The following is a 48,568-nucleotide window of genomic DNA, read 5'->3' as shown; positions in this document are numbered from 1 at the left end:
CGCCATTGGGCCCGATCAGCGCATGGATGCGCGCATGCGCCACGTCCAGGTCGACATCGTTCACCGCCGTGAAACCCGCGAAATCCCGCCCAAGGCCGCGGGCCATCAGGACGGTCTCACCCTGTCGGTGCAATGCGTGACTGTCTGTTTTCATCATGTTCTCCGCTGTTCTGAAGAACCCGCCGAGCCGCTGGCGTGGCCCGGCGGGCAGCGTTCACTTCACCAGCGGGCAGCCGCTCTTGGCCGGGTCCAGATAGGCCTGATCGCCCGGAACCGTCGCCAGCACGTTGTAGAAATCGGAATCGCCCTTCATGTCGCCCGGCGCCTTGACTTCGAGCAGATAGACATCCGAGACCATGCGGCCATTCGGCCAGACCACGCCATTCGATGCAAAGGAGTCATTGACCGGCATCTCGTGCAGCTTGGCCGCGACCGCATCGGCATCGTCGGTGCCCGCCGCCTCGATGGCCTTGAGATATTGCAGCACCGCCGAATAGGTGCCGGCATGGATCATGTTGGGATAGACCCCGGCCTTGGCCTTGATCCGTTCGCCCAGTTCTCGCGAGGTGTCGTCGCGATCCCAGTAATAGGATTCCGCCAGATACAGTCCCTGCGCCGATTCGGCGCCCAAGCCGCGCACTTCGGACAGGGTGACCAGCAGGGCCGCAAGCCTCTGCCCGCTCTGGGTGATGCCGAATTCGGCCGCTTGCTTGATGGCGCTTTGCGCGTCGAGACCGGCACTGGCCAGGCCGATCACCTTGGCCCCTGAGGACTGCGCCTGCAGCAGGAAGGACGAGAAATCGGGCGTGGACAGCGGATGACGGACCGAGCCGAGGACCTGGCCACCTGCGGCTTCGACCACGGCGCGGCCGCTGGCTTCCAGATTGTGGCCGAAAGCGTAGTCGGCAGTCAGGAAATACCAGTTGTCGCCGCCCTCCTTGACCAACGCGCCACCAGTCACGTTCGACAGCATGTTGGTGTCATAGACCCAATGGAAGCCATAGGGGGTGCAAGCTTTTCCGGTCAGATCGGTCGTGGCCGAGCCCGTGGTGATGGTGATCTTCTTCATGTCCTTCGACAGGCCCTGGACGGCAAGGGCGACCGCCGAATTGTTCAGATCCATGATCGCATCGACCTGCTCGGTGTCATACCATTGCCGGGCGATGTTCGAGGCGATGTCGGTCTTGTTCTGGTGATCGGCAAAAACGACCTCGATGGGCTTGCCCAGCACCGTTCCGCCGAATTCCTCGACGGCGACGCGGGCCGCCTCGACCGAGGTGCGGCCGGTCGTGTCGGCATAGACGCCGGACTGGTCGTTCAGGATGCCGATCTTGACCACCCCGTCCGAGATCTCCCCGGCCAGCGCCGGCGCGGACAGCGCGCTGGTCGCCGCCAGAAGGGTCAGCAGTTTTATCATGGTATTTCCTCCCCATTATGCCCGCAGGACAGTGTCCTCTTGGTCGCTGCGGGTGATTTTCAGTTGACGATGGTGGCTTCGGTGGCGGCGCGGACCTGATCCAGCGTCACACCGTCGGCCAGTTCGATCAGGCGCAGCCCGCCCGGCACCACGTCGAAGACGCCAAGGCCGGTGATGATGCGGTCCACCACGCCCTTGCCGGTCAGCGGCAGGCTGCATTGGCGCAAGAGCTTGCTTTCGCCGGCCTTGCTGGTGTGGTCCATGACCACGATCACCCGGCCGACGCCCGCGACCAGGTCCATCGCGCCGCCCATGCCCTTGACCAGCTTGCCGGGCACCATCCAGTTCGCCAGATCGCCGGTTTCCGACACCTGCATCGCGCCCAGGATGGCGGCGGCGATCTTGCCGCCCCGGATCATGGCGAAGCTTTTGGCACTGTCGAAGAAGGCCGCGTGCGGCAGGGCGGTGACGGTCTGCTTGCCGGCATTGATCAGGTCGGCATCCACCTGATCCTCGGTCGGATAGGGGCCGGCGCCCAGCATGCCGTTTTCGGAGTGGAAGGTGATCGTCACCCCCTCGGGGATGAAGTTCGACACCCGCGTGGGAATGCCGATGCCAAGGTTGACATACATGCCGTCTTGCAGCTCGGCGGCGGCGCGGCGCGCCATCTCATCGCGATCCCAGGCCATGGCTGTCCCTTACGCTGCGCGCAATATGCGCTGTTCGATGCGTTTTTCGTGCTGCCCCTGGATGATCCGGTGCACATAGATGCCGGGCAGGTGGATGTGGTCGGGATCAAGGGCGCCCGCCGGCACGATCTCCTCGACCTCGGCGATGCAGATGCGGCCGCATTTCGCCGCCGGCGGATTGAAGTTGCGCGCCGTCTTGCGAAAGACGAGATTACCGGTCGGATCGGCCTTCCACGCCTTCACGATCGACAGGTCGGCGACAATGGCCTGTTCCAGGATATAGGTCTGGTCGCCGAAGTCCTTGTGCTCCTTGCCCTCGGCGATCACCGTGCCGACGCCGGTCTTGGTATAGAATCCGGGGATTCCGGCGCCGCCGGCGCGCATGCGCTCGGCCAGCGTGCCCTGCGGGTTGAACTCGACCTCCAGCTCGCCCGCAAGATATTGACGCATGAACTCGCCGTTCTCGCCGACATAGGACGAGATCATCTTGCGGATCTGGCGCGTCTCCAGCAGCAGCCCCAGCCCGAAATCGTCCACGCCGCAATTGTTGGACGCGAATGTCAGATCGCGGATGCCGGATTTGCGAATCGCCTCGATCAGCAATTCGGGAATGCCGCAGAGGCCGAATCCCCCGGCCGCGATCAGCATCCCGTCCCGCAGGATCCCGGCAAGTGCTTGGTCCGGCGTGTCGAAAACCTTTCCCATTCTCCCTCCTCCGCTTGTCTGCGGCGCTTCTCTGCAAACCGCTTGACTTGTCGTGATGACAATCACATTGTCGGACAACGCAACAACCGTCAAGCGTTCTGTTGCAGATAGGGCGAGGAGGAAGGAATGACGCAGCGCTGTTTCGTGGTGACGGGGGCCTCCAGTGGCCTGGGCGAGCATTTTGCCCGCAGGCTGGCCGCCGAAGGCCATCGCGTGGTGATGGTCGCACGCAGTGGCGACAGGCTGGAGCGGATCGCGGCAGAGATCCGCGCCGCGGGGGGGCAGGCGGACTATGCCGTGGTGGATGTCACCGATCCCGATTCGGTTACGGCGGGCTTCGCCGGCATCGAGGGTCGCATCGACGTGCTGGTGAACAATGCTGGCATCAGCAATAACGAGCCGGCGCTGACGACCACGGCCGATGGCTTCGACCGCGTCGTCGACACCAACCTGAAAGGCGTGTTCCTGTCCGCCCAGGCGGCGGCACGGCGGATGCAGGGAACGGGCGGGGCCATCGTCAATGTGGCCTCGATCCTGGGGTTGCGGGTCGCCGGCAATGTCGCGGCCTATGCCGCATCCAAGGCGGCGGTGGTGCAGCTGACGCGCGCGCTGGCGCTGGAATGGGCCCGCCATGGCATTCGCGTCAACGCGCTGTGCCCCGGCTATATCGAGACGCCGTTGAACAGCGCCTTCTTCGCCACCGAGGCCGGGAAGGCGCTGATCCGGCGCATTCCGCAGCGCCGCCTGGGCCAGCTTGCCGATCTGGACGAGCCGCTGCGGCTGCTATGTTCCGACCGCGCAACCTACCTGACCGGCGCGGTGCTGGCGGTCGATGGCGGCCATCTGGTTTCAAGCCTTTAAGGAGATGAGCATGGATTTTTCCATTTCCCCCCAGATCGAGGCCCTGCGCCGCGAGATCGCCGATTTCGTCGCCGACGAGATCCTGCCGCTGGAGGCCGATCCGGCGACTTATGACGCGCATGAGAATATCGCCGTCGAGCCGCTGCGACGGCTGCGGGCCAAGGCGCGCGACAGGGGGCTGTGGTGCCTGCAATTGCCGGAAACGCTTGGCGGCAGGGGCATCGGCCGGGTCGGCATGGCGGTCTGCTACGAAGAGATGAACCGCTCGATCTTCGGGCCGGTGGTGTTCAACTCGGCGGCGCCGGACGACGGCAACATGATGGTGATGGCCGCGCTTGGCACGCCCGAGCAGCAGGACTGGTGGCTGCGTCCCGTCGTCGAGGGCAAGGTGCGTTCGGCCTTCGCCATGACCGAGCCGGCGCCGGGCGGCGGCTCGGATCCCGGCATGATGCAGACCCGCGCCATGCGCGACGGCGACGACTATGTCGTCCACGGCCACAAGTGGTTCATCACCGGCGCGGGCGAGGCCGAGCATTTCCTGCTGCTGGCCCGCACCTCGGACGACGCGCGGCGCGGCCATACCTGTTTCCTGTTCCACCGCGACGATCCCGGCTGGCAGATCACCCGCCGCATCCCGATCATGGGCCCCGAGGAACATGGCGGCCATTGCGAACTGGTCTTCGACGGGCTGCGCATCCCGGCGCGCAACGTGGTGCTGGGCGAGGGGCGCGGCCTCAAGGTCGTGCAGACCCGGCTGGGCGTTGCGCGGCTGACCCATTGCATGCGCTGGCTGGGCCTGGCGAAACGCTGCGTCGAGATCGCGACCGATTATGCCGAGCGGCGCGAGGGCTTCGGCATCCGCCTTGCCGACCGCGAAAGCGTGCAGATCATGCTGGGCACGCTCTGCGCCGATATCGAGGTCGGGCGGCTGCTGGTGATGAAGGCGGCTTGGGAGCTGGACCGGGGCGGTTTCGCGCAGAAAGAGGTCTCGATGGCCAAGGTGCATGTGGCGAACCTGCTGCATCGCGCGGCCGACACGGCGATCCAGATCAACGGCGCGCGCGGCTATTCCAAGGATACGGTGGCCGAGTGGATCTATCGCTACGCCCGGCAGGCGCGGCTGGTCGATGGCGCGGACGAGGTACACCGGATGATCCTGAACCGCGCCCTGGCCGGCGAAGGCCGCGATTTCTGGCGCTGGGACGTGGCGGAGGCCGCCAATGCTTGATGCCGATTTCGACATTACCCGGCTGGAGGGCTTCCTTGCTGATCGCTTCGGCCCCGGCCGGCTGGTGCTCGACCGCATCTCGGGCGGGCAGTCCAACCCGACCTATGTGGTCGAATGGGGCGGTCGCAGGATGGTGCTGCGCAAGCAGCCGAACGGAGAGATCCTGCGCGGCGCTCATGCCATCGACCGCGAATATCGCGTCATGGCCGCGCTGGGACAGACCGACGTACCCGTGCCGCCGGTGGTGCTGTTCCATGACGACCCGGATGTGCTGGGCACGCCCTTCTACCTGATGGAGTTCGTCGACGGCCGGGTGTTTTCCGACTGCTCCCTGCCGGATCGCCCCCCCAAGGAGCGCCGGGCGATGTATCTGTCCATGGCCGAGACGCTGGCGCGGATGCATGCCGTCCGCCCCGATGCCGTGGGCCTGGGCGATTTCGGCCGCCCCGGCAATTACTTCGCCCGCCAGATGCGGCGCTGGGGCGGACAGCTGCGCGATTCGCCGAACAAGGACCAGGCGCTGCTGGCGCTGACCGAGACGCTTGAAGGGATGATCCCGCCCGATGACGGCCTCGTCTCGCTGGCGCATGGCGATTTCCGGCTGGGCAACATGCTGTTTCACCCGACCGAACCGCGTGTCGTAGCCGTCCTCGACTGGGAGTTGTCCACGCTGGGCCATCCGCTGGCCGATCTCGGCTTTTGCTGCATGCCCTGGCACACCGATCCGCAGGAATATGGCGGCATCCTGGGCGCTGAAAGCGAGGGCATCCCGACCGAGGCGGAATTCGTCGCGCATTACCGATCTTTCCTGCCGGCGGTGCCCGAGCCGACGCCGTTCCACCTGGCCTTCGCGCTGTTCCGTTTCGCGGTGATCTTCGTCGGAATCGCCGACCGGGCGGCGGCCGGCACGGCCTCGGACCCCGATGCGGCGCGCTATGGGCCTCTTGCGCATCGCTTTGCACTGCGTGCATGGCAGGTTCTGGGAAAGCCGTGCTATGACGACTGACACACGCCCAGAACCGCATGACAGCCGGAGATGCCGCAGATGGCCCGTTCACCCTCGGAAGCCGCCCTGATCCAGGTCGATACCGATCCGACCTACAAGCGGGTCGCCAAGGCCATCGAAGAGGCGATCATGTCCGGCCGCCTGAAGACCGGAGACACGCTGCCGACCGAGACCGAACTGGCCGCGCAATTGGGCGTCAACCGCTCGACCGTGCGCGAAGGGATCCGGGCGCTGGAAAACGCCGACCTGATCGAACGCGGCGGGGCCAAGCGCCTGATCGTGCGGGTGCCGCAGGCCAGCAAGATCGCCTGGGTCAACACCCGCGCGCTGGGGCTGATGCATGTCAGTTTCCTCGACCTGTGGGAGCTGCAATTGCAGGTCGAGCCCTTTGCGGCCTCGGTCGCGGCCGAGCGGATCGAGCCGGAGCTTTTGGAGGCGCTGCGCGAGAACGTGGCCCGGCTGGCCGAGCATCTGGACGATGACGAGAAGGTGACCTCGAACGATATCGAGTTCCACCGGCTTGTCGCGCAGGCGTCGTCGAATGCGGCGCTGTCGCTGGTCAGCGAGCCGATCCGGGTGCTGCTGTTCTCGGCCACGATCGACCTCTACGAGACGGTGCCGCAGGCCCGTCACCGGCTGCTCGAGGCGCATCGCGCCATCCTGGCCGAGATCGAAAAGGGCGACAGCGCCGAAGCCCGGCGCTGGATGGCCCGCCATATCGAGGATTTCCGGCGCGGATACGAGGTCGCGGGCTATGACCTGCGCGCCCCGATCCCCATCGACCCGCGTACGCAGGACCATTTCGGCTGAGCGCCGGGCCGGGCCGCATCCTCGATCCAAGCTGAACCCTTTGCCGCCGCGGCGGCGAAGCCATTCGCCGCGCCATGCCCGCCCGTGGCAGGCCCGGCCATGTCTGGAAAGGATGAACCATGACCAATGTCGTGATCGCCAGTGCCGTGCGCACCGCCATCGGCGATTTCGGGCGCGCGCTGGCCGCGATCCCGCCCTGCGAACTGGGCGCGCTTGTCGCGGCCGAGGCGATTTCCCGCGCGGGTCTTGCGCCCGATGCCGTGCAGCAGACCGTTTTCGGCAACGTGATCCACACCGCGCCCGAGGACATGTATCTGAGCCGCGTCGCCGCCATGCGCGCGGGCGTGCCGGAAACCGCGCCGGCGCTGACGCTGAACCGGCTCTGCGGCTCGGGCCTGCAGGCGGTGGTGACGGCGGCCGAGCAGATCATGCTGGGCAATGCCGGTGTGGCCCTGGCCGGTGGTGCCGAAAGCATGAGCCGCGCCGGCCACCTGCTGTCTGCCCGCGCCGGCCAGAAGATGGGCGATGTCCGGGCCGTGGACATGATGGTCGGCGCGCTGACCGACCCTTTCGGCGGGGTCCACATGGGCGTGACCGCCGAGAATGTCGCCGCGCGTTGCGGCATCGACCGCGCCGCGCAGGACGCCTTTGCGCTGGAATCGCATCGCCGCGCCGCCGCCGCCATCGAGGCCGGGCATTTCCGCGACCAGATCCTGCCGATCACCGTCAGGCAGGGCCGCAAGGAGGTGATCTTCGACCGCGACGAGCATGTGCGGCCGGGCGTGACGCTGGACGACCTGGCCAAATTGCACCCGGCCTTCAGCAAGGAGGGCAGCGTGACGGCGGGTAATGCCAGCGGTCTCAACGATGGCGCGGCGGCGCTGGTGCTGATGAACGAGGCGGCAGCCGGCGCGGCCGGGGTGCGTCCGCTGGCCCGGATCGTCGCCTATGGGTTGGGCGGGGTCGCGCCCGATGTGATGGGGCTGGGTCCGATCCCGGCCTCGCGGCAGGCCTTGGAACGGGCCGGGCTGGGCGTGCAGGATCTCGACGTGATCGAAAGCAACGAGGCCTTTGCCGCGCAGGCTTGCGCCGTCAGCGATGCGCTTGGCTTTGATCCGGCGCGGGTCAATCCCAATGGCGGTGCGGTGGCGCTTGGCCATCCCATCGGCGCCTCGGGCGCGATTATCCTGACCAAGCTGATCTACGAACTGAACCGGACCGGCGGCCGCTACGGTCTTGCGACCATGTGCATCGGCGGCGGCCAGGGCATCGCCGTGATCGTCGAGGCCCTGGGGGGCGCGGCATGAGGCTCTCGATCATCGGCGCCGGCACCATGGGCGGCGGCATCGCCATCACCAGCCTGAAGGCCGGCATCCCGACCACGGTCGTCGATACCACCCAGGCCGCTCTGGACCGGCTGCGCGACCGCATCGACCGTCATCTGGCGCGCGAGGTCAAAAAGGGCCGCATGGAGGCGGCAGGGGCCGATGCGGCCCGCGCCTGCCTGGCGGTTTCGACCGACCTCGGCGCGGTGTCGGGCAGCGAGTTGCTGATCGAGGCGGTGTTCGAGGATCTGGCGGTCAAGCACGAGCTGCTGTCTCGGGTGCAGGATGTGCTGCGGCCGGATGCGGTGATCGCCACCAATACCTCCTGCCTGCAGGTCGCTGACATCGCCCGGGCGCTGGACGATCCCGGGCGGCTGCTGGGCCTGCATTACTTCAGCCCGGCCGAGATCTGCCCTACGGTCGAGGTGATCTCGACGCCCGAGACCCGCGCGGCGATCCGCCAGCGCGCGCTGGATTTCCTGGCGCGGACGGGCAAGTCGCCCTTGCCCTGCAAGGACAGCCCCGGCTTTGCCTTGAACCGCTTCTTCTGCCCCTATTGCAACGAGGCGGTGCGGCTGCTGGACGAGGGCATTGCCACGCCGGGCCAGATCGACGCCGTGGCCTGCGCCAGTTTCGGGGTGCCGGCGGGGCCGTTCCGGGTGATGAACCTGACCAAGCCGGTCATCATGCTGCGGGCGATGCAGGGGCTGGAACGGCTGGGCGCCTTCTATCGCCCGGCGCAGGGCTTGCTGCGGACCGGAGGCGAGGGCGCGGATTGGCTGATCGACGGTGATCCGCCCGCCTTGCCCGATGCCGCGCGGGCGGAGGTCGCCCGGCGCCTGACCATGGCGCTGTGCCGCCCGGCGGCCGAGGTTCTGGCAGAAGGCGCGGTCGCGCCCGAGGATCTGGATCGCGGCGCGCGCGAGGCGCTGCGCTTCCAGCGCACGCCGATCACGCTGCTGGGGGCGCTTTCGCCCGATGACAGGCAACGGCTGGAGGCCATGGGTGCAGCGTCGTGAAACTGGCGCAACAACGGGGGAAGGCACGGCTGCCTTCCCCCGCACCATTTAACGCAGGTTCAGGCGGGCGGCGAGCTTTGCGAACCTGCCGAAGGGCGCGTGCAGCAGCCTTGCCGGGTTCCAGCGGCCCTGTGCATAGATGCCCTTGGCATGGCTCATGGCGCGGAAACCCTCGGGGCCGTGATAGGCGCCCATGCCGCTGGGGCCGATGCCGCCAAAGGGCAGGTCGTCCTGCGCCACATGCATCATCGTCGCATTGATGCAGACATTGCCCGAGGTGGTCTGGGCCAGCAGCTTCCCGCACTCCGCATCGCGGGGGCCGAAGTAATACAGCGCCAGCGGCCGGGGGCGGGCGTTCACGAAAGCGATGACCTCGTCCATGGTCTCGTAGCTCCGCACCGGCAGGATGGGGCCGAAGATCTCGTCCTGCATGACCGCGCAATCGTCGCCGGCATTCAGCACCAGCGTGGGCGCAATGGTCTGGGGGCGGCTCGCGGCGCTGTCGGGGCGGTGGCCGACGGGGATGATCTCGGCGCCCTTTGTCTTGGCATCCTCCAGCAAGCCGTTCAGGCGCGCGAAATGCCGGTCGTTGATGATCGCGGTATAGTCGGGACTGGTCGGCCCTGCGGGATAGAAGCGCCTGACCGTTTCCTCATAAGCAGCGCGGAAGGCGTCGAGGTCGTCGCGATGCACCAGCGCGTAATCCGGCGCTACGCAGGTCTGGCCGCCGTTCGACAGCTTGCCGAAGGTCAGCCCCTCCATGGTGCGGCGATTGACCTGGCCGGGCGCGATGATGGCGGGGCTTTTCCCGCCCAGTTCCAGCGTCAGCGGCACCAGGTTTTCGGACGCCGCCTGCATGACCTTGCGCCCGACCGGCGTGCTGCCGGTAAACAGCAGATGGTCGAAGGGCAGGCGGCTGAAGGCGGCCCCCACCTCGGGGCCGCCGAGGATCACCGCGACCTCGTCCTCGGGAAAGGCTTCGGCCAGCATGTCGCGCAGCAGCGCGCTGGTGCGCTGTGTCAGTTCCGAGGGCTTCAGCATGGCGCGGTTGCCGGCCGCCAGCGCCGTGGCCAGCGGGATCAGCACCAGCGAGACCGGGTAGTTCCAGGGCGCCATGATGCCGATGATGCCCTTGGGCTGGTATTCGACCCAGGCGCGGCCGGCGCGATAGGTCGGGGCGACGTGCCGTTTTTGTGGCCGCATGAAGCGGCGCAGGTTCTTTTGCAGATAGTCGATGGCCTGAACGACCACCATCAGTTCGAGAAGGTCGCTTTCATGCGCCGAGCGGTGGCTGAAATCCGCGCTGATGGCGCGGGCCAGGTCGCGGCGATGCGCCAGCGTCGCCTTGCGCAGCCGGGCCAGCCTGTCCCGGCGCATGCCGATGTCGGGCGCGCCCTCGGTCAGGAAGGCTTGGCGCTGGCGTTCCAGCACGGCGGTCATCTCGGGATCTGGCATCGTCTTTTCCGTCTGGCAGGGGCGCGCCGGGACCGGCCCGGCGCGCAGGGTATCAGGACCTGATGAACTTCAGGATGTCGGCGTTGACCACATCGGCATTCACCGTCAGCATCCCGTGCGAGAATCCGGGATAGATGATCAACTGGCTGTTTGGCAAAAGCTTGTCCTGCATGATTGCCGCTGCCTTGTAGGGCACGACCTGATCGTCGTCGCCCTGCATCACCAGCGTGGGCACGGTGATCGCCTTCAGATCCTCGGTCTGGTCGGTTTCCGAGAAGGCCCTGATGCCTTCGTAATGCGCCTTGGCGCTGCCCATCATGCCCTGGCGCCACCAGTTTTCGATCACGCCCTGCGAGGGTTCGGCGCCCGGCCGGTTGTAGCCGTAGAACGGACCCGAAGGCACATCGAGGAAGAATTGCGCCCGGTTGGCGGCCAGTGCGGCGCGGAACCCGTCGAAAACCTCGATCGGCGTGCCTTCGGGATTGTCGGGCGTCCTGACCATCAGCGGCGGCACCGCGCTGACCAGCACCGCCTTGGCCACGCGGCCCTGCGGCTGGCCATATTGCGCGACATAGCGCGCGACCTGGCCGCCGCCGGTGGAATGGCCGATATGGATGGCGTTCCTCAGGTCCAGATGCTCGGCCACGGCCGAGGCGTCGGCGGCGTAATGGTCCATGTCATGGCCCTCGCCGACCTGGGCCGAGCGGCCATGCCCGCGCCGGTCATGCGCGACGACGCGATAGCCCTGGGCCAGGAAGAACAGCATCTGGTTGTCCCAGTCGTCGGCGCTGAGCGGCCAGCCGTGGTGGAAGTGGATCGGCTGGGCGTCCTTCGGGCCCCAGTCCTTGTAATAGATCTCGACGCCGTCCTTGGTGGTGACGAAGCTCATGGTCGTTTCTCCTTTGCTTGGGGGTTCAGCCCCGGTCGGGGATGGAGATCGGGCGCGGCAGGTGCAGCGCCATCTGGCTGTCGCGGACCACGTCCAGCCGGATGATCCGGCCCGCGCCCAGCCCGTCCAGAAGCCGGCTCATGGTGCCGCCGCCGCGGGTGACGGTGACACCCTTCGGCATGGTCACCTCGGCCAGTTCCGTCGGGTTCGACTGCACCAGGGTCTGGTGCCAGGCCCCGTCCAGCAGCCCGACCGAGATATTGGTGCCGATCCGCGATTGCGACGGCACCTGCCGCAGCCGGGGCAGCGGCGCGCGGACGGCCAGGTCGGTGCTGCCGTCCGGCGACTGGATGCTGGCCGAGACCGCGCCGTCGAGGTTCAGGTCGATCTTCGCCAGCCATTTCGGCAGCTGATAGCCCATCACGCCGCGCAGCCGCGCGATCTCGGTATCGACGGGCAGCGCCAGGACATGGGCGTGGAAGGTGCGGCGGCGGATGGATTGCAGCAGTTCCAGCGGTCCGGGCCGGCGCGAGCCGGGGCGGCGCAGGATCGCTGCGATCGACACCTCGTTATAGGGATCGTTGTCGCAGACCTGGTAGGAAAAATAGGTCAGTGCCACCAGCCCGTGCCGCGGCAGGACATGCAGCGGCTCCAGCGGCGGCGGCAGCAGCGCGGCGAGCTTGGTCAGCGGCGCCAGGAACAACAGTTGCACCGTGCTGGCGCGGTAATAGAAATTCGGGCTCCATGCCGGGCCGAGCCGGGTCTGCAACTGCACCTTGGGGATGCGGCGGAAGAAGTCGATATTGCCCGCCGCCGGATCGCGCGCCACCGCGTCCAGATCGGGATTCGAGCGGAAGCGGTCGTAATAGCCGCCCGCCGGAACCTGCAGCTTGTGGCCGGCGAATTCGACCTCGACCGTCTCTTGCGTCATTCTCGCGTCCTTCCGTCATTCCAGGGCGGCCCGTCACGCGACAGGTGCCTGATTCCCATTTGCCGGAATGACTGTAGCCCTTGAACCTAGGTTCAAGGTCAAGCGGGAATGGTCCGGGGCAGGTTCGCGGGCTCAACCCGTCGGGCAGGCGCGCGGTTTCGACGCTTATCCTTGCGCCCTTCGCTGCTGCAATTCGCTGATCAGGGCCTTGATGCGGCTCTTGCGCAGTTTGGCTTCGGCGATGATCGCATCGACGGTGGTCAGCTTTTCGGACAGAAGCTGGATCGCCTCGTCGCAGGAAATCGGATGCTCGCCCTCGGCGATCTCGACGCCGGCGATTTCCTTCAGCGAAAAGCCCAGGGACTGGGCCTGCTCGATGAAGCGCAGGATGGCGACCAGTTCCTCGGGGTAATCGCGATAGCCGTTCTCGCCGCGGACGGCCGGGGCGATGATGCCGCGCTTCTCGTAAAACCGGATGCGCGAGGTGGTCACGCCCGCTGCCTTGGCAATCTCGCCGATTTTCATTCCCGCCTCTTGACCTTGAACTTAGGTTTAAAGCTTATATCGCCTTGCGTCACGATGCAAAAGGATCATGCCGCATGACCGCTACCCCCGAAACCCCGCTGTTCCAGCCGCTTCAATTGCCCGGCGGCCAGATCGTCAAGAACCGCATCGCCAAGGCGGCGATGGAGGAAAACATGGCCGATGCCGGCCACCTGCCGGGTGCGGAATTGCACCGGCTCTATCGCCGCTGGGCCGAGGGCGGGGCAGGGCTCTTGCTGACCGGCAATGTCATGGTCGCCCCCGATGCGGTGACCGGGCCGGCCGGGGTGATCCTGGACGCCAGCCAGCCGCTGCAGCCGTTCCGCGCATGGGCGCAGGCCGGGCGCGCGAATGGTGCGCGGCTGTGGATGCAGATCAACCATCCCGGCCGCCAAGTCTATGCCGCGACCAACCCGCAGGCCATCGCGCCCTCGGCCGTGCCCATGGCGATCGAGGGCTATGCGCATCTCTTTGCCCGGCCCCGCGCCATGACTGAGGCCGAGATCGCCGAGGTGATCCGCCGCTTTGCCGACACCGCCGCGCTGGCCGAGCAGGCCGGGTTCGACGGCGTGCAGGTCCATGCCGCGCATGGCTATCTGCTGAGCCAGTTCCTGTCGCCCCTGACCAACCGGCGCGAGGATCGCTGGGGCGGGTCGCTGGAAAACCGCGCCCGCATCCTGGTCGAGATCATCCGCGCCATCCGCGCCCGCGTGGCGCCGGGCTTTGGCGTCGGCGTCAAGCTGAACTCCTCGGATTTCCAGAAGGGCGGGTTTGAGGCGCAGGACGCGGTGGCGGTGGTGCGCATGCTGAACGAATTGCCCGTGGATCTGGTCGAGCTTTCGGGCGGCAGCTATGAAAGCCCGGCCATGCACGGCCGGCCGCAACAGGCCAGCACCCGCCAAAGCACCTTGGCCCGCGAGGCCTATTTCGTCGATTTCGCCCGCGACATCGTGGCCGAGGCGCGCATGCCGGTGATGGTGACGGGCGGCATCCGCCGCCGCGCCACCGCCGAGGCCGCGCTGGCACCCGAGGGCGACCGCGCCGGCGTGGCCATGGTCGGCCTCGCGCAGGCGCTGGCCTATGCCCCGGACCTGCCGAACCGCTGGCAGGCGGGCGAGGCCGCGGTCGATGTGCCGATGGTGCGCTGGAAGAACCGCGCACTTTCGGGCCTGGCCACCATGGCGCTGACCAAGCTGCAACTGCGCCGCCTCGGTGCCGGCCGCAGCCCGCGCCCGCAGGCCTGGGCGCCTTGGGTGCTGGTCCGCGACCGGCTGCGCATGGCGCGCCGCAGCCGCCGCTATCGCAGCTGGTTGCAACGCCGCTCTGCCGCATGAGAGGATCGGGCATGCACAAGCGCATTTTGCATGTCGTGACCAACCGCGGTCACTATGACGATCCAGGTCGCAAGACCGGGCTCTGGCTGTCGGAGTTGAGCCATGCCTGGGACGCGTTCGCAGCCCAGGGCTATCGGCAGGACATTGTCAGCCCGGCCGGCGGGGTTTCTCCGCTGGAGCCGCGGGCGCTGAAATGGCCGCTGCTCGACGCCTCGGCCCGGGCCTGGCTGAACGATCCGGCGCGCATGGCGCTGCTGGAGCGGACGGCCGCGCCGGAGGAGGTCGACGCCGACGCCTATGATGCGATCTATTTCACCGGTGGCCATGGCGTGATGTGGGACTTCCCCGGCAGCGCCGGCTTGCAGGACATCACGCGGCGGATATGGGAGCGTGGCGCGATCGTCTCGGCAGTCTGCCACGGCTATTGCGGGCTGCTGAATACCCGGCTGGCCGATGGCCGTCTGCTGGTCGAGGACCGCCGCCTGACCGGCTTTTCCTGGACCGAGGAGAGCCTTGCTGGCGTGGCGAAGCACATGCCCTACAATGCCGAGGCCGAGATGAAGCGGCGCGGCGCGCGCTATGGCAAGGCGCTGCTGCCCTTTGTGCCCCATGTCGTGACCGATGGCAGGCTGGTGACCGGACAGAACCCGGCTTCGGCCAAGGCCACGGCACGTCAAGTCGTCAAGATGCTGAAGGCGTGACGGCGGTCGGGATGATCCTGCGCGGGCCCGAGGTCAGTCCATAGGTCGCGATGGAGCAGGTCATTGGAAAACAGAAAGGCCATTGCCTTGCCGTTTTGCTGGGTGGCCGGAAGATTGTTCCAGAAACTTCGTAAAGCACCGCCGCAATTGCCTCTGCGACATCGAGAGGACGATCCGGCCAGTTCCACGCCCATAGAGGAACGCCAAGGGAACTCATCGGTCGCGCCATCTTCCATCTGGCGCGAAGACCAATCACATCCTCTTGTCCCCGTCGGAGCGGCCACGCCTGCCAATGCGTGCATTGCGCAGGATGCGCCCAAGGCCGGCACTGTTGATCTGCTGCATCTGCTGCCTGCTGATGCGCCCGCTGGCCATATCCGCTTCGTCTTGCGCACGGGATAGGGCTTTCCGGCGCATTCGCTCGACAAAGGGGGCCTCATCTCCCGGCTTGCCTTGCCGCTTGCCCGCCGGCTTGCGCCTGTTGCATGGGTCATCCGAGTGGTCCGACTGCGTCATGATCTGCCTCCGTCGCCTGCAAAGGCCGAAATCAGCTCTTCAAGATTGGCGATGTCCTCCGATTGGCGCAAGCTGTCGTCGCGACAGATCCTGATGGCTTGCAGACCCGCAGCCCGCGGGCCGTGGATGTCGGATGTCGCGCTGTCACCCACCATCATGACCGCCGCTGGTTTGATGCCCAGGCGTTCGCAGACGAATCCGAAAAAACGCCTCTCGGGTTTTACCGCACCCACCTTCCATGCCAGGCAACGACCAAAGGCGCACCCCAAGGCCGAGAAGGTGCAGCCCTCACCCGCTGAACAATCCTGGCGACGGCGGGTTCGTCTTGCGGTCGCTCAAGGCGGCTACCGCCTCACGCATCCTTGTGTGACCAGAAAATGCGATCACGCGGAAAGGTTGCGGCGTATTGCCGGTGGAGAAACGGCGAAGCTGCTGGGGTGATGCCGGTCCTGTGCACCCAGGCCTCGACGAAATGTTCGACCCTCAGATGCCCGGACTCGCGGGTCAAGGCCTGCTCGATTGCCTGCTTCACGATCAGGATGACCAGTCCCCACGGTCGCTGGGATCCGCTGGCGACGCAGCGGTTGATTGATGATCTGCTTGTCGGCGCGGTGCCGGTCTATGTCGCGATGCACGACTGGTGCAGCCTAGCGGAGGCCGCATCAAGGTTGCAGCTGACGGTTCCCGAGGTGATCGAACGAATCCGGGATGGCCGGCTCTCTCGGGTGGGGAAGTATCTGCAACGATCCGGATTTGTCTCGGTTCTGGTCAATCTCGGCCATGTCGGACAGGAGGGCGAGGCGGTTTCCCTGGCTGTCTTCGCCAGCTCTGAAGGGTTGCGCACTGCCGAACTGGCGACGCCCATCCGGCGGATGGGCTTGCCCTTTCGTCGGATCCGGGGGCCGCGTGGCGGCGATCAGTTGCGGTTGACGGCGACCGATCGGCAGGCGTTTCACGACCGTTTCATCAGTTTTCGCACACTGGGGGGCAAGGCGCGCATGGATTGGGACAGCCTCCGGCAGCGCCTTGATGCGCGCGGAATTGTCCCGGCGGGCGGCAGCGCGCGTATCTACGATCGCAGCCACGTCGCCGATCTGCTGGCGTAAACCGCGCTGCCGGAGAAATTCCGCTTGACGGGTTTGCGCACGCTATTGCTTTCGCTTGCGCACGCTTATCCTTTCTTTTGCAGCAACCAGTCCCCACCTCACCCGAGCATCGGTTTCCCGGCAACATAGGTCTGGGCGATGGCGCGGTCGTCGCCGAGTATCTGCAGGATGAACAACTCCTCGGCCAGGGTCTCGGCCCGGTCCATGCGCAGCGCCATCGCGGGCGTGGCGCGGCTGTCGAGCACCACCAGGTCGGCATCGCTGCCGGGGTCGAGCGTGCCGATGCGGTCGGCTATGCCGAGCGCCAGGGCATTGCCGCGCGTCACCCAGTGGAAGGCGGCATAGGGATGCAGCTTCTGGCCGCGCAACTGCAGGATCTTGTAGCCCTCGTTCAGGGTCTGCAGCATCGAGTAGCTGGTGCCGCCGCCGACATCGGTGGCGATGCCGCTGACCACGCCCGCAGCGCGCAGGCCCGCCTCGTCGAAAAGGCCCGAGCCCAGGAACAGGTTCGAGGTCGGGCAGAATACCGCGCGCGAGCCGGTCTCGGCCATGCGGGCGATCTCGCGCGGTTCCAGGTGGATGGAATGGCCGAGCAGCAGCTTATCCGAAAGCAACCCATAGGTCTCGTAAATGTCGAGATAGTCGCGCGCCTGCGGATAGAGGCTGAGGGTGAAGGCGATCTCGTCCCTGTTCTCGGACAGATGCGTCTGGATATGGCAATCGGGATGTTCGCGCACCAGCTGCCCGGTCATCTCCATCTGCTCGGGCGTCGAGGTGATGGCGAAGCGCGGGGTGATGGCATAGTGCTGGCGGCCGCGGCCGTGCCATGTTTCGATCAGCCGCTTGCTGTCGTCATAGCCCTGTTGCGGGGTGTCCAGAACCGCCTCGGGGGCGTTGCGGTCCATCATCACCTTGCCGGCGACCATCGCCATGCCCCGCGCCTCGGCGGCCGAGAACAGCGCCTCGGCCGATTGCGGATGCACCGAGCAGAAGGCGACGGCGGTGGTGGTGCCGTGCGAAAGCAGCAGGTCGAGGAACTTCTCGGCCATCAGCGGCGCATGGCCCTGCTGGGCGAAACGCGATTCCTCGGGGAAGGTATAGGTGTTGAGCCAGTCGAGCAGCTGCGCCCCCCAGCTGGCGATCACCTGCACCTGCGGGAAATGGATATGGGTGTCGATGAAGCCGGGCAGGATCAGGTACGGTCGGTGGTCGATCTCCGGCAGGGCGGGGTCGCGCAGGCTGGCATAGTCGCCGATGGCCGCGATCTTGCCGTTCTCGGTGATGACGGCGCCGTCCTCGTGATAGGTGAAGGCGTTCTCGGTCTCGGCGGGGTCGGCGTGGAAGGAGAGCGTGCGCCCCCGGATCAGCTGTCGCATGGGTATTTTTCAAACGGTGAAACGGTTTCGGTCAGGCGGCCGATGATTTCGGCGGCGGTGAAGGCGGCGATGACCTCGGGGCGCTTGTCGCGCGACCAGCCGGCGCCGATCGGACAGGTCAGCCGGTCGGTATCGAGCCCCTGGGCGCGGGCGAAGCGGCGGAACTGCACCAGTTTCGTCCGGCTGCCGATCATGCCGATATAGGGTGCGTCCATCCGGCGCAGCGCCTCGGCCGCCAGCAGGAAGTCCAGCGCGTGGTCATGGGTGACGATGATGTAGCTGGTGCCGAAGGGGGCCTTGCGGATCTCGGCCTCGGGCAGGGGGGTGAGGCGGGTCTCGCCCGTCGCTTGCGCCAGTTCGCTTGCGCGCTGGTCGATCAGGACCGGGCGCAGCGGCAGGAGCGCCAGGGCCCTGGCGAGCGCCCGGCCGACATGGCCGGCGCCGAAGATCAGCACCTGCGGATGTTCGGGGCCGGCCGGGGCTTCGGCGACGCGGGTCAGGGCAAGCTCGACCCTTCCGCCGCAGCACTGGCCGATCTCGGGGCCCAGCGGCACGTCCATGCGGGCGGCAGCCTCGCCGCGCGCCAGCATCTGCCGGGCGCGGTCGATGGCCATGTATTCCAGCTGGCCGCCGCCGATGGTGCCCCGCACCGTGCCGGGGGTGACGAACATCGCCGCCCCTTTCTCGCGCGGCGAGGAGCCGCGCGTGCGGGTGATCTCGACCCGGATCATGGCCGCAGCCGCTCGATGGCCATCAGCACGCGCTCGGGGGTGGCCGGGGCGTCGATGCGCGGGTTTTCGCGGTAGCCGTTGAACGAGGCCACCGCCATGTTCAGCGCCTGGAAGACCGAGATGCCCAGCATGAAGGGCGGCTCGCCCACCGCCTTCGACCGCTTGATCGTCGCCTCGCGGTTCACCGACCAGTCGGCCAACGCGACGTTGAAGACCTTGGGCCGGTCCGAGGCCAGAGGGATCTTGTAGGTCGAGGGCGCGTGGGTGCGCAGCCGGCCCTTCTGGTCCCACCACAGTTCCTCGCTGGTCAGCCAGCCGGTACCCTGCACGAAGGCGCCCTCGACCTGGCCCTTGTCGAGCGCGGGATTCAGGCTGCGGCCCACGTCGTGCAGCACGTCGGCGCGCTCGATCACGTATTCGCCGGTCAGCGTGTCGACCGAGACCTCGGAACAGGCGGCGCCATAGGCGAAGTAATAGAACGGCCGGCCCTGCCCGGTGTCGCGGTTCCAGTGGATCTTGGGGGTCTTGTAGAAGCCCGCCGCCGACAGCTGGATCCGCGCCAGATAGGCGGTCTTGATGAAGTCCTCGAAGGGCATCTCCTCCTGGCCGATCTGCACCGTCTCGCCGATGCTGACCAGTTCGGGCGGCACGCCCTTGGCCTCGGAGGCGAAGGCGGTCAGCCGCTCGATCAGCTGGCGGCAGGCGTCCAGCGCCGCCATGCCGTTCAGGTCCGAGCCCGACGAGGCCGCGGTCGCCGAGGTGTTCGGCACCTTCTCGGTCGTGGTCTTGGTGATCCTGATGCGGTCGATGCTGACCCCCAGCGCCTCGGCCACCACCTGTGCGACCTTGGTGTTCAGGCCCTGGCCCATCTCGGTGCCGCCGTGGTTCAGGTGGATCGAGCCGTCGGAATAGATGTGGATCAGCGCGCCGGCCTGGTTGTACCAGGTCGCGGTGAAGCTGATGCCGAACTTGACCGGGGTCAGGGCGATGCCCTTGCGGATCGCGCCGCCCTGTTCCTGGGCGCGGGCGTTGAAATCCAGCACCGCCTGGCGGCGGGCGTGATAGTCGCTGCTGGCCTCCAGCTCCTCGAAGATGCGCGGCAGGATCTGGTCCTCGACCTCCTGGTGATAGGGGGTGAGCTGGCCGTTCTGGTAGAGGTTCAGCTTGCGGATCTCCAGCGGGTCGCGGCCGAGCTGATAGGCGATGTCCTCGACGATGCGCTCGGCCATGACCACCCCTTGCGGGCCGCCGAAGCCGCGGAAGGCGGTGTTCGAGCAGGTGTTGGTCTTCATCGGATGGCTGCGCAGCTCGACCGCCGGGTAGTAATAGGCGTTGTCGGCATGGAACAGCGCCCGGTCGGTCACCGGCCCGGAGAGGTCCGAGGAAAAGCCGCAGCGGGCGTAGAAATCGGCGTCGACGGCGTGGATCTTGCCGGTCTCGTCATAACCCACCTCGTAGTCGATGACGAAATCGTGGCGCTTGCCGGTGATCGAGAAATCGTCGTCGCGGTCGGGGCGCAGCTTGACGGCGCGCTTGAGCTTCTTGGCCGCCAGCGCCGAGATGCAGGCGAAGGGGTTCATCTGCGATTCCTTGCCGCCGAAGCCGCCGCCCATGCGGCGCACGTTCACCACCACGGCGTTCGAGGGCACGCCCAGCACATGGGCGACCATGTGCTGCACCTCGCTGGGATGCTGGGTCGAGACGTTGACCGTGACCTCGTCGTCTTCGCCGGGGATCGAGAAGGCGATCTGGCTTTCCAGGTAGAAATGCTCCTGCCCCCCGACCGTCAGCCGGCCGGACATGCGGCGGGGCGCGCGCTCCATTTCGGCCATGTCGCCGCGCTTGAGCTTCAGCGGCTTGGTCACATAGCCCAGCCCGGCGTCGCGGGCCGAAATGGCGTCGATGGCGAAGGGCAGTTCCTCGTATTCCACGCGGGCCAGCTGGCAGGCGCGGCGGGCCTGGTCGCGGGTCTCGGCCACCACGGCGAAGATCGGCTGGCCATGGAACTGCACCTCGTCCTCGGCCAGCAGCGGCTCGTCGTGCAGCCCGGTGGGCGAGATGTCATTATGGCCGGGAATGTCCGCGGCGGTCAGCACCAGATGCACGCCGGGGGCCTTGCGCACCGCGTCGAGATCCATCGAGACGATGCGGCCATGCGCGACGGTGGAAAGGCCCAGATAGGCGTGCAGCGTGCCGACCGGCTCCAGCAGGTCGTCGGTGTAATCGGCCTGGCCGGTGACATGTTTCACGGCCGAGTCGTGGATGATGGGGGTATGGGCGGCGCCCTTGACGAAAACGTCCTGTTTCATTCGACCCTCCTCAGGCGGTGGTCTGCGCCCTGCTGTTCAAGCCAGAAGCGGCGGAAGAAGTTGGCGGCGAGTTGCTGGCGATATTCCTTGCTGGCCCGCCAATCGCTGAGCGGCTGGAAGTCGCCCGCGACCGCGCGCGCGGCGGCCTCGAAGGTCTCGGCGGTAAAGGGCTGGCCCTTCAGCGCCGCCTCGGCCTGGGTGGCGCGTTTCGGCGTCGCGGCCATGCCGCCGAAGGCGACGCGGGCGTCGATGATCGTGGCGCCGTCGGTTTCCACCCGGAAGGCGGCGGCCGAGGCGGTGATGTCGGCGTGATGGCGCTTGCTGACCTTGTAGGCGGCGATCTTCGCCTCGCCCTTCAGCGGCACGGTGATCGCCTCGACGAATTCGCCGGGGCGGCGGTCCTGCTTGCCGTATTCGATGAAGTAATCCTCGATGGGCAATTCCCGCGTCCCCTCGGCGCTGCGCAGCCGCAGCGTGGCCCCCAGCGCGATCAGCAGGGGCGGCGTCTCGCCGATGGGCGAGCCGTTGGCGACATTGCCGCCGATGGTGCCGGCGTTCCTGACCTGCCAGCCGCCGATGCGCAGCCAGTAATCCTCCGCCTCGGGGAAATGCTGGCGCAGGAAGGGCTCGAACTCGGTATAGGTCACGCCGGCGCCGATGGTGACCCGGTCCTCGGCGATCTCGATCCGCTTGAGGTCGGCCAGATGGCCGATGAACACGGCCGGAGAGATGTCGCGCAGGAATTTCGTCACCCACAGGCCCACGTCGGTGGCGCCCGCGACGATGGTGGCCTTGGGGTTCTCGGCCAGCACCTGCGCCAGGTCGGCGGCATCGGCCGGCAGGATGGCGCGGTCCTCGCCGCGCGAGACCTCGACCCGCTCGGCCGGGATGGCTTGCAGGGCGGCGGCGACGCGGTCGCGCTCGACGGTCAGCGCGTCCATGTGCTGCCCGCCGGCCTCGCTGGCGGCGAAGGCGGCCTTCACGATCGGCTCGTAGCCGGTGCAGCGGCAGAGATTGCCTTGCAGCGCGGTCTCGATCGCCAGCATGTCGGGGCGCGGGTTCTGCATCCATAGCCCGTAAAGCGCCATGACGAAGCCCGGCGTGCAGAAACCGCATTGGCTGCCGTGATGCTCGACCATGGCGGCCTGGACCGGGTGCAGCCCGCCATCGGCGCCGCGCAGATGCTCGACGGTGACGATATGGCAGCCGTGGCACGAGGCCAGGAAGCGGATGCAGGCGTTGATCGGCTCGTAATGCAGCCGGCCTTCATGCAGCCGTCCGACCAGCACCGTGCAGGCGCCGCAATCGCCTTCGGCGCAGCCCTCCTTGGTGCCGGTCAGGCGGCGGTTCAGCCGCAGGAAGTCCAGCAGCGTGTCGCGCGAGCCCGCCTCGGTCAGGCGGATCTCGGTATTGTTCAGAAGAAAGCGCAATTCGTGGCCCATTCGGTCCTCGCTCGGGATGGCTGGGTATGGGAAAAGCCTAGATGCGAATTGCTCTTTGCGAAATCTCGGATTGAGCATAAGACTTTCAGCGATTCCTTGAAAGAGGCGGGTTGAATCCATGCCATATCTTGAAAGTCTGCGGGTCTTCGTCCGGGTGGTCGAACTGGGCTCGATCACTGCCGGCGGGCGCGACCTGCGCATGTCGCCGGCCGTCGCCTCGAACCGGATCAAGGATCTGGAGACGCGCTATGGGGTGCGGCTTCTGAACCGCACCACGCGCAAGCTGGTGCCGACCGAGGTGGGGCGGGCCTTCTACGACAATGCCCGGCGGGTGATCGAGACGCTGGACGAGGCCGAGGCGGTGGTCTCGGGCTTTTCCGGCATGCCGCATGGCGCCTTGCGGGTGACGGCGCCCCTGGGGCTGGGGCGGCGGCTGATCGCGCCCCTGGTGCCGAAATTCTGCGACGAGTATCCCGGCGTCGAGGTGCGGCTGCGGCTGTCGGACCGCAACGTCGACATCATCGCCGACGGCATCGACCTGGCCTTCTTCCTGGGCGAGCCGCAGGATTCGGCGCTGAAATGGCGGCGGATCGCGGAATGCCGGCGCGCGCTGGTGGCGACCCCCGACTACCTGGAGCAGCACGGCCGCCCCGAGCGCCCCGAGGATCTGACCGCGCATAACTGCCTGTTGCTGCGCTATCCGAGGAGCCCGGAATATTACTGGGTGCTGCAAACCCCCGAGGGGCCGCAGAAAATGCTGGTGAACGGCAAGTTCGACGCCGATGACGGCGACGTGCTGAGCAACTGGGCGCTGGGGGGCAGGGGCATCGTCAACCGCCCGCGATACGAGGTGGCCGAGCATCTGGCCTCGGGCCGGCTGGTCGAGGTGCTGCCGGATTACCCGCCGATCCCTTCGCAATTCGGCGTGCTGACGCCGCATCGCCGCCTGCAGGATCCCAAGGTGCGGCTGTTTGCCGATTTCATCGCGCGGGAGGTGCGGGGGGTGTTTGCCTGAGCGGGTTCAGCGCCGGGCCTCGGTGAGCATGCGCAGGGCCAGCCCGGCCAGCACCGTGCCCATCAGCCCGCGCTGGACCAGCAGCCATGCCGGGCGTCCGGCCAGAATGACGGCGATCTGGCCCGCCGCCAGCGCGATCAGCGCATTCACGCTGACGCTGACGGCAATCTGCACCGTGCCGAGCGCCAGCGATTGCGTCAGCACGCTGCCCGCCTCGGGCCGGATGAATTGCGGCAGCAGCGACAGGTACATTACGGCGATCTTGGGGTTCAGCAGGTTGGTGAGGAAACCCATGGCGAACAGCCGGCGCGGGCTGTCCGGCGGCAGGTCGCGCAACTGGAAGACCGAGCGCCCCGCGGGCCGCACCGCCTGCCAGGCCAACCACAGCAGATAGCCCGCGCCGGCGATGCGCAGCGCGTCATAGGCATAGGGCACGGCCAGCACGAGAGCAGTGATGCCGAAGGCCGCGCAAAGCATGTAGAAGACGAAGCCGGATGCCACGCCGGCCAGCGAGATCAGGCCCGCCCGCGGGCCCTGGCAGATCGCGCGCGAGACCAGATAGACCATGTTCGGTCCCGGCGTCAGCACCATGCCAAGCGCGATGGCGGCAAAGGCCAGAAGCTGGACGGTGGCGGGCAAAGGGGCGCTCCTGGACATGACAAGGCCGCCCCGAGCATAGGGCGGCGGTATGGCAGGCTCAAGCGCCCCGTCTCAGTTCGACGCCAGGGTCTTGGGCAGGCTGCGATACCAGTCGATGATCGCCTGGCGTTCCTGCGGCTCCATGAAGCTGACATTGGCGGGCGGCATGGCATCGGTCACGCCGGCCTGGATGAAGATCTCGCGCGCGGCGCGGGTGATGTCGTCGGGGGTTTCCAGCAAGACGCCCTTGGGCGCGGTGTGGATGCCCTCGTAAGAGGGCTCCCTGGCATGGCACATCGAGCAGCGGCCCATCACCGCGTTATAGGCGTCCTCCCAGCCGGGCGCCTCGACCATCGCCTGCTGCGAAGGCGTCAGGACGCGCGCCTCGGCCTCCTCGAGCGTCTGGCGGAACATCGGCGCGGTCGAAAGCCACATCACGATGATGAACAGGATCGTCGTCACCGCCCAGGTCCACCATTTCATGCCGCCGCCGGCATGCATGGTGTTGAAGAAGTGGCGGATGGTCACGCCCATCAGGAAGACCAGCCCGGCGATCACCCAGTTGTATTCCGTCGCGAAGGCCAGCGGATAGTGGTTCGACAGCATCAGGAAGACGACCGGCAGGGTCAGGTAGTTGTTATGCGTCGAGCGCAGCTTGGCGATCTTGCCGTATTTCGGATCGGCGGGACGCCCGGCCTTGAGGTCGGCGACGACGATGCGCTGGTTCGGCATGATGATGAAGAACACGTTCGCCGTCATGATCGTGGCGGTGAAGGCGCCCAGATGCAGCATGACCGCGCGGCCGGTGAAGACCTGGTTATAGGCCCAGCCCATGACCATCAGCAGCACGAACAGGATCAGCATCAGCAGGGTCGGGGTCTCGCCCAGCCTAGACTTGCACAGGTTGGTATAGATCAGCCAGCCGATCGACAGCGAGCCGGCCGAGATCAGGATGGCCTGCCAGGGCGCCAGCTCCATCTTGGCGGGGTCGATCAGGAACAGCTCGGAGCCGACCCAATAGGTGACCATCAGGAGCGCCGCCCCCGAGATCCAGGTCATGTAGCTTTCCCATTTGAACCAGATCAGATGCTCGGGCATCCGCTCGGGCGCGACCAGGTATTTCTGGATGTGGTAGAAGCCGCCGCCATGGACCTGCCATTCCTCGCCATGCGCGCCGGGCGGCAGGCCGGGCACCTTGCGCAACCCCAGGTCGAGGGCGACGAAATAGAAGGACGAGCCGATCCAGCAGATGGCGGTGACGACATGCGTCCAGCGGATGGCAAAGGCGAGCCAATCCCACATGACGGCGAAATCGGACATGTTCTGTCTCCTGTCTAGCTGGGGAAAGACTAGCCGCTTCGCGGGGTTGCGAGTATTCACGCATTTCCCCTTGCTGTCTTAACGATGCGTTGAAAATCTTTTGCCGGGTCCTGCGGAAACGAAAAAGAGGGGGCTTTGCCCCCTCAGGCCCCAGGGGCCTTTCACCCCCAGGGTATTTGGAAAACGGAGAAAAGCGCCGGTGCTTCAGCTGCCGCGATAGGTCGAGAAGCCGTAGGGCGAAATCAGCAGCGGCACGTGGTAATGGTCCTGTTCCGACATGCCGAAGCGCAGGGGCACCTGGTCGAGGAAGCGGGGCTTGGCCGCCTGGTGCCCCTGGGCGTCGAGCCAGGCGCCGACATGGAAGACCAGTTCGTATTCGCCGGTCTGGAATTCCGCCTCGGGCAGGATGTGCCTGTCGGTGCGGCCGTCGTGGTTGGTGACGGTTTCGGCGATCAGCCGGCGCTCGGGGTCGAGGCGGTAGAGTTCGATCCGCATTCCTTCCGCGGGCGTGCCGTTGGCGGTGTCGAGCACATGGGTGGTCAGATAACCGGGCATTGTCTTCCTTTCCTTGTCAATCTGCGAGCCGGGCAATGGCGGCGCGGGCCTGTTCGTTCAGGCGATTCGCATCGGCGGTCAGCAGGCGGTGATCCTGCACCACGAGGCGACCTTCCACATAGACCGCGCGCGGGCGGATCGGGGCGCAAAAAACCAGCGCCGCCACCGGATCCCATTCTCCGGCGGCCGGCAGCTCCGAGACGTCCCACAGGACCAGGTCGGCGCGTTTGCCGGGCTCGAGTGCGCCGATGTCGCTGCGGCCCAGAACCCGGGCGCCGCCGAGCGTGGCGATCTCCAGCGCCTCGCGCGCGCCCAGGGCGGCGGGGCCGTCCTTGAGGCGGGCGACCAGCATGGCCTGGCGCGCCTCGAGCCCCAGATGGCTGCAATCGTTGCTGGCCGAGCCGTCGACGCCCAAGCCCACCGGCACGCCCGCGTCGCGCATCCGGCGCACCGGGGCGATGCCCGAGGCAAGCCGCGCGTTCGAGCAGGGACAATGCGCGACCCCGGTGCCGGTGCGGGCGAAGAGGTCGATTTCCTTCTCCGACAGTTTCACGCAATGGGCGTGCCAGACATCCTCACCGGTCCAGCCCAGGCTTTCGGCATAGTCGCCGGGCAGCATGCCGAAGTTTTCCAGCGAATAGGCGATGTCCTCGTCGTTTTCCGCCAGGTGGGTGTGCAGCCGCACGCCCTTTTCGCGGGCGAGGATGGCCGCGTCGCGCATGAGTTCCCGGCTGACCGAGAAGGGCGAGCAGGGGGCGAGACCCACCTGCACCATGGCGCCGGGATTCGGATCGTGGAAGGCCGCGACCAGGCGCTCGCTGTCCTTGAGGATCGCGGCCTCGTCCTCGACCAGTGCGTCGGGGGGCAGGCCGCCCTTGGACTCGCCGATCGACATGGCGCCGCGGGTGGCGGTGAAGCGGATGCCGATTTCCGCGGCCGCCTCGATGCTGTCGTCGAGCCGCGCCCCGTTCGGGAACAGGTAGAGGTGGTCCGAGGAGCAGGTGCAGCCCGAGAGCGCCAGTTCGGCCAGGCCGATCCGGGTGGAGAGCCGGATGTCCTCGGGGGTCATGCGGCCCCAGATCGGATAGAGGGTGCGCAGCCAGCCGAACAGCGCCGCATCCTGCGCGGCCGGGACGGCGCGGGTCAGGGTCTGGAACAGGTGGTGATGGGTGTTGACGAAGCCGGGGGTGACGACGCAGCCCCCGGCCTCGACGATCTCGGCGCCTTCGGCGGAAAGACCCGGGCCGACGGCGGAGATGACCCCGCCGTCGATCAGGATGTCCCCGCCTGCGATCTCGCGCCGGGCGCCGTCCATGGTGACCACCACTTCGGCGCCCCTGATGAGCAGGCGTTTCGTCATCAATGCGCCTCGGCGGCGTGGGCTGCGGCGGCGATTTCCTCGTCGCTGGCATGCGGGGCGCCGTTGAAGAACCAGTTCAGCAGAACTGCGGCCACAGCGGCCAGCAGGATGCCGGAATGGATCAGCGTGTGCAGCGAATGCGGCAGCCACTGGTTGAAATCGGGCGCGATCATCGGCACCATGCCGAGGCCCAGCGAGACGGCGACGATGAACAGGTTGTGCTTGTTGCCCTTGAAATCCACCGTCGAGAGGATGCGGATGCCGGTCGCGGCGACCATGCCGAACATCACCAGCCCCGCGCCGCCCAGCACCGTGGTCGGCAGCGATTCGACCAGCGCGCCCATCTTGGGGATCAGGCCCAGCACGATCATGATCGCGCCGCCCGCCACGCAGACGAAGCGCGAGCGCACGCCGGTCACGCCCACCAGCCCGACGTTCTGGCTGAAGGAGGTATAGGGGAAGGTATTGAACAGCCCGCCGATCGCGGTGCCCAGCCCGTCCACGCGCAGCCCGGCCGACAGCGCCTTGGGCGTCATCCGGCGGCCGCAGATGTCGGAAAGCGCCAGGAACATGCCGGTCGATTCGATCATGGTCACGAACATGACCAGAAGCATGGTCAGGATCATCACCGGGTCAAAGATCGGCATGCCGAAATGCAGCGGCTTGATCGGGGCGAACCAGGCGGCCTCGGCGATGCCCTCGAAATGCATCATGCCCATGGCCGCGGCCAGCAGCCCGCCGATGATGATGCCGAGCAGCACTGCGATATTGGCGACGAAGCCCCTGGCATAGCGGGCGATCAGCAGGATCGCGGCCAGCACGGTGATGCCGATCAGGATGCGCGACAGCGAGGCGTATTCCGGGTTGGGCACGGTCGGCATCAGCTTGACGCTTTCCGGGACGTCGCCGGCGGTGCGGGCGGCCTCCAGCCAGGCCTGGGCGGCGGGATCGACCAGTTGCGGCGCGGTCGGGCCGACCGGCAGGCCGAAGATCCAGTTGATGCCCACCGGCATCAGGCTGACGCCGATCACCAGGATCACCGTGCCGGTGACGACGCTGGGGAAAAAGCGCAACAGCCGGCTGACCAGTGGCGCGAAGAAGATCGAGATGAGCCCGGCGGCCATGATGGCGCCGAACATCATCCGCGCCCCCTCCTGTCCCGGATTGGACGAGGCGATGGCGACCATCGGCCCGACGGCGGCGAAGGTCACGCCCATCATCACCGGCAGGCGGATGCCGAACCATTGCGTGGCGCCAAAGCTCTGGATGATGGTGACGATGCCGCAGACGAACAGGTCGGCGGAAATCAGGAAGGCCACGTCCTGCGGCGAAAGCTGCAGGGCGCGGCCCACGATCAGCGGCACCGCGATGGCGCCGGCATACATGACCAGAACATGCTGGAAGCCCAGGGCCAGCAGTCGAGGCGCGGCGATGCGCTCCTCGACCGGGTCAAAGCCGGGGCTGGTGTCGATGGCTTGCATTCGTCCTATACCTCCCTAGTTTCAGGACGTTACCCGTTAAATCTCGACTTCTTGCGCCAGTCCTTCTTGTTTTGCGATTTCGAGGACTTTTTGCGCGACCGCCAGATCCTGCAACCCGACGCCGGTGCCGTCGAAGATCGTGACCTCGGCATCCCCGCGGCCCGGATCGTCGCCCGCGACGACGGCGCCGAGTTCGCCGATCTGATCCTCGCGGATCAGGCCCGAGGCGATGGCGTGCTGGCATTCGCCGATGCTGACCGACTGCGCGACCTCGTCGGTGAAGACCCGGGCGCGCGCGACCAGCGCCGGGTCCAGTTCCTGCTTGCCCTTGGTGTCGGTGCCCATGGCCGCGATATGCGTCGGGCCCTTGACATGCTCGTTCAACAAGAGGGGCGAGAAGGACGAGGTGATCGAGATGATCACATCGGCCTCGGCCCCGAGCCGGTCCAGCTCGACCGCCTCGAAGGGCAGGCCCAGTTCGGCCGCGGTATCGGCAAGGCGCGACAGCATCTCGGGATGCGGGTTCCAGCCGATGACCTTTTCGAACCGGTGCACATTGGCCGCCGCCCGCATCTGGAAGGCGGACTGGTGGCCGGCGCCGATCATGCCCAGCACCTTGGCACCTTTCGGCGCCAGATGCTTGATCGACACCGCCGAGGCCGCCGCCGTGCGCAGCGCCGTCAGCAGGTTGCCGCCCACCGCCGCCGAGACCCGGCCGGTATCCGGGTCGAACAGGAAGACGGTGGACTGGTGGTTGATCAGCCCGTGCTTCTGGTTGTTCGGCCAGTAGCCGCCGGCCTTCAGCCCCAGCGTCAGGGCCGCGGCATCGAAGCCGCCCTTGAAGCCGTAGAGCGCGTCCTCATGGCCGATGGCCTCGCGCACCACGGGAAAGTTGTAGGCCTTGCGCCGGGCCATCGAGGCGAAGACCGCCTCGATGGCCTCGAAGGCCGCCTCGGGGGTCATCAGACCCGCGATTTCCTTTTCGGCGACGACGAGCATCAGTAGCCCTTCCCGCGCGCCGAGACCGGCCAGACCGTCTCGACCTTGCCGTTCCGCACGCCGACATACCAGTCGTGCACGTTGCAGGTCGGGTCGCAATGGCCCGGCACCAGCCGCAGCTTGTCGTTGACCTTCAGGACGCCGTCCTTGTCCTCGACCACGCCGTGCTCGTCGCTGCACTTGATGTATTTCACGTCGTCGCGGCCATAGACGAAGGGCAGGCCGCTATCGACCGACTGCGCCTTGAGGCCGGCATCGACCACCGCCAGATGCGGCTTGGCGTGCGACATCACCGAGGTCAGGATGAACAGCGCGTTTTCCCATTCGCCCTGGTCGATGCGCTTGCCCTCGGCATCGTGGATGCGGCCGTAATCGGCATCCATGAAGGCGTAGCTGCCGCATTGCAATTCGTTGTAAACGCCCGAATTGCTTTCGAAATAATAGGACCCCGTGCCGCCGCCCGAGACGAATTCGGGCTTGAGCCCCTCGGCCTCCAGCGCGTCGACGGCTTCCTTCACCTGGGCGATGGCGGCGTCCAGTTTGGCCTTGCGGTCCTCGAAGCTGTCCATGTGCTGCATGGCGCCCTGATAGGCCTGGATGCCCTTGAAGGTCAGGTTCGGGGCGGCATCGGCGGCCTTGGCGATCTCGACCACGGCTTCCTTGGTGGTCACGCCGCAGCGGCCGGCGCCGCAATCGATCTCGACGAAGATGCCGAGCTCGGTGCCGTGGCGCTGCGCGGCGGCCGAGAGGTCGGCGATATTGGCCAGGTCATCGACGCAGACCGTCACCGTGGCGCCCAGCTTGGGCAGCCGGGCCAGGCGGTCGATCTTGGCCGGCTCGCGCACCTCGTTGGTGACCAGCACGTCCTTGATGCCGCCGCGGGCAAAGACCTCGGCCTCGCTGACCTTCTGGCAGCAGACGCCGACGGCGCCGCCCAGCGACTCCTGCAGCTTCTGCACGTCCACCGACTTGTGCATCTTGCCGTGGCTGCGGTGGCGCATGCCGTGGGCCTTGGCATAGTCGCCCATCTTCCTGACGTTGCGCTCCAGCGCGTCCAGGTCGAGGATCAGGCAGGGCGTCTGGATCTCGCTCTCGTCCATGCCGGGCAGGGCGGGAATGTCGTAGCCGACCTCGTAGCCGGAGAAATCCGTTTTCGCGTTCATGGCACTCTCCTCAATTCGGGTTCAGTTCCACGGCAGCTTGTCGAGATCGACATTGCCGCCGGTGACGATGATGCCGACACGCTTGCCGGCGAAGGCTTCGGGGTTCTTCAGGATGGTGGCCAGCGGCACGGCGCTGGAGGGCTCCATCACGATGCGCAGATGCTTCCAGATCAGCTTCATCGCATCCACGATCTCGGCATCCGAGGCGGTATAGATCTCGTGGACGTGGTTCTTGACGAAATGCCAGGTCAGATCCTTCAGCGGCACCAGAAGCCCGTCGGCGATGGTCTTGGGCGCATCGTCGGCGATGATATGGCCGGCCTTGAAGCTGCGATAGGCGTCGTCGGCCTGCTCGGGCTCGGCCGCGATCACCTTGACCTCGGGCGCCAGCGTCGAGAGCGTCAGGCAGGTGCCCGAGATCATGCCGCCGCCGCCGATCGGGGCCACCACGGCGTCCAACCCGTCGGTCTGCTCGATCAGTTCCTTGGCGCAGGTGCCCTGGCCGGCGATCACCCGCGGGTCGTTATAGGGATGGACGAAATCGCCGCCGGTCTCGGCCTGCACCTTGGCGAAGGTCTCTTCGCGCGAGCTGGTCGAGGGCTCGCATTCGGTGATCTTGCCGCCGTAGCGGCGCACGGTGTCCTTCTTGGCCTGCGGCGCGGTGCGGGGCATCACGACGTTGCAGGGAATGCCGCGCAGCATCGCTGCGTAGCTGAGACACGAGGCATGGTTGCCCGAGCTATGCGTGGCGACGCCCTTGGCCGCCTGCGCCTCGTCGAGGCCGAAGACCGCATTGGTGGCGCCGCGGACCTTGAAGGCCCCCGGCTCCTGGAAGTTCTCGCATTTGAAGAACAGCTGCGCGCCGGCAAGCTCGTTCAGATAGTCCGAGGTGCGGACCGGCGTGCGGCGGATATGCGGCTTGATGCGCTCATGCGCGGCCAGCATGTCCTCATAGGTCGGGATATACATGGCGTCCCTCATCCTCAGGCGGCTTTCTTCTGCGCGGCGGCGGTGGTCTGGCGGTAATGTTCCTGCGCGGCGGCGACGCCCGAGCCCAGCTTGATCGGCAGGCCGAGGTCGGCCATCACCATCTCGGCGGTGGCGATGCCCGACAGCGCCATGGCGTCGGTCAGGCTGCCCAGGTGGCCGATGCGGAACACCTTGCCCGCGACCTGGCCCAGGCCGGTGCCGAAGGCCATGTCATAGGTCTCCAGCGCATGGCTGACGATCAGGTTGGCGTCGAAGCCCTCGGGGACGCGGATGGCGCTGACGCTGTCCGAATAAAGCTCGGGGCGGACGGCGCAGAGCTTCAGCCCCCAGGCCTCGACCGCGGCGCGCACGCCGCTGGCGATGCGGTGGTGGCGGGCAAAGACGTTCTCCAGCCCCTCGGCCAGGATGCGCTCGCAGCTCGCGTTCAGCCCGTTGATCAGGCCGACCGGCGGCGTGTAGGGATAGCCGTTGCGGGCATAGCCGGTTGCCATGTCGCGGATGTCGAAGAAGGTGCGCGGCAGGCGCGCGCTTTCGACCGCCGCCATCGCCTTGGGCGAGAAGCCGACGATGGCCAGGCCCGGCGGCAGCATGAAGCCCTTTTGCGAGCCGGTGACGGCGATGTCGACGCCCCATTCGTCCATGCGGAAATCCATCGAGCCGATCGAGGAAACGCCATCGACAAACAGCAGCGCCGGATGCTTGGCCGCGTCCAGCGCGCGGCGGACGGCGGCGATGTCGGATTTCACCCCGGTCGCGGTCTCGTTATGCGTGGCCAGCACGACGCGGATCTCGTGGCCCTTGTCGGCGGTCAGGATTTCCTCGAAGCGGTCGGCGGGGATGCCCTCGCCCCAGGGGGTCTCGACGAAGGTGACGTCGAGCCCGTGGCGCTGGCACATGTCGATCCAGCGATGGCTGAACATGCCGTTGCGCGCCGCCAGCACCTTGTCGCCGGGCGACAGCGTGTTGGTGATCGCGGTTTCCCAGCCGCCGGTGCCAGTCGAGGGGAACAGGAAAACCTGCGCCTGCGTGGTCTTGAGGACTTTCTTCACGCCCTCAAGCGCCGGATGCAGCATCCGGCCGAACACCGGCGAGCGGTGGTCGATGGTGGGCATGTCGACGGCCTTGCGCATCTCCTCGGGGATGTTGGTCGGGCCGGGGATGAAGATAGGGTTCTGGCTGGTCATGGCAATTCCTCCTGCGCTTGTGGACCAAGCTACGTTTTGCTGTCCATTGATGCAATTTTTCTGAAAAATATTTCGCAATCACGGAAAAATGGCTTAAAGTGACGTTGAATCAGCCGGTTGGTCTTTTCCAAAGCCCAGGGGGCATTTTCAAGAAATTGAAAAAGTTGTCGAAAGGAAAAATTGAATGTCGGTTCAGATCCGCAAAAGGGGCCGCCCGAGGGGCCGTGCCGGCGGTTTGGGCGCCGAGGATTCGGGCGGCATCCGGGCGCTGGACCGGGCGCTGGACATCCTCGACCTGATCGCGGTTTCCAGCGGGTTGACCCTGACCGAGATCGCGCAGCGGCTGGACATGGCGCCCTCGACCGTACACCGGGTTCTGGTGACGCTGGCGGCACGGGGGGTCGCGGAAAGCGACAGCCAGACCCAGGCCTGGCATGTGGGCCCCACGGCCTTTCGCCACGGCTCGGCCTTCATGCGCCGCTCGGGCCTGGTCGAGCGGGCGCGGCCGCTCTTGCGCCGGCTGATGGAGGTGACGGGCGAGACGGCGAACCTGGGCATCCTGAACGGCGACGCGGTGCTGTTCCTGAGCCAGGCCGAGACGCATGAGACGATCCGCGCCTTCTTTCCGCCCGGCACGCGCTCGGCGCTGCATGCCTCGGGGATCGGCAAGGCGCTGCTGGCCCATGCCCGGCCGGCGGACCTGAAACGCATGATCCGCGAGATGCGGCTGGAGCGGTTCACCGAGATGACCCTGACCGACCCGCAGGCGCTTCTGGACGACCTGGCCTGCATCCGTGCCCGCGGCTATGCTCTGGACAACGAGGAGCGCACCCCCGGCATGCGCTGCATCGCCGCGCCGATCTTCGACCTGGCGGGCGAGGCGGCGGCGGGGATCTCGGTCTCGGGGCCGAGCCTGCGCATGTCGGATGCGCGGCTCGAAGCCATGTCCGAGGCGGTGATCGAGGCCGCGCGCGAGCTTTCCCTGGGCATGGCGCCGGCTTCGCGCGCCGACGAAAGCGGCTGATTCGTCCAATTGTGGCCCGGAAGGGCTTTCATTCCTGGGAAGAATGCCGGGATTTCCCGGCCTTTTGTGCATTAATCATCGATTCACGTTCAGTTCACGCCGCCCGGCCTAGCTTCGACGCAACCTGTGACCGCGTCCGCCTGCCGGGTCCGAAAGATCCGGCGCGTGTCCTGCAAGGAGCTTCGGCATGGAAGATTTCGTTTCCCGATCCGATCCCGGCTTCGATGGGATGCAGCAATTGCACCCCCGGCCGGGTCGGGAAACGGAGGTGGCGGCGGATCCTGCGGAAGCCGCCGAGATGCCCGGCCTCGCCCCCCGGCTCTATGGCGCCTGCAGCGTCGAGACCTATCGCGCCGCCGGGGCGCTGCATGCCGCGCATCGCGATGCGGGCGGGTTCCTGGATGTGGTGGACCGGTTCGCCACGCCGGATTTCTGGCGCCGGGACGCTGCGGTGAAATCCTGGATCTACGACCGGCAGGCGATGGAACATGCGCCGGGCCGGGACATGGATTCGGTGCGGGTGTTCTATCACGCCGGCCATGGCCGGATGGAGGATGACGGGGTGTTCCACCTGCCGATGGGGGCGCTCTGGACCGGGGCCGACGCCTGCCTGACCTCGGAACGCATGCGGCTGGGCACGGACAGCCTGCGCTATCTGTTCTGGTCCACCAGCCAGTCGCTGCGCGTCGGGCGGGGCTTCAGCCCGCTTTACAGCTGGGCGCGGGCCAATGACGGGCTGCGGATGCTGTTCGGCTTTGATTCGATCTGCTGGGATTCGGGCCGCTATGGCGCGAATTTCTGGCGCCATTGGCAGATGGGCAAGCCCTTTGCGCAGTCCTGGCTGGACAGCGCCTGGGACATCGCGCCCGATCAAAGCCCGGTCGCCTGTGCCTGCGCGCCCGATCGCGAGGCGGCGCTGGCCATGCTGTTCGGCGAGCGGCGCTTCGCGGCGCAGCGCGGCGGGACGCAATGCTGGGCCTGGCGCTGGCACGCGCCGCGGGCGCTTTACCAGCGCGAAGCGGCGCTGACCGAACCGCCGGCCGAGTTCGGCGCCGTGCGGCTGGTGCCGGTGACCGAGGATCGCGCCCTGGCCCGGTCGGTGTTGTCGCGGCTGGGGCTGGGACCGGCGCTGGCGGGCCTTGAGGCGCAGGACGCGGTCTCGGCCGGCCGGGGGGCGCTGCGCTTCCAGCGCCGGCCGGACGGGCATATCCTGCTGGAACTGGAGCCCGGCGCGCCGGGACGCGGCGGCCTGCGCGAGATGCCGCCGCGCCGCGCCCTGGTCAGCCGCGCCCGGTCCGTGCTGCGGTCATACGGCTTTCTGCCGGCGGGGATCGAGCTGGTCTTCGACCGCGTCTCGCTGGCGCTTTCGGCGACGGCCAGCCTGCGCCGGCTGGACGAGCCGCCGGCGGAAAGCCTGGACGAGATCATCGTGCAGTTCCGCCAGGCGATCGACGGCATCCCGGTGCTGACCCCGGATGCCGGCACGCTGCGGCTGGCGATGCGGCCGGACGGCACCGTGCTGCGCATCGAATCGACCCTGCGCCGGGTGGCCGAGCGCATGGCCCCGCGCGCCCATCGCCACGGCCTGCCCGACGACCCGCCGCCGCCTGCCCGGTCCGAGGGCCTGCCCGAGCCCGAGCCGCAGGCGATCACCCGCATCCTGGCGCAGCATTCGGCGCGGCTGATGCGCGACCTGGCCGCGCGCGGGGCGGCGCCGCTCAGCCTGCGCATCCTGCCGGGCACCACGGAAATCGGATACGGAATCCGCAGCAACACCGCGCGTCTCGTCGCCCGCCAGGGCATCGAGATCGAATGCGTGCGCGGCTTCCGCAAGCGTTACTGGATCCAGTCTGACCTGGGTGACTGACGATCCGGTAGCCCGGAGGCGGAGGCAGCCGCCTCCGGGCACTTGACTGGCCGCACACTCTTGGCGAGGACTGTCCGAGAGAGGGAGCATGGCGGAATATACCCGCGCCGAGATCGTCCGGCGCATCGCGACGATGGGACGCCTGCACCTGGCCGGGTCCGACCTGGCCGGGCTGGATCTGTCGGGCATGACGCTGGTGGGGGCCGACCTGTCCTATGCCGACCTGACCGAGGCCGACCTGACCGACGCGCAGCTGTCGGATGCAAGCCTGTGGTCGGCCCGCGCGGCGCGGGCGCGGTTTCGCAACGCCAACCTGTCGCGGGCCAGCCTGGGGCTGGCGGACCTGTCCGATGCCGACCTGCGCGGCGCGGTGCTGGAGCGTGCCGACCTGACCGGGGCGCGGCTGGACCGGGCAGACCTGACCGCGGCGCGGCTGCGCGGCGCCTGGCTCGACAGCATGCAGCGGGCGATGGCGATGGGCGCGCCGCCGCTGCGCTATCCGTTGCGGCAACGGCCCATGACCTGCGTGCTGCACGAGGATCACCTCTCGGGCCCCGTGGCCCTGCGCTGCGGCGACCGGCTGGAGATGCATTTGAACAGCCTGTCCGAGGCGGCGGCGCGCGATCCCCGCCTGGCCCGGCTGCAAGGCGCCCCGATCCTTGCCGGTCCCGAACGGCCGCGGCCGGATGCGGGTCCGCCGCTGGTCCTGGCATTTTCCGCCATCGCCCCCGGCCGGGCCCGGCTGGTACTGGATCTGGGCCGGGGCGGGGCGCCCATCGCGGTCGAGGTGCTGGTCTCGCCCTGAAATCCGTGCCCTACAGCCCCGAGCGGGTGATCCCCATCAGCCTGGCCATGCGCAGCGGCGCGACCGGGTAATCCGGTTCGGCCATCAGCTCCAGCGAGAAATCCGGCTCGATCCGGCGCAGGTGGCGCAGCGCGTCGGCGGCGCCCGCCATGTCGCCGCGATGATAGCGCAGCGCCGCCAGGAAGCGCAGCGAGGGCCGGTTGTCCGGGGCAAAGGCAAAGGCGGCCGCGGCCGAGTTCTCGGCATCGCCCAGCCGGTCCAGCCGCAGCTGCACCACGGCCCGGCGCATCAGCCACGAGGCCGGGCCCAGTTCGGCCAGGGCGCCGCGGGCGCCGCGCTCGGTCGCCTCCAGCGCCTCGAGATCGCGGCCGACATCGGTCAGCGCCTGCGACAGCGCATGGCAGGCCAGCTCGTTGTCGGGATCGTTGCGGCAGGCGGCCTGCGCCAGTTCCAGCGCCCCCACCGCATCCCGCCGCCACGAGGCGGAAAGCGAAGCCACCGCCAGCACCGAGGGGTTGGCGGGCGCCAGGTCGCGCGCCTGTCGCGCAAAGGCCTCGGCCTCGTCCGAACAGCGCGCCGGATCCTCGGTCAGCCGCTCGCTGATCAGCGTGTTGCGCAGATAGGAGCGCAGCGCCAGGGCGACGCCGCTCTGCCGTTCCCGCGGCAGCGAGGCAAGGATGCGGTCGGCCGATTCCAGGCGGTCGCGGGAATAGCTGAACACGTCCCAGACCGGGAAGGTCAGCCCCTGCGCCGGCGGTGCGGTCCGCCGCGCCCGATCGAGCAGGGCCACCGCGATCTGCGCCACCGCATGGCGCATGGTCGCGGTCTCGTTGGCGGCGCGGATGGTGAAGCGCCGCGTCCAGCCGCGCGCGCCGGTGGCAAGGTCGCGCATCACCACCATCAGCGAGCAGTCGGTCCCCGCGGCATAGCAGATGGCGCTGATCTGGATGCCGGCCTTCGGCGCCCGCATGTCGGGCCGGTCATCCAGCACCGCCGGGATCATCTCGCAAGCGCGGGCCGCGGCTTCGTTCAGGATCATCTCGCCGATGACATGGGCGCGGCCGTCATTGCTTTCGACCGGCTGCAGGGCCACGACGTAATCGCCGGCGGCCGGCTCGGCGGCGCAGCGGGGCTCGGCGGGAGACGGGGGGGGAGGTGGGGGCGGCGCGGGCCGTTGCAGGATGCTGGGCCCGTCGCAATCCGGCGTCAGCCGCAGGCGCATGTCGCGCAGCCAGGTCTCGAATTCCGGGTCGGGTACGTCGATGTCGGCGGCGAATTCGATCGGCGCGCCGCCGGCATCATAGACCGGGGTCAGGTCGATGCGCAGTCGCTCGGGATCCAGCCCCACCCAGCCGACGCCGGTCAGCAAAAGCCCCTTCTCGGCGCCCAGCGAGGCGCGCAATTCGCGCAGCATCTGCCGCAGGCTGTCAGAGCCGCGCTGCCGGGCCCGCTCGCTCCACAGCAGATCCTGCAGCCGCGCCCGGCTGAGGCGCAGGTCCGGTGCCGTGCCCAAAAGCGCCAGCGCGCCACGAGCCTTCTGGCTGCGGGGGGTCAGATCCGCCCCATCGGCGCCGCGCAGGCGCACGGATCCCATCAGACTCAGCGTGGCAGGCATTTGATTCGCCGCATGGCTTCGTTATGGTCGCATATTGATCATAATGCGCTGCGGCCGGCACCGACAACAGCCGCCGCGCGGCATGGCATCGGCGGCAGCGGCGGCAAATCCGCTCCCGGTCGCAGCGGGCACATTGCCTGCGCGGCCCGCCTGCGCTATCGGGGCGTCAAAGCAAAGGGGATCCCGAAGATGACCGAGCAGCGCAAGAGCGGCCTGTCCTATGCCGAGGCCGGAGTGGATATCGACGCGGGCAATGCGCTGGTCGAGCGGATCAAGCCCGCCGCCGCCGCCACCCGCCGCCCCGGCGTGATGGAGGGGCTGGGCGGCTTCGGCGCGCTGTTCGATCCGCGTGCTGCCGGCTACCAGGATCCGGTGCTGGTGGCCGCGACCGACGGGGTCGGCACCAAGCTGCGCATCGGCATCGACACGGGCGAGCTGGACGGGCTGGGCATCGACCTGGTGGCGATGTGCGTGAACGACCTGGTCTGCCAGGGTGCCGAGCCGCTGTTCTTCCTGGACTATTTCGCCACCGGCAAGCTGTCGGTCGACGAGGCGGCGCGGGTGGTCAACGGCATCGCCGAGGGCTGCCGCCGCTCGGGCTGCGCGCTGATCGGCGGTGAGACGGCCGAGATGCCGGGCATGTATGCGCGCGGCGATTTCGACCTCGCCGGCTTTGCCGTCGGCGCGATGGAGCGCGGCACTGCCTTGCCGGCAGGCGTCGCGGATGGCGACGTTCTCTTGGGCCTCGCCTCGGACGGGGTGCATTCCAACGGCTTCTCGCTGGTGCGGCGGGTGGCCGACCATGCCGGTCTGGTGTGGAACGCGCCTTCGCCCTTCGGCATGGGCACGCTGGGCCAGGCGCTGCTGGTCCCGACCCGGCTTTACGTGCGTCCCGTCCTGGCCGCGATCCGTGCCGGGGGCGTGCATGCGGCGGCCCATATCACCGGCGGCGGCATCACCGAGAACCTGCCGCGCGTCCTGCCCCAGGGGCTGGGGGCCGAGGTCGATCTCGACAGCTTCAGCCTGCCGCCGGTCTTCGACTGGCTGGCCCAGGCGGGCGAGATCGCCGAGCCCGAGATGCTCAAGACCTTCAATTGCGGCATCGGCATGATCCTGGCCGTGGCTGCCGAGCGCGCCGCCGAGCTCGAGGCGCTGCTGAAGGCCGAGGGCGAAACGGTGGTCCGCCTGGGCCATGTCCGGCCCGGCGCGGGCGTGCGCTACTCCGGCCGGCTGCGGTGAAGCGCGTCGCCATCCTGATCTCGGGCGGCGGCTCGAACATGGTCAAGCTGGTCGAATCGATGACCGGCAGCCACCCGGCCCGCCCGGTCGTCGTCGGCTCGAACGACCCGCAGGCGGCCGGGCTCGCCCGGGCCGAGGCCATGGGCGTGCCGAGGTTCGCCATCGACCACCGCGCCTTCGGCGGCGACCGTGCAGCATTCGAGGCGGCGCTGCTGGAACCCTTGCTGGCCGCGCAGCCCGACATCCTTTGCCTCGCCGGTTTCATGCGCATCCTCACCCCGGATTTCGTTCGGCGCTTCCAGGGCCGGATGCTGAACATCCACCCCTCGCTTCTGCCGAAATATCCCGGCCTGCATACGCATCAGCGCGCCATCGATGCCGGCGATGCCGAGGCCGGCGCCACCGTCCACCTGGTCACGCCCGAACTCGACGCCGGCCCGATCCTCGGTCAGGCGCGGGTGCCGGTCCTGCCCGGCGACACGGCCGAGACGCTGGCCGCCCGCGTCCTGGTCCAGGAACACCGGCTCTATCCCGCGGTGCTGCGCCGCTTCGCGCAGGGCAACCGGACGCCGATCACCCTCACCGCAGCGTGAAAAAAGGCGCAGGCCCGCGCCTTTCTCCGTTTTCCAAATACCCTGGGGGTGCGGGGGCAAAGCCCCCGCGGCCGCGCCGCGCTATTTCTCGGGCACCAGCCCCCGTGGCGCAAAGCGCAACACCAGCAGCAGCACCACCCCCAGCGCGATGAAGCGCATATGCGGGGCGCTGCCCAGCAGGTGGTCGCGCAGGGCGCCCGCAGGCAGCGGCCCGGTGACCAGCCGCATCAGCTCGGGGCCCCAGACCTCGGCCTTGATCCACAGGAACCAGACCAGGATCGCTCCCAGCGCCGCGCCCCAGTTGTTGCCCGAGCCGCCGACGATCACCATCACCCAGATCAGGAAAGTATAGCGCAGGGGGTTGAAGCTGTTCGGCGACAAGAGCCCGTCCAGCGTCACCATCATCGCGCCGGCCAGGCCGATCACCGCGCTGCCGATGACGAAGATCTGCAAATGCCGGCGGGTGACGTCCTTGCCCATGGCCTCGGCGGCGGTCTCGTTGTCGCGGATGGCGCGCATCATCCGGCCCCAGGGCGATTTCAGCGCCAGTTCTGCCAGCAGGATCAGCCCCAGCAGCACGATGCCGAACAAGCCCGCGTAAAGCAGCTTGACCCAGATCCCCGAGGCGACGGCCGGGCTCAGCCCCCATTCGGCCGCGCGGGCCACGAAATCGGGACTGTTCTGCAAGTCCAGCTCATAGGGCACCGGGCGCGGGATGCCCGAGACGTTCTTGACCCCGCGCGACAGCCATTCCTCGTTGCGCATCACCGCGACGATGATCTCGCCGATGCCCAGCGTGGCGATGGCCAGATAATCCGAGCGCAGCCCCAGCGCCACCTTGCCCACGCCCCAGGCGGCCGCGGCGGCGAACAGCGCGCCGACCGGCCAGGACATCAGCACCGGCCAGCCCAACCCGCCGATATTGCCGGCGCGGGCGGAATTGTTCGCCTCGATCGCCATCACCGCCGGATCGAACAGCCAGCGGTAAAGCACGAAGCCCAGCACCAGCACCGCGATCAGCGCCGGCACCCGCATCAGCCCCGAGACCCGCTTCCAGGCCTGCGCCGCCAGCACCAGCGTTCCCAGCCCCACCAGCAGGGCCAGGATCAGCCGCGGCCCGCCCGCGGCCCAGGCGCCCTGCACCGGCGCGGTCGAGACCAGCACCGGCGCCAGCCCGCCAAGCGCCAAAAAGCCCACGACACCGGCGTTGAACAGCCCCGCATAGCCCCATTGCATGTTCACACCCAGCGCCATGACGGCCGAGATCAGCCCCATGTTCAGGATGGCCAGCGCCGTGTTCCAGCTGCCCGAGAACAGCGCGTTGCGAAAGCTGCCCTCGGCCAGGAACAGCGCGGCCAGGATCAGGAACAGCACCGGCGCGCGCCAGGGGCTGACCGCTTCGGCTTGACGTGTATTCGACATGGATAAACGCCCTCCTCAGACGGATTTGCCGCGGAACAGGCCGGTCGGCCGGAACAGCAGGACCACGATCAGGATCACGAAGCTGACCGCGAACTTGTATTCGGTGGACAGCAGTTGCAGCAGCCCCTGGGGCTCGAAGCCCAGATAGGTGGCGATCTTGCGCCAGGGATAGGTGACGGCCACTTCCGAGAAGGCGACGATGAAGCCGCCGGCCACCGCACCCAGCGGATTGCCGAGCCCCCCCACGATGGCGGCGGCAAAGATCGGCAGCAGGATCTGGAAATAGTTGAAGACCTTGAAGGACTTGTCCAGGCCGTAAAGCGTGCCCGCCGTCACGGCGAGCGCCGTGGCGATGATCCAGGTCAGGCGCACCACCCGCTCGGGATCGATGCCGGAAAGCAGCGCCAGATCCTCGTTGTCGGAATAGGCGCGCATCGCCTTGCCGGCGCGCGAGCGGTTCAGGAAGCGGAACAGCGCCCAGCAGGCCAGCGCCGTCACCACCAGCGTCAGCACCTGGCTGACGCGCAGCGACAGCCCCTCGGAAAGCCCGGTCCAGGCGCGGAACTGCTGCACGCTGACCAGGAAGCGCGCGCCGTCGTCGAAGCGGATCTCGTCCACGCCGATGATCAGACGGGTCAGCCCGTTCATGATGAACATGACCCCGACCGAGGCCATGACCAGGATGATCGGGGCCGAGCGCTTGCTGCGATAGAAGCGATAGACCGCACGGTCGGTGCCCAGGATGAACACTGCGGTCAGCGCGATGCCGACGGGCAGGGCGATCAGCGCGGTCGGCAACGGGCCCAGGCCGATGCCGATGGATTGCAGCCCCCAGGTGATCAGGATCACCAGCGCGGCGCCGAAGGCCATGGTGTCGCCATGGGCGAAGTTGGAAAAGCGCAGGATGCCGTAGATCAGCGTCACCCCCAGCGCGCCGAGCGCCAGCTGCGCGCCATAGGAGGCGGCGGGGATCACCACGAAGTTCAGGATGGCCACGAGGGCGTTCAGCATGTCCATCTTCAGCCCCCCAGGAAGGTGCGGCGGACCTCGGGATCGGCCAGAAGCGCCTGCCCGCTGTCGGTGTAACGGTTGGCGCCCTGCACCAGCACATAGCCGATATCGGCGATCTCCAGCGCCTGCCGGGCGTTCTGCTCGACCATCAGGATGGAAATGCCGGTGCGGGCGACCTCGATGATACGGTCGAACAGTTCGTCCATGACGATGGGGCTGACGCCCGCCGTCGGCTCGTCCAGCATCAAGAGGCTGGGCTTGGTCATCAGCGCCCGGCCGACGGCGACCTGCTGGCGCTGGCCGCCCGACAATTCGCCCGCGTTCTGCTTGCGCTTGTCGGCCACGGCGGGGAACAGCTCATAGACCTGGGCCATGGTGTCGCGGTAATCATCCTCGCGGATGAAGGCGCCCATTTCCAGGTTCTCCTCGACCGTCATGGTCGGGAAGATGTTGTGGGTCTGCGGCACGAAGCCCATGCCCTTGCGCACCCGCTCCTGCGGGGTCAGATGGGTGATGTCCTCGCCGGCCAGCGTGACCTGGCCCTCGCGCAGGTGCAGCATGCCGAAGACGGCTTTCATCGCGGTGGATTTGCCGGCGCCGTTCGGGCCGACGATCACCGCGATCTGCCCCTTGTCCACGGTAAGCGTGCAGCCGTTCAGGATGTCGGCCTTGCCATAGCCGCCGCGCATGGCGGTGGCGGAAAGATAGGGCTCTGCCATCACATCTCCCCCGCTGGCTTGCCGTCGCCGCCGCGGCCGGCCTCGGCGCCAAGGCCGGGCTGGGCGCCGTGGCTTTCGCCGAAGGCGGCCTCCTCGGCCACTTCGGCCGCGACCTTGTTCTTCAGGCCGGTGCCCAGATAGGCCTCGATCACCGCCTCGTTCTTCATGATGCTGTCGGCCGAGCCCTCGGCCAGCACCTGGCCCGCCGCCATGACGATCACCGGGTCGCAAAGCCGGCCGATGAAATCCATGTCATGCTCGATCACGCAGAAGGTATAGCCGCGCTCCTTGTTCAGCCGCACGATGGCATCGCCGATGGTGCCCAGCAGCGTACGGTTCACCCCGGCGCCGACCTCGTCCAGGAAGACGATCTTGGCATCCACCATCATGGTGCGGCCCAGTTCCAGCAGCTTCTTCTGCCCGCCGGACAGGTTGCCGGCCTTTTCGTCGGCGAGATGGGAAATGGTCAGGAACTCAAGCACTTCGTCGGCCTTCTTGCGAAGCGCGCGTTCCTCCTCGCGGATGCGGCCGCGGCGGAACCAGGTATTGACCAGCGTCTCGCCGCATTGGCTGCCGGGCACCATCATCAGGTTCTCGCGTACCGTCATCGAGGAAAACTCGTGCGCCAGCTGGAAGGTGCGCAGCAGCCCCTTGTGGAACAGCTCGTGCGGCGGCAGGCCGGTGATGTCCTCGCCCGCCATGGTCACGCGGCCGGCGGTCGGTTTCAAAACCCCGGCGATCACGTTGAAAAGAGTGGATTTTCCGGCGCCATTCGGGCCGATCAATCCGGTGATCGAGCCCGTCTCGATCATCAGGCTGGCGCCATCGACGGCGCGGAAGCCTCCGAAATGCTTATGCAGGTCGTGGACCTGGATCATAGTGCTCCCCACCTTCATGCGTTGCATGAAGAATTTCCCTTACGGGATTGTTCTTGATTGTGAAAAGGGTCCGGAGACCGGACCCTTTCCGCGACCTGCGTGTCTTAGCGATAGCCTACGACGTTCAGCTTGCCGCCCTTGAAGTCGACCTCGCGATAGACGCCGGCGCTTTCGCCCGGCTCGATCAGTTCGACCGAGGTGGCGCCGACATAGTCGATGTCCTGGCCCGCCGCGAGCAGTTCCAGCCCCTTGGCCAGTTCGCCGGGATAGATCTTCTCGCCCGGCTCGTTGGCGACTTCCATCACCTTGTCCTTGTAGACCTTGGGGTCTGAGGACTGGGCGGCCTGCATGGCCAGCAGCATCAGCGCGGCGGCGTCATAGGATTCGCCGGCATAGGCCGAGGTGCCGTCGAAGCCGGCTTCCTTGGCGAGCGCGTCGAATTTTTCCTGCCCTTCGCCTTCGGCCGAGGGGTTCTGGCCGAACGAGGTTTCCAGCTGGGTGCCGAACTTCTCGACCAGCACGTTGTTCACCATGCCGTCGGGCAGCACGAAGGTATCGAAGGCGCCGGTGTCGAGCGAGCCCTGGATGACGCCCGAACCGCCCTGGTCGGCATAGCCCGCCACGACCAGCGCATCGCCGCCGGCGGCGGCAAGCGCCGCGACTTCGGCCGAATAGTCGGCCTTGCCGTCGTCATGGGCCGAGACCACGGTCACGGTGCCGCCCTTGGCCTTGTAGGCATCGGCGAAGCTGTCGGCCAGGCCCTTGCCGTAATCGTTGTTGGTATAGGTGACGGCGACGCTGTTGATGCCGCGCTCCAGCACGATATCGGCCATGACTTCGCCCTGGCGCGCGTCCGAGGGCGAGGTGCGGAAGAAGAAGCCCTTGTCGTCGATGGTCGAAAGCGCCGGCGAGGTCGCCGAGGGCGAGATCATCACCACACCCTGCGGCACGCCGACCTGTTCGAGCGAGGCGATGGTTTCGCCCGAGCACATGCCGCCCATCACGCCCTTGACGCCGTCGGCGGTCACCAGGCGGGTGACGGCCGCAACCGAGGCGGCCGCGTCGGTGCAGGTATTGTCCGCGACCACCGGGGTCACGGTCGAGCCGTCCAGCAGCTTGCCGCTGTCCGAGACCTCCTTCATCGCCAGTTCCGCGCCTTTCTGCATTGCCGGCGAGATCGATTCCAGGGGCCCGGTCAGGCCCAGCGAAATGCCCATCTTGATTTCCTCGGCGCCGGCGGCACCGGCAAGCAAGGCTCCGGCGGCGCTGGCCAGAAGAAGCTTTTTCATCAGTCGTCTCCCTGAGTGGAACATTGTCCTGTCTGACAGGTTATAAGCGCGCGAATGAAAAGAAAAGCATGTTGGCGACTGGACAAAGCGGCAGATCCGGCACTTGCCGCAGCGGAAGTTCGTCTAGCCCGCGCCGGCCGCGCCGCGTTCGCGATAGGGGGTGCAGCCATAGGTCGCGCGATAGCATTTCGAGAAATGCGCCGCCGAGGCGAAGCCGCAGGCCAGGGCGATCTCCATCACGCTCATCGGGGTCTGCAGCAGCAGGTGGCGCGCCCGTTCCAGCCGCAGTTCCATGTAGTGCCGCTTGGGCGAGCGGCCCAGATGGCGCGCGAACAGCCGTTCCAGCTGGCGCGGTGACAGGCCCGCCTCGGCCGCCAGGCGGGCCGGGCTGACCGGATCCTCGATATTGGCCTCCATCCGGGCCAGCACCTGCGCCAGCCGGGGGTGGCGCGCGCCGATCCGGGCCGGGCTGGACAGGCGCTGCTGGTCCTCCTCCGAGCGGATGGCGGTGTGGATCATCTGATCGGCCACGCGATTGGCCAGTTCCGCGCCGTGGTCGCGGGCGATCTGGCGCAGCATCAGGTCGATGGCGGCGGTGCCCCCGGCGGCGGTCAGCCGGTTGCCGTCCTCGACGAAGACGGTGCGGATCAGGGTGACATCGGGGAATTTCTCGGCGAACCCGTCCTGGTTCTCCCAATGGATCGTGGCACGGCGACCGTCCAGAAGCCCGGCCTCGGCCAGCACCCAGGCGCCGGTGCAAAGCGCGCCGATGCGGGTGCCGCGCCGCGCCTCGCGCCTGAGCCAGGCCAGCACCGGCCGCGTCGCCGCCCGCGCCACGTCCAGCCCGCCGCAGACCAGCACCGTGTCGCCGCGCCGGGTCTCGGAGAGCGGGCCGTCCAGCAGGATGCGCGTCCCGTTCGAGCAAAGCGCGGTCTCGCCCTGTTCCCCGATCAGCCGCCATTCGTAAAGCGGCCGGCCGGAAAGCCGGTTGGCCAGCCGCAAGGGCTCGATGGCGGCGGCGAAAGAGACCATGGTGAAACGGTCCAGCAACAGGAAGACATAGCGCAGCGCGGGGGCCGGATCGGGCCCAGGAACGGGGGGGGCTGCTGGATCGAGCTCTGGCATGTCGGTCGCGCATCTGGAATTCGCGGCAGATCAGCAGGCAATCGCGCCGCGCGCAAGGCTTTTCCTTTGGTCCTGCACCCTCTATATGGCAGGCAGCGCATGCATGAAGGATAGGATCATGGCACCGACGAATTCCAGTTCCGCGACCCCGGCAAAGGCATGGGACAAGCGTGGCTGGCGCGCCTATCCGCGCGTCCAGATGCCCGACTATCCCGATCAGCCCGCCGTCGCCGCCGTCGAGGCGCAACTGGCCAAATACCCGCCGCTGGTCTTTGCCGGCGAGGCGCGGCGGCTGAAAGCCTCGCTGGGCGAGGTGGCGGCCGGCCGCGCCTTCCTGCTGCAGGGCGGCGACTGCGCCGAAAGCTTTGCCGAATTTTCGGCCGACAACATTCGCGACACCTTCAAGGTCATGCTGCAAATGGCCGTGGTTCTGACCTGGGGCGCGCAGCTGCCGGTGGTCAAGGTCGGCCGCATGGCGGGCCAGTTCGCCAAGCCGCGCTCGGCCCCGACCGAGAAGATGGGCGAGCAGGAGCTGCCCAGCTATCGCGGCGACATCATCAACGGCTTCGACTTCACCCCCGAGGCGCGCATTCCCGATCCGCAGCGCATGCTGGCGGCCTATACCCAGGCCGCGGCCTCGCTGAACCTGCTGCGCGCCTTCTCGACCGGCGGCTATGCCGACATCCACCGGGTGCAAAGCTGGATCAGCGATTTCACCGGCGGCGAGGAAGCGGCGCGCTATCGCGATATCGCCGACCGGATCAGCGACGCCATGGCCTTCATGGCTGCGGCGGGCGTGACCTCGGAAACCGCGCATGAGCTGGGCCAGGTGGATTTCTACACCAGCCACGAGGCCCTGCTGCTGGAGTACGAAGAGGCGCTGGCGCGGATCGATTCCACCACCGGCCTGCCGGTCGCCGGCTCGGGCCACATGATCTGGATCGGCGATCGCACCCGCCAGGTCGACGGCGCCCATGTCGAATTCTGCCGCGGCGTGCAGAACCCGATCGGGCTGAAATGCGGCCCCTCGATCAGCGAGGGCGACCTCAAGGCGCTGATTGCCCGGCTGAACCCGGAAAACGAGCCGGGCCGGCTGACGCTGATCGCCCGCTTCGGCGCCGGCACGGTCGGCGACCACCTGCCGCGGCTGATCAAGGCGGTGCGCGAGGAAGGCGCCAACGTCGTCTGGTCCTGCGACCCGATGCATGGCAACACCATCAAGTCGGCCTCGGGCTACAAGACCCGGCCCTTCGATTCGGTGCTGCGCGAGGTGCGCGAGTTCTTCGCCGTCCATCGCGCCGAGGGCACCATCCCCGGCGGCGTGCATTTCGAGATGACCGGCCAGGATGTCACCGAATGCATCGGCGGCGTGCGCGCGGTCACGGACGAGGATCTGTCGAACCGCTATCACACCGCCTGCGATCCGCGGCTGAACGCCAGCCAGTCGCTGGAACTGGCCTTCCTGGTGGCCGAGGAACTGCGCAACCGCCGCATCAATGGCACGAGCAAGCAGGCCAAGGCCGGCTGATCCCCGGCGATGATCGGAAAAAAGGGCGGCGGGCCTTGGCTCTGCCGCCTGTTTCATGCGCGCATGGGCCGGCCCATGCCCGATCCGGGGATCAGGCCGGGAATCAGGCCGGGAATCAGGGACGGGGGCCGGGCCGCCTTGGCGGCTTGTCGTTGCGGATCAGGCGGAAACGCGCGCGGCGTTCCTCGGGGTTGGCATCGCGGGGCAGGGGGGCGCCGGCATCGGCGGGCGGCGCGCCGTTCCAGCGCGGTGCCGGTTCGGCAAATCCCGGCCGCGAGGGCGAGGGTTCCAGCACCCTGGCGCCCGGAATGACCGGGGAGACAATGTCCGAAAGCAGGTCGAAGCGGCGCGGCG

At 67.6% G+C, this 48,568-nt stretch carries 45 protein-coding genes and 2 pseudogenes; 16 read left to right on the top strand and 31 right to left on the bottom strand.

What is annotated here, in order from left to right; translation table 11 throughout:
* The 4 genes and pseudogenes from ACDP63_RS07765 to ACDP63_RS07750 all read right to left on the bottom strand — a co-directional run.
* Nucleotides 1-154, bottom strand: a pseudogene (locus tag ACDP63_RS07765) (ABC transporter ATP-binding protein); the annotation flags it as partial.
* 60 nt (nucleotides 155-214) lie between these two features.
* The gene (locus ACDP63_RS07760; protein WP_024846211.1) at nucleotides 215-1,417 is read right to left on the bottom strand and encodes an ABC transporter substrate-binding protein; all 1,203 of its coding nucleotides are present in this window, start codon (nucleotides 1,415-1,417) and stop codon (nucleotides 215-217) included.
* Between the two features lie 59 nt (nucleotides 1,418-1,476).
* Nucleotides 1,477-2,106 carry a CoA transferase subunit B gene (locus ACDP63_RS07755; protein WP_409927887.1) on the bottom strand — a complete coding sequence of 210 codons (630 nt, stop codon included), beginning with the start codon at nucleotides 2,104-2,106 and terminating at the stop codon, nucleotides 1,477-1,479.
* A 9-nt stretch (nucleotides 2,107-2,115) separates the two neighbouring features.
* Nucleotides 2,116-2,811 (bottom strand): CoA transferase subunit A, encoded by a 696-nt coding sequence (locus tag ACDP63_RS07750; RefSeq protein WP_024845917.1) that lies wholly within the window; start codon nucleotides 2,809-2,811, stop codon nucleotides 2,116-2,118.
* Between the two features lie 126 nt (nucleotides 2,812-2,937).
* Between ACDP63_RS07750 and ACDP63_RS07745 the strand changes: the two genes are divergently transcribed.
* From ACDP63_RS07745 to ACDP63_RS07720, 6 genes are all read left to right on the top strand, one after another.
* Nucleotides 2,938-3,672 carry an SDR family NAD(P)-dependent oxidoreductase gene (locus ACDP63_RS07745; protein ID WP_024845918.1) on the top strand — a complete coding sequence of 245 codons (735 nt, stop codon included), beginning with the start codon at nucleotides 2,938-2,940 and terminating at the stop codon, nucleotides 3,670-3,672.
* A gap of 10 nt (nucleotides 3,673-3,682) precedes the next feature.
* Complete coding sequence (locus ACDP63_RS07740) at nucleotides 3,683-4,900, top strand: acyl-CoA dehydrogenase family protein (protein ID WP_028709955.1); 1,218 nt, start codon at nucleotides 3,683-3,685, stop codon at nucleotides 4,898-4,900.
* Nucleotides 4,893-5,906 carry a phosphotransferase family protein gene (locus ACDP63_RS07735; RefSeq protein ID WP_024845919.1) on the top strand — a complete coding sequence of 338 codons (1,014 nt, stop codon included), beginning with the start codon at nucleotides 4,893-4,895 and terminating at the stop codon, nucleotides 5,904-5,906. The genes ACDP63_RS07740 and ACDP63_RS07735 overlap by 8 nt, the downstream gene beginning before the upstream one ends.
* A gap of 39 nt (nucleotides 5,907-5,945) precedes the next feature.
* A complete protein-coding gene (locus ACDP63_RS07730) occupies nucleotides 5,946-6,716 on the top strand; it encodes a FadR/GntR family transcriptional regulator (RefSeq protein WP_036748443.1) in 771 nt (256 codons plus the stop codon).
* Between the two features lie 119 nt (nucleotides 6,717-6,835).
* Nucleotides 6,836-8,023, top strand: coding sequence for a beta-ketothiolase BktB (gene bktB / locus ACDP63_RS07725; RefSeq protein WP_024845921.1), 1,188 nt, complete (start codon nucleotides 6,836-6,838; stop codon nucleotides 8,021-8,023).
* Entirely contained in the window at nucleotides 8,020-9,060 is a 1,041-nt protein-coding gene (locus tag ACDP63_RS07720; protein ID WP_024845922.1) for a 3-hydroxyacyl-CoA dehydrogenase family protein, read from the top strand. The genes bktB and ACDP63_RS07720 overlap by 4 nt, the downstream gene beginning before the upstream one ends.
* A 48-nt stretch (nucleotides 9,061-9,108) precedes the next feature.
* Here the strand turns inward: ACDP63_RS07720 and ACDP63_RS07715 are convergent, their stop codons facing one another.
* The 4 genes from ACDP63_RS07715 to ACDP63_RS07700 all read right to left on the bottom strand — a co-directional run bounded on the left by ACDP63_RS07715 (nucleotide 9,109) and on the right by ACDP63_RS07700 (nucleotide 12,860).
* Nucleotides 9,109-10,515, bottom strand: coding sequence for a coniferyl aldehyde dehydrogenase (locus tag ACDP63_RS07715; protein WP_036748430.1), 1,407 nt, complete (start codon nucleotides 10,513-10,515; stop codon nucleotides 9,109-9,111).
* 52 nt (nucleotides 10,516-10,567) lie between these two features.
* Nucleotides 10,568-11,404: an alpha/beta fold hydrolase gene (locus tag ACDP63_RS07710; protein WP_024845924.1), complete on the bottom strand. Its 837-nt coding sequence runs from the start codon at nucleotides 11,402-11,404 to the stop codon at nucleotides 10,568-10,570.
* Nucleotides 11,405-11,429: 25 nt separating this feature from the next.
* Nucleotides 11,430-12,335: an acetoacetate decarboxylase family protein gene (locus ACDP63_RS07705; protein ID WP_024845925.1), complete on the bottom strand. Its 906-nt coding sequence runs from the start codon at nucleotides 12,333-12,335 to the stop codon at nucleotides 11,430-11,432.
* Nucleotides 12,336-12,500: 165 nt separating this feature from the next.
* Nucleotides 12,501-12,860, bottom strand: a complete 360-nt coding sequence (locus tag ACDP63_RS07700) for a MerR family transcriptional regulator (protein WP_024845926.1) — start codon at nucleotides 12,858-12,860, stop codon at nucleotides 12,501-12,503.
* 74 nt (nucleotides 12,861-12,934) lie between these two features.
* Here ACDP63_RS07700 and ACDP63_RS07695 point away from each other — a divergent pair, with 74 nt between their 5' ends.
* Both ACDP63_RS07695 and ACDP63_RS07690 read left to right on the top strand, forming a co-directional pair.
* The gene (locus ACDP63_RS07695) at nucleotides 12,935-14,212 is read left to right on the top strand and encodes an NADH:flavin oxidoreductase/NADH oxidase family protein (protein WP_024845927.1); all 1,278 of its coding nucleotides are present in this window, start codon (nucleotides 12,935-12,937) and stop codon (nucleotides 14,210-14,212) included.
* An 11-nt stretch (nucleotides 14,213-14,223) separates the two neighbouring features.
* Nucleotides 14,224-14,913, top strand: coding sequence for a type 1 glutamine amidotransferase domain-containing protein (locus tag ACDP63_RS07690; RefSeq protein WP_024845928.1), 690 nt, complete (start codon nucleotides 14,224-14,226; stop codon nucleotides 14,911-14,913).
* A gap of 252 nt (nucleotides 14,914-15,165) precedes the next feature.
* Here ACDP63_RS07690 and ACDP63_RS07685 read toward each other — a convergent pair whose 3' ends face one another.
* On the bottom strand, nucleotides 15,166-15,429 hold the full coding sequence (locus tag ACDP63_RS07685; protein ID WP_024845929.1) for a hypothetical protein: 264 nt from the start codon (nucleotides 15,427-15,429) through the stop codon (nucleotides 15,166-15,168).
* Entirely contained in the window at nucleotides 15,426-15,662 is a 237-nt protein-coding gene (locus ACDP63_RS07680; protein WP_179921181.1) for an HAD family hydrolase, read from the bottom strand. The genes ACDP63_RS07685 and ACDP63_RS07680 overlap by 4 nt, the downstream gene beginning before the upstream one ends.
* 306 nt (nucleotides 15,663-15,968) lie before the next feature.
* Between ACDP63_RS07680 and ACDP63_RS07675 the strand changes: the two genes are divergently transcribed.
* Nucleotides 15,969-16,535, top strand: a complete 567-nt coding sequence (locus ACDP63_RS07675) for a hypothetical protein (protein WP_147277941.1) — start codon at nucleotides 15,969-15,971, stop codon at nucleotides 16,533-16,535.
* A 98-nt stretch (nucleotides 16,536-16,633) separates the two neighbouring features.
* On the opposite strand, the gene guaD is transcribed toward ACDP63_RS07675, so the two are convergent.
* From guaD to xdhA, 4 genes are read right to left on the bottom strand one after another with little or no spacing between them, the layout of a single operon-like run.
* On the bottom strand, nucleotides 16,634-17,911 hold the full coding sequence (guaD, locus tag ACDP63_RS07670) for a guanine deaminase (protein ID WP_024844801.1): 1,278 nt from the start codon (nucleotides 17,909-17,911) through the stop codon (nucleotides 16,634-16,636).
* Complete coding sequence (xdhC, locus tag ACDP63_RS07665) at nucleotides 17,899-18,642, bottom strand: xanthine dehydrogenase accessory protein XdhC (RefSeq protein ID WP_024844800.1); 744 nt, start codon at nucleotides 18,640-18,642, stop codon at nucleotides 17,899-17,901. The genes guaD and xdhC overlap by 13 nt, the downstream gene beginning before the upstream one ends.
* Nucleotides 18,639-20,951 carry a xanthine dehydrogenase molybdopterin binding subunit gene (gene xdhB / locus ACDP63_RS07660; protein WP_024844799.1) on the bottom strand — a complete coding sequence of 771 codons (2,313 nt, stop codon included), beginning with the start codon at nucleotides 20,949-20,951 and terminating at the stop codon, nucleotides 18,639-18,641. The genes xdhC and xdhB overlap by 4 nt, the downstream gene beginning before the upstream one ends.
* Nucleotides 20,948-22,393, bottom strand: a complete 1,446-nt coding sequence (gene xdhA / locus ACDP63_RS07655; protein WP_409927886.1) for a xanthine dehydrogenase small subunit — start codon at nucleotides 22,391-22,393, stop codon at nucleotides 20,948-20,950. The genes xdhB and xdhA overlap by 4 nt, the downstream gene beginning before the upstream one ends.
* 118 nt (nucleotides 22,394-22,511) lie before the next feature.
* Here xdhA and ACDP63_RS07650 point away from each other — a divergent pair, with 118 nt between their 5' ends.
* Nucleotides 22,512-23,408, top strand: coding sequence for a LysR family transcriptional regulator (locus ACDP63_RS07650; RefSeq protein WP_024844797.1), 897 nt, complete (start codon nucleotides 22,512-22,514; stop codon nucleotides 23,406-23,408).
* Between the two features lie 6 nt (nucleotides 23,409-23,414).
* Here the strand turns inward: ACDP63_RS07650 and ACDP63_RS07645 are convergent, their stop codons facing one another.
* The 9 genes from ACDP63_RS07645 to bhcA form a co-directional block, all read right to left on the bottom strand.
* Nucleotides 23,415-24,047, bottom strand: a complete 633-nt coding sequence (locus ACDP63_RS07645) for a LysE family translocator (protein WP_024844796.1) — start codon at nucleotides 24,045-24,047, stop codon at nucleotides 23,415-23,417.
* 72 nt (nucleotides 24,048-24,119) lie between these two features.
* A complete protein-coding gene (locus tag ACDP63_RS07640; RefSeq protein ID WP_024844795.1) occupies nucleotides 24,120-25,367 on the bottom strand; it encodes a urate hydroxylase PuuD in 1,248 nt (415 codons plus the stop codon).
* A 204-nt stretch (nucleotides 25,368-25,571) separates the two neighbouring features.
* Entirely contained in the window at nucleotides 25,572-25,922 is a 351-nt protein-coding gene (uraH, locus tag ACDP63_RS07635) for a hydroxyisourate hydrolase (RefSeq protein ID WP_024844794.1), read from the bottom strand.
* Between the two features lie 16 nt (nucleotides 25,923-25,938).
* Nucleotides 25,939-27,282 carry an 8-oxoguanine deaminase gene (locus ACDP63_RS07630; RefSeq protein ID WP_024844793.1) on the bottom strand — a complete coding sequence of 448 codons (1,344 nt, stop codon included), beginning with the start codon at nucleotides 27,280-27,282 and terminating at the stop codon, nucleotides 25,939-25,941.
* On the bottom strand, nucleotides 27,282-28,763 hold the full coding sequence (locus ACDP63_RS07625) for a nucleobase:cation symporter-2 family protein (RefSeq protein ID WP_024844792.1): 1,482 nt from the start codon (nucleotides 28,761-28,763) through the stop codon (nucleotides 27,282-27,284). The genes ACDP63_RS07630 and ACDP63_RS07625 overlap by 1 nt, the downstream gene beginning before the upstream one ends.
* A 36-nt stretch (nucleotides 28,764-28,799) precedes the next feature.
* Nucleotides 28,800-29,762, bottom strand: coding sequence for an iminosuccinate reductase BhcD (gene bhcD, locus ACDP63_RS07620; protein WP_024844791.1), 963 nt, complete (start codon nucleotides 29,760-29,762; stop codon nucleotides 28,800-28,802).
* Complete coding sequence (gene bhcC / locus ACDP63_RS07615) at nucleotides 29,762-30,925, bottom strand: 3-hydroxy-D-aspartate aldolase BhcC (RefSeq protein ID WP_024844790.1); 1,164 nt, start codon at nucleotides 30,923-30,925, stop codon at nucleotides 29,762-29,764. Before bhcC ends, bhcD begins: the two co-directional genes overlap by 1 nt.
* Before the next feature lie 21 nt (nucleotides 30,926-30,946).
* Nucleotides 30,947-31,906: a beta-hydroxyaspartate dehydratase BhcB gene (gene bhcB, locus ACDP63_RS07610; protein WP_024844789.1), complete on the bottom strand. Its 960-nt coding sequence runs from the start codon at nucleotides 31,904-31,906 to the stop codon at nucleotides 30,947-30,949.
* A gap of 2 nt (nucleotides 31,907-31,908) precedes the next feature.
* Nucleotides 31,909-33,099, bottom strand: a complete 1,191-nt coding sequence (bhcA, locus tag ACDP63_RS07605) for an L-aspartate--glyoxylate aminotransferase BhcA (protein WP_024844788.1) — start codon at nucleotides 33,097-33,099, stop codon at nucleotides 31,909-31,911.
* 184 nt (nucleotides 33,100-33,283) lie between these two features.
* On the opposite strand from bhcA, the gene bhcR reads away from it, so the two are divergent.
* The 3 genes from bhcR (at nucleotide 33,284) to ACDP63_RS07590 (ending at nucleotide 36,795) form a co-directional block, all read left to right on the top strand.
* Nucleotides 33,284-34,123, top strand: a complete 840-nt coding sequence (bhcR, locus tag ACDP63_RS07600; RefSeq protein WP_409927885.1) for an HTH-type transcriptional regulator BhcR — start codon at nucleotides 33,284-33,286, stop codon at nucleotides 34,121-34,123.
* A gap of 187 nt (nucleotides 34,124-34,310) precedes the next feature.
* The gene (locus tag ACDP63_RS07595) at nucleotides 34,311-35,990 is read left to right on the top strand and encodes a DUF6345 domain-containing protein (RefSeq protein WP_024844786.1); all 1,680 of its coding nucleotides are present in this window, start codon (nucleotides 34,311-34,313) and stop codon (nucleotides 35,988-35,990) included.
* 88 nt (nucleotides 35,991-36,078) lie between these two features.
* A complete protein-coding gene (locus ACDP63_RS07590) occupies nucleotides 36,079-36,795 on the top strand; it encodes a pentapeptide repeat-containing protein (RefSeq protein WP_024844785.1) in 717 nt (238 codons plus the stop codon).
* A 10-nt stretch (nucleotides 36,796-36,805) separates the two neighbouring features.
* Here the strand turns inward: ACDP63_RS07590 and ACDP63_RS07585 are convergent, their stop codons facing one another.
* Nucleotides 36,806-38,389 carry an SARP family transcriptional regulator gene (locus ACDP63_RS07585; RefSeq protein WP_231486797.1) on the bottom strand — a complete coding sequence of 528 codons (1,584 nt, stop codon included), beginning with the start codon at nucleotides 38,387-38,389 and terminating at the stop codon, nucleotides 36,806-36,808.
* Nucleotides 38,390-38,599: 210 nt separating this feature from the next.
* Here ACDP63_RS07585 and purM point away from each other — a divergent pair, with 210 nt between their 5' ends.
* Nucleotides 38,600-39,649, top strand: coding sequence for a phosphoribosylformylglycinamidine cyclo-ligase (gene purM, locus ACDP63_RS07580; protein WP_024844783.1), 1,050 nt, complete (start codon nucleotides 38,600-38,602; stop codon nucleotides 39,647-39,649).
* Nucleotides 39,646-40,242, top strand: coding sequence for a phosphoribosylglycinamide formyltransferase (gene purN / locus ACDP63_RS07575; RefSeq protein WP_024844782.1), 597 nt, complete (start codon nucleotides 39,646-39,648; stop codon nucleotides 40,240-40,242). The genes purM and purN overlap by 4 nt, the downstream gene beginning before the upstream one ends.
* 81 nt (nucleotides 40,243-40,323) lie before the next feature.
* On the opposite strand, the gene ACDP63_RS07570 is transcribed toward purN, so the two are convergent.
* The 6 genes from ACDP63_RS07570 to ACDP63_RS07545 all read right to left on the bottom strand — a co-directional run bounded on the left by ACDP63_RS07570 (nucleotide 40,324) and on the right by ACDP63_RS07545 (nucleotide 46,686).
* Nucleotides 40,324-41,664, bottom strand: coding sequence for a branched-chain amino acid ABC transporter permease (locus ACDP63_RS07570; RefSeq protein ID WP_024844781.1), 1,341 nt, complete (start codon nucleotides 41,662-41,664; stop codon nucleotides 40,324-40,326).
* A gap of 15 nt (nucleotides 41,665-41,679) precedes the next feature.
* The gene (locus ACDP63_RS07565; protein ID WP_024844780.1) at nucleotides 41,680-42,681 is read right to left on the bottom strand and encodes a branched-chain amino acid ABC transporter permease; all 1,002 of its coding nucleotides are present in this window, start codon (nucleotides 42,679-42,681) and stop codon (nucleotides 41,680-41,682) included.
* A gap of 2 nt (nucleotides 42,682-42,683) precedes the next feature.
* The gene (locus ACDP63_RS07560) at nucleotides 42,684-43,394 is read right to left on the bottom strand and encodes an ABC transporter ATP-binding protein (protein ID WP_024844779.1); all 711 of its coding nucleotides are present in this window, start codon (nucleotides 43,392-43,394) and stop codon (nucleotides 42,684-42,686) included.
* Nucleotides 43,394-44,272 carry an ABC transporter ATP-binding protein gene (locus tag ACDP63_RS07555; protein ID WP_024844778.1) on the bottom strand — a complete coding sequence of 293 codons (879 nt, stop codon included), beginning with the start codon at nucleotides 44,270-44,272 and terminating at the stop codon, nucleotides 43,394-43,396. Before ACDP63_RS07555 ends, ACDP63_RS07560 begins: the two co-directional genes overlap by 1 nt.
* A gap of 104 nt (nucleotides 44,273-44,376) precedes the next feature.
* On the bottom strand, nucleotides 44,377-45,561 hold the full coding sequence (locus ACDP63_RS07550) for an ABC transporter substrate-binding protein (RefSeq protein ID WP_024844777.1): 1,185 nt from the start codon (nucleotides 45,559-45,561) through the stop codon (nucleotides 44,377-44,379).
* Nucleotides 45,562-45,684: 123 nt separating this feature from the next.
* Nucleotides 45,685-46,686 carry a GlxA family transcriptional regulator gene (locus ACDP63_RS07545; protein WP_024844776.1) on the bottom strand — a complete coding sequence of 334 codons (1,002 nt, stop codon included), beginning with the start codon at nucleotides 46,684-46,686 and terminating at the stop codon, nucleotides 45,685-45,687.
* Between the two features lie 118 nt (nucleotides 46,687-46,804).
* Between ACDP63_RS07545 and ACDP63_RS07540 the strand changes: the two genes are divergently transcribed.
* Nucleotides 46,805-48,214 (top strand): class II 3-deoxy-7-phosphoheptulonate synthase, encoded by a 1,410-nt coding sequence (locus ACDP63_RS07540; protein WP_036747694.1) that lies wholly within the window; start codon nucleotides 46,805-46,807, stop codon nucleotides 48,212-48,214.
* Between the two features lie 115 nt (nucleotides 48,215-48,329).
* Here the strand turns inward: ACDP63_RS07540 and ACDP63_RS07535 are convergent.
* Nucleotides 48,330-48,568, bottom strand: a pseudogene (locus ACDP63_RS07535) (hypothetical protein); the annotation flags it as partial.

The organism is Paracoccus sp. P2 (genome assembly GCF_046335115.1).
Taxonomy (GTDB): Bacteria; Pseudomonadota; Alphaproteobacteria; order Rhodobacterales; family Rhodobacteraceae; genus Paracoccus; species Paracoccus pantotrophus.
This window is presented reverse-complemented; position numbering and strand designations above follow the sequence as displayed.

Bases quoted from the DNA above. Each gene is read 5' to 3' on its own strand.
- ACDP63_RS07590 (WP_024844785.1), top strand. From the start codon at position 36,079: ATGGCGGAATATACCCGCGCCGAGATCGTCCGGCGCATCGCGACGATG.
- ACDP63_RS07750 (WP_024845917.1), bottom strand. From the start codon at position 2,811: ATGGGAAAGGTTTTCGACACGCCGGACCAAGCACTTGCCGGGATCCTG.
- ACDP63_RS07690 (WP_024845928.1), top strand. From the start codon at position 14,224: ATGCACAAGCGCATTTTGCATGTCGTGACCAACCGCGGTCACTATGAC.
- ACDP63_RS07640 (WP_024844795.1), bottom strand. From the start codon at position 25,367: ATGTCCGATTTCGCCGTCATGTGGGATTGGCTCGCCTTTGCCATCCGC.
- ACDP63_RS07700 (WP_024845926.1), bottom strand. From the start codon at position 12,860: ATGAAAATCGGCGAGATTGCCAAGGCAGCGGGCGTGACCACCTCGCGC.
- bhcA (WP_024844788.1), bottom strand. From the start codon at position 33,099: ATGACCAGCCAGAACCCTATCTTCATCCCCGGCCCGACCAACATCCCC.
- ACDP63_RS07560 (WP_024844779.1), bottom strand. From the start codon at position 43,394: ATGGCAGAGCCCTATCTTTCCGCCACCGCCATGCGCGGCGGCTATGGC.
- bhcR (WP_409927885.1), top strand. From the start codon at position 33,284: ATGTCGGTTCAGATCCGCAAAAGGGGCCGCCCGAGGGGCCGTGCCGGC.
- ACDP63_RS07595 (WP_024844786.1), top strand. From the start codon at position 34,311: ATGGAAGATTTCGTTTCCCGATCCGATCCCGGCTTCGATGGGATGCAG.
- ACDP63_RS07585 (WP_231486797.1), bottom strand. From the start codon at position 38,389: ATGGGATCCGTGCGCCTGCGCGGCGCCGATGGGGCGGATCTGACCCCC.
- ACDP63_RS07545 (WP_024844776.1), bottom strand. From the start codon at position 46,686: ATGCCAGAGCTCGATCCAGCAGCCCCCCCCGTTCCTGGGCCCGATCCG.
- uraH (WP_024844794.1), bottom strand. From the start codon at position 25,922: ATGCCCGGTTATCTGACCACCCATGTGCTCGACACCGCCAACGGCACG.
- ACDP63_RS07710 (WP_024845924.1), bottom strand. From the start codon at position 11,404: ATGAGCTTCGTCACCACCAAGGACGGCGTCGAGATCTATTACAAGGAC.
- ACDP63_RS07570 (WP_024844781.1), bottom strand. From the start codon at position 41,664: ATGTCGAATACACGTCAAGCCGAAGCGGTCAGCCCCTGGCGCGCGCCG.
- ACDP63_RS07675 (WP_147277941.1), top strand. From the start codon at position 15,969: ATGACCAGTCCCCACGGTCGCTGGGATCCGCTGGCGACGCAGCGGTTG.
- bktB (WP_024845921.1), top strand. From the start codon at position 6,836: ATGACCAATGTCGTGATCGCCAGTGCCGTGCGCACCGCCATCGGCGAT.
- ACDP63_RS07650 (WP_024844797.1), top strand. From the start codon at position 22,512: ATGCCATATCTTGAAAGTCTGCGGGTCTTCGTCCGGGTGGTCGAACTG.
- bhcD (WP_024844791.1), bottom strand. From the start codon at position 29,762: ATGCTCGTCGTCGCCGAAAAGGAAATCGCGGGTCTGATGACCCCCGAG.
- ACDP63_RS07760 (WP_024846211.1), bottom strand. From the start codon at position 1,417: ATGATAAAACTGCTGACCCTTCTGGCGGCGACCAGCGCGCTGTCCGCG.
- ACDP63_RS07705 (WP_024845925.1), bottom strand. From the start codon at position 12,335: ATGACGCAAGAGACGGTCGAGGTCGAATTCGCCGGCCACAAGCTGCAG.
- xdhC (WP_024844800.1), bottom strand. From the start codon at position 18,642: ATGATCCGGGTCGAGATCACCCGCACGCGCGGCTCCTCGCCGCGCGAG.
- guaD (WP_024844801.1), bottom strand. From the start codon at position 17,911: ATGCGACAGCTGATCCGGGGGCGCACGCTCTCCTTCCACGCCGACCCC.
- ACDP63_RS07715 (WP_036748430.1), bottom strand. From the start codon at position 10,515: ATGCCAGATCCCGAGATGACCGCCGTGCTGGAACGCCAGCGCCAAGCC.
- ACDP63_RS07540 (WP_036747694.1), top strand. From the start codon at position 46,805: ATGGCACCGACGAATTCCAGTTCCGCGACCCCGGCAAAGGCATGGGAC.
- ACDP63_RS07550 (WP_024844777.1), bottom strand. From the start codon at position 45,561: ATGAAAAAGCTTCTTCTGGCCAGCGCCGCCGGAGCCTTGCTTGCCGGT.
- ACDP63_RS07740 (WP_028709955.1), top strand. From the start codon at position 3,683: ATGGATTTTTCCATTTCCCCCCAGATCGAGGCCCTGCGCCGCGAGATC.
- ACDP63_RS07565 (WP_024844780.1), bottom strand. From the start codon at position 42,681: ATGGACATGCTGAACGCCCTCGTGGCCATCCTGAACTTCGTGGTGATC.
- purM (WP_024844783.1), top strand. From the start codon at position 38,600: ATGACCGAGCAGCGCAAGAGCGGCCTGTCCTATGCCGAGGCCGGAGTG.
- ACDP63_RS07755 (WP_409927887.1), bottom strand. From the start codon at position 2,106: ATGGCCTGGGATCGCGATGAGATGGCGCGCCGCGCCGCCGCCGAGCTG.
- bhcB (WP_024844789.1), bottom strand. From the start codon at position 31,906: ATGAGGGACGCCATGTATATCCCGACCTATGAGGACATGCTGGCCGCG.
- ACDP63_RS07685 (WP_024845929.1), bottom strand. From the start codon at position 15,429: ATGACGCAGTCGGACCACTCGGATGACCCATGCAACAGGCGCAAGCCG.
- ACDP63_RS07720 (WP_024845922.1), top strand. From the start codon at position 8,020: ATGAGGCTCTCGATCATCGGCGCCGGCACCATGGGCGGCGGCATCGCC.
- ACDP63_RS07730 (WP_036748443.1), top strand. From the start codon at position 5,946: ATGGCCCGTTCACCCTCGGAAGCCGCCCTGATCCAGGTCGATACCGAT.
- xdhB (WP_024844799.1), bottom strand. From the start codon at position 20,951: ATGAAACAGGACGTTTTCGTCAAGGGCGCCGCCCATACCCCCATCATC.
- ACDP63_RS07735 (WP_024845919.1), top strand. From the start codon at position 4,893: ATGCTTGATGCCGATTTCGACATTACCCGGCTGGAGGGCTTCCTTGCT.
- ACDP63_RS07695 (WP_024845927.1), top strand. From the start codon at position 12,935: ATGACCGCTACCCCCGAAACCCCGCTGTTCCAGCCGCTTCAATTGCCC.
- ACDP63_RS07745 (WP_024845918.1), top strand. From the start codon at position 2,938: ATGACGCAGCGCTGTTTCGTGGTGACGGGGGCCTCCAGTGGCCTGGGC.
- xdhA (WP_409927886.1), bottom strand. From the start codon at position 22,393: ATGGGCCACGAATTGCGCTTTCTTCTGAACAATACCGAGATCCGCCTG.
- ACDP63_RS07630 (WP_024844793.1), bottom strand. From the start codon at position 27,282: ATGACGAAACGCCTGCTCATCAGGGGCGCCGAAGTGGTGGTCACCATG.
- ACDP63_RS07625 (WP_024844792.1), bottom strand. From the start codon at position 28,763: ATGCAAGCCATCGACACCAGCCCCGGCTTTGACCCGGTCGAGGAGCGC.
- ACDP63_RS07555 (WP_024844778.1), bottom strand. From the start codon at position 44,272: ATGATCCAGGTCCACGACCTGCATAAGCATTTCGGAGGCTTCCGCGCC.
- bhcC (WP_024844790.1), bottom strand. From the start codon at position 30,925: ATGAACGCGAAAACGGATTTCTCCGGCTACGAGGTCGGCTACGACATT.